This window comes from Clostridium yunnanense, from assembly GCF_016595795.1.
Lineage (GTDB): Bacteria > Bacillota > Clostridia > Clostridiales > Clostridiaceae > Clostridium_AR > Clostridium_AR yunnanense.
In genome coordinates, this window is record NZ_JAENHN010000016.1 from 1 (window position 1) to 57671 (window position 57671).

At 30.8% G+C, this 57671-nt stretch carries 51 protein-coding genes (1 of these 51 running past the window's edge); 9 read left to right on the forward strand and 42 right to left on the reverse strand.

Annotation, left to right across the window (positions count from 1 at the left end; genetic code table 11):
• Positions 1-154 precede the first annotated feature (154 nt).
• From JHL18_RS05900 to JHL18_RS05940, 9 genes are all read right to left on the reverse strand, one after another.
• A complete protein-coding gene (locus JHL18_RS05900) occupies positions 155-1108 on the reverse strand; it encodes a hypothetical protein (RefSeq protein ID WP_200267102.1) in 954 nt (317 codons plus the stop codon).
• A gap of 173 nt (positions 1109-1281) precedes the next feature.
• Positions 1282-2010 (reverse strand): hypothetical protein, encoded by a 729-nt coding sequence (locus tag JHL18_RS05905; protein ID WP_200267104.1) that lies wholly within the window; start codon positions 2008-2010, stop codon positions 1282-1284.
• A 199-nt stretch (positions 2011-2209) separates the two neighbouring features.
• The gene (locus tag JHL18_RS05910; RefSeq protein ID WP_200267106.1) at positions 2210-2782 is read right to left on the reverse strand and encodes a nitroreductase family protein; all 573 of its coding nucleotides are present in this window, start codon (positions 2780-2782) and stop codon (positions 2210-2212) included.
• Positions 2783-3086: 304 nt separating this feature from the next.
• The gene (locus JHL18_RS05915; RefSeq protein WP_200267108.1) at positions 3087-3287 is read right to left on the reverse strand and encodes a hypothetical protein; all 201 of its coding nucleotides are present in this window, start codon (positions 3285-3287) and stop codon (positions 3087-3089) included.
• A gap of 25 nt (positions 3288-3312) precedes the next feature.
• Positions 3313-4056 carry a hypothetical protein gene (locus JHL18_RS05920; protein ID WP_200267110.1) on the reverse strand — a complete coding sequence of 248 codons (744 nt, stop codon included), beginning with the start codon at positions 4054-4056 and terminating at the stop codon, positions 3313-3315.
• A gap of 202 nt (positions 4057-4258) precedes the next feature.
• Entirely contained in the window at positions 4259-5260 is a 1002-nt protein-coding gene (locus JHL18_RS05925; RefSeq protein WP_200267112.1) for an LCP family protein, read from the reverse strand.
• Positions 5261-5875: 615 nt separating this feature from the next.
• Positions 5876-6616: an amino acid ABC transporter ATP-binding protein gene (locus JHL18_RS05930; RefSeq protein WP_200267114.1), complete on the reverse strand. Its 741-nt coding sequence runs from the start codon at positions 6614-6616 to the stop codon at positions 5876-5878.
• 12 nt (positions 6617-6628) lie between these two features.
• Positions 6629-7312 carry an amino acid ABC transporter permease gene (locus JHL18_RS05935; protein ID WP_200267116.1) on the reverse strand — a complete coding sequence of 228 codons (684 nt, stop codon included), beginning with the start codon at positions 7310-7312 and terminating at the stop codon, positions 6629-6631.
• A gap of 8 nt (positions 7313-7320) precedes the next feature.
• Positions 7321-8118: an amino acid ABC transporter substrate-binding protein gene (locus JHL18_RS05940; RefSeq protein WP_200267118.1), complete on the reverse strand. Its 798-nt coding sequence runs from the start codon at positions 8116-8118 to the stop codon at positions 7321-7323.
• Positions 8119-8459: 341 nt separating this feature from the next.
• On the opposite strand from JHL18_RS05940, the gene JHL18_RS05945 reads away from it, so the two are divergent.
• Positions 8460-8630: a hypothetical protein gene (locus JHL18_RS05945; RefSeq protein WP_200267199.1), complete on the forward strand. Its 171-nt coding sequence runs from the start codon at positions 8460-8462 to the stop codon at positions 8628-8630.
• Positions 8631-8788: 158 nt separating this feature from the next.
• Here the strand turns inward: JHL18_RS05945 and JHL18_RS05950 are convergent, their stop codons facing one another.
• The 3 genes from JHL18_RS05950 to JHL18_RS05960 form a co-directional block, all read right to left on the reverse strand.
• Positions 8789-9895, reverse strand: coding sequence for a DEAD/DEAH box helicase (locus JHL18_RS05950; protein WP_200267120.1), 1107 nt, complete (start codon positions 9893-9895; stop codon positions 8789-8791).
• Between the two features lie 744 nt (positions 9896-10639).
• Positions 10640-11494 carry a YjjW family glycine radical enzyme activase gene (locus JHL18_RS05955; protein WP_200267122.1) on the reverse strand — a complete coding sequence of 285 codons (855 nt, stop codon included), beginning with the start codon at positions 11492-11494 and terminating at the stop codon, positions 10640-10642.
• Positions 11484-13010, reverse strand: coding sequence for a YjjI family glycine radical enzyme (locus tag JHL18_RS05960; RefSeq protein ID WP_200267124.1), 1527 nt, complete (start codon positions 13008-13010; stop codon positions 11484-11486). Before JHL18_RS05960 ends, JHL18_RS05955 begins: the two co-directional genes overlap by 11 nt.
• Before the next feature lie 271 nt (positions 13011-13281).
• Here JHL18_RS05960 and JHL18_RS05965 point away from each other — a divergent pair, with 271 nt between their 5' ends.
• From JHL18_RS05965 to JHL18_RS05975, 3 genes are all read left to right on the forward strand, one after another.
• Positions 13282-13536, forward strand: coding sequence for a hypothetical protein (locus JHL18_RS05965; RefSeq protein ID WP_200267126.1), 255 nt, complete (start codon positions 13282-13284; stop codon positions 13534-13536).
• A 179-nt stretch (positions 13537-13715) separates the two neighbouring features.
• Entirely contained in the window at positions 13716-14471 is a 756-nt protein-coding gene (locus JHL18_RS05970) for a threonine/serine exporter family protein (RefSeq protein ID WP_200267128.1), read from the forward strand.
• A gap of 4 nt (positions 14472-14475) precedes the next feature.
• Positions 14476-14913 carry a threonine/serine exporter family protein gene (locus JHL18_RS05975; RefSeq protein WP_200267130.1) on the forward strand — a complete coding sequence of 146 codons (438 nt, stop codon included), beginning with the start codon at positions 14476-14478 and terminating at the stop codon, positions 14911-14913.
• Between the two features lie 553 nt (positions 14914-15466).
• Here the strand turns inward: JHL18_RS05975 and JHL18_RS05980 are convergent.
• The 16 genes from JHL18_RS05980 to xylA all read right to left on the reverse strand — a co-directional run bounded on the left by JHL18_RS05980 (position 15467) and on the right by xylA (position 39329).
• Positions 15467-17791: a glycoside hydrolase family 95 protein gene (locus JHL18_RS05980; RefSeq protein WP_338025450.1), complete on the reverse strand. Its 2325-nt coding sequence runs from the start codon at positions 17789-17791 to the stop codon at positions 15467-15469.
• A 132-nt stretch (positions 17792-17923) separates the two neighbouring features.
• On the reverse strand, positions 17924-18568 hold the full coding sequence (locus tag JHL18_RS05985; RefSeq protein ID WP_200267132.1) for an SGNH/GDSL hydrolase family protein: 645 nt from the start codon (positions 18566-18568) through the stop codon (positions 17924-17926).
• Between the two features lie 30 nt (positions 18569-18598).
• On the reverse strand, positions 18599-20638 hold the full coding sequence (locus JHL18_RS05990) for a beta-galactosidase (RefSeq protein WP_200267134.1): 2040 nt from the start codon (positions 20636-20638) through the stop codon (positions 18599-18601).
• A gap of 82 nt (positions 20639-20720) precedes the next feature.
• Positions 20721-22775, reverse strand: coding sequence for a beta-glucosidase family protein (locus JHL18_RS05995; RefSeq protein ID WP_200267136.1), 2055 nt, complete (start codon positions 22773-22775; stop codon positions 20721-20723).
• A 78-nt stretch (positions 22776-22853) separates the two neighbouring features.
• Positions 22854-25172: an alpha-xylosidase gene (gene yicI, locus JHL18_RS06000; protein WP_200267144.1), complete on the reverse strand. Its 2319-nt coding sequence runs from the start codon at positions 25170-25172 to the stop codon at positions 22854-22856.
• 163 nt (positions 25173-25335) lie between these two features.
• Positions 25336-25458, reverse strand: coding sequence for a hypothetical protein (locus JHL18_RS26185; protein ID WP_274600938.1), 123 nt, complete (start codon positions 25456-25458; stop codon positions 25336-25338).
• Positions 25459-25555: 97 nt separating this feature from the next.
• Positions 25556-26740 (reverse strand): ABC transporter permease subunit, encoded by a 1185-nt coding sequence (locus JHL18_RS06005; protein ID WP_200267146.1) that lies wholly within the window; start codon positions 26738-26740, stop codon positions 25556-25558.
• Between the two features lie 2 nt (positions 26741-26742).
• A complete protein-coding gene (locus tag JHL18_RS06010; protein ID WP_200267148.1) occupies positions 26743-27648 on the reverse strand; it encodes an ABC transporter ATP-binding protein in 906 nt (301 codons plus the stop codon).
• Between the two features lie 512 nt (positions 27649-28160).
• Entirely contained in the window at positions 28161-29885 is a 1725-nt protein-coding gene (locus JHL18_RS06015) for an extracellular solute-binding protein (RefSeq protein ID WP_200267150.1), read from the reverse strand.
• Between the two features lie 129 nt (positions 29886-30014).
• A complete protein-coding gene (locus JHL18_RS06020; RefSeq protein WP_200267152.1) occupies positions 30015-30917 on the reverse strand; it encodes a carbohydrate ABC transporter permease in 903 nt (300 codons plus the stop codon).
• A 32-nt stretch (positions 30918-30949) separates the two neighbouring features.
• Complete coding sequence (locus tag JHL18_RS06025) at positions 30950-31900, reverse strand: ABC transporter permease (RefSeq protein ID WP_200267154.1); 951 nt, start codon at positions 31898-31900, stop codon at positions 30950-30952.
• A 328-nt stretch (positions 31901-32228) separates the two neighbouring features.
• A complete protein-coding gene (locus tag JHL18_RS06030; RefSeq protein WP_243277813.1) occupies positions 32229-33863 on the reverse strand; it encodes a response regulator in 1635 nt (544 codons plus the stop codon).
• 79 nt (positions 33864-33942) lie between these two features.
• Positions 33943-35715 (reverse strand): histidine kinase, encoded by a 1773-nt coding sequence (locus tag JHL18_RS06035; protein WP_200267158.1) that lies wholly within the window; start codon positions 35713-35715, stop codon positions 33943-33945.
• Positions 35716-35728: 13 nt separating this feature from the next.
• Complete coding sequence (locus tag JHL18_RS06040) at positions 35729-36436, reverse strand: DUF624 domain-containing protein (protein WP_200267159.1); 708 nt, start codon at positions 36434-36436, stop codon at positions 35729-35731.
• An 11-nt stretch (positions 36437-36447) separates the two neighbouring features.
• Positions 36448-37710: an ROK family transcriptional regulator gene (locus tag JHL18_RS06045; protein ID WP_243277810.1), complete on the reverse strand. Its 1263-nt coding sequence runs from the start codon at positions 37708-37710 to the stop codon at positions 36448-36450.
• A 296-nt stretch (positions 37711-38006) separates the two neighbouring features.
• Positions 38007-39329 (reverse strand): xylose isomerase, encoded by a 1323-nt coding sequence (xylA, locus tag JHL18_RS06050; RefSeq protein ID WP_200267160.1) that lies wholly within the window; start codon positions 39327-39329, stop codon positions 38007-38009.
• Positions 39330-40090: 761 nt separating this feature from the next.
• Between xylA and JHL18_RS06055 the strand changes: the two genes are divergently transcribed.
• Together JHL18_RS06055 and JHL18_RS06060 are read left to right on the forward strand one after the other, a co-directional pair.
• On the forward strand, positions 40091-42235 hold the full coding sequence (locus JHL18_RS06055; RefSeq protein ID WP_200267161.1) for a sialidase family protein: 2145 nt from the start codon (positions 40091-40093) through the stop codon (positions 42233-42235).
• 437 nt (positions 42236-42672) lie between these two features.
• Positions 42673-43548: a CehA/McbA family metallohydrolase domain-containing protein gene (locus JHL18_RS06060; RefSeq protein ID WP_200267162.1), complete on the forward strand. Its 876-nt coding sequence runs from the start codon at positions 42673-42675 to the stop codon at positions 43546-43548.
• Between the two features lie 105 nt (positions 43549-43653).
• Here JHL18_RS06060 and JHL18_RS06065 read toward each other — a convergent pair whose 3' ends face one another.
• The 6 genes from JHL18_RS06065 to JHL18_RS06090 form a co-directional block, all read right to left on the reverse strand.
• The gene (locus JHL18_RS06065) at positions 43654-43854 is read right to left on the reverse strand and encodes a cold-shock protein (protein WP_200267163.1); all 201 of its coding nucleotides are present in this window, start codon (positions 43852-43854) and stop codon (positions 43654-43656) included.
• Between the two features lie 324 nt (positions 43855-44178).
• Positions 44179-44718, reverse strand: coding sequence for an isopentenyl-diphosphate Delta-isomerase (gene idi / locus JHL18_RS06070; RefSeq protein WP_338025451.1), 540 nt, complete (start codon positions 44716-44718; stop codon positions 44179-44181).
• Between the two features lie 258 nt (positions 44719-44976).
• Entirely contained in the window at positions 44977-45852 is an 876-nt protein-coding gene (locus JHL18_RS06075) for a cysteine ABC transporter substrate-binding protein (protein WP_200267166.1), read from the reverse strand.
• Between the two features lie 20 nt (positions 45853-45872).
• Positions 45873-46613 (reverse strand): amino acid ABC transporter ATP-binding protein, encoded by a 741-nt coding sequence (locus JHL18_RS06080; protein ID WP_274600939.1) that lies wholly within the window; start codon positions 46611-46613, stop codon positions 45873-45875.
• A 20-nt stretch (positions 46614-46633) separates the two neighbouring features.
• Positions 46634-47311, reverse strand: a complete 678-nt coding sequence (locus JHL18_RS06085) for an amino acid ABC transporter permease (protein WP_200267168.1) — start codon at positions 47309-47311, stop codon at positions 46634-46636.
• Positions 47292-47957, reverse strand: coding sequence for an amino acid ABC transporter permease (locus tag JHL18_RS06090; protein WP_200267170.1), 666 nt, complete (start codon positions 47955-47957; stop codon positions 47292-47294). The genes JHL18_RS06085 and JHL18_RS06090 overlap by 20 nt, the downstream gene beginning before the upstream one ends.
• A gap of 490 nt (positions 47958-48447) precedes the next feature.
• Here JHL18_RS06090 and JHL18_RS06095 point away from each other — a divergent pair, with 490 nt between their 5' ends.
• A complete protein-coding gene (locus JHL18_RS06095; RefSeq protein ID WP_200267172.1) occupies positions 48448-48771 on the forward strand; it encodes a DUF6483 family protein in 324 nt (107 codons plus the stop codon).
• Between the two features lie 196 nt (positions 48772-48967).
• Here JHL18_RS06095 and JHL18_RS06100 read toward each other — a convergent pair whose 3' ends face one another.
• Together JHL18_RS06100 and JHL18_RS06105 are read right to left on the reverse strand one after the other, a co-directional pair.
• Positions 48968-50224, reverse strand: coding sequence for a siderophore synthetase (locus JHL18_RS06100; RefSeq protein WP_200267174.1), 1257 nt, complete (start codon positions 50222-50224; stop codon positions 48968-48970).
• Positions 50225-50243: 19 nt separating this feature from the next.
• Complete coding sequence (locus JHL18_RS06105; RefSeq protein WP_261851533.1) at positions 50244-50528, reverse strand: phage holin family protein; 285 nt, start codon at positions 50526-50528, stop codon at positions 50244-50246.
• 366 nt (positions 50529-50894) lie between these two features.
• Between JHL18_RS06105 and JHL18_RS06110 the strand changes: the two genes are divergently transcribed.
• Positions 50895-51281: a SatD family protein gene (locus tag JHL18_RS06110; RefSeq protein WP_200267176.1), complete on the forward strand. Its 387-nt coding sequence runs from the start codon at positions 50895-50897 to the stop codon at positions 51279-51281.
• On the opposite strand, the gene JHL18_RS26190 is transcribed toward JHL18_RS06110, so the two are convergent.
• The 6 genes from JHL18_RS26190 to JHL18_RS06140 form a co-directional block, all read right to left on the reverse strand.
• Complete coding sequence (locus tag JHL18_RS26190) at positions 51274-52152, reverse strand: DUF3307 domain-containing protein (RefSeq protein WP_200267178.1); 879 nt, start codon at positions 52150-52152, stop codon at positions 51274-51276. The two genes, JHL18_RS06110 and JHL18_RS26190, sit on opposite strands and share 8 nt — an antisense overlap.
• On the reverse strand, positions 52152-52922 hold the full coding sequence (locus JHL18_RS06120; protein WP_200267180.1) for a SatD family protein: 771 nt from the start codon (positions 52920-52922) through the stop codon (positions 52152-52154). The genes JHL18_RS26190 and JHL18_RS06120 overlap by 1 nt, the downstream gene beginning before the upstream one ends.
• A 399-nt stretch (positions 52923-53321) precedes the next feature.
• Entirely contained in the window at positions 53322-54149 is an 828-nt protein-coding gene (locus JHL18_RS06125; protein WP_200267182.1) for an MBL fold metallo-hydrolase, read from the reverse strand.
• 412 nt (positions 54150-54561) lie between these two features.
• Positions 54562-55257, reverse strand: coding sequence for an SIMPL domain-containing protein (locus tag JHL18_RS06130; RefSeq protein WP_200267184.1), 696 nt, complete (start codon positions 55255-55257; stop codon positions 54562-54564).
• A gap of 179 nt (positions 55258-55436) precedes the next feature.
• Positions 55437-56627, reverse strand: coding sequence for an MFS transporter (locus JHL18_RS06135; RefSeq protein ID WP_243277812.1), 1191 nt, complete (start codon positions 56625-56627; stop codon positions 55437-55439).
• A gap of 226 nt (positions 56628-56853) precedes the next feature.
• A complete protein-coding gene (locus JHL18_RS06140; RefSeq protein ID WP_200267185.1) occupies positions 56854-57000 on the reverse strand; it encodes a hypothetical protein in 147 nt (48 codons plus the stop codon).
• Between the two features lie 261 nt (positions 57001-57261).
• Here JHL18_RS06140 and cooS point away from each other — a divergent pair, with 261 nt between their 5' ends.
• On the forward strand, positions 57262-57671 hold the 5' end (the start) of the coding sequence (gene cooS, locus JHL18_RS06145) for an anaerobic carbon-monoxide dehydrogenase catalytic subunit (protein WP_200267186.1). The gene runs 1723 nt beyond the window's last position; 410 of the gene's 2133 nt are visible here — the first part of the coding sequence; it begins with the start codon at positions 57262-57264; its stop codon lies beyond the right edge, outside the window.

Genomic DNA, 57671 nt, shown 5'->3' on the forward strand with positions numbered 1-57671 from the left:
GCTTTTTAATCATTTGAATCACCCACATAAATTTAATAATTTAAGTATAACATAAAAGACCTAGAAAATTGTCTCCTGACAATTTTCTAGGTCTAATTTGCTAAAAGGGACTTTTTCAGTGCCCTCAAATATTTGTGGGTGTTTTTATATATTTCTATTTATTTGAGTAATAGCTTTGTATTTTATCTAAATAAAGTGAAAACTCACAAGAATATACAATTGTCTTGTTGTCATATACCTCTAGATAGAAAGAACCGTCAACATCATACCCATAAAATTTTAATTTTTCCAAGTTCAAATCTGATCTTATTGAGGCTAAATGCTTGACCCCTGCCTTGAGAAATCTTGTATATGGTAAATATCCTTTGATAGGTACTATGTCTACTTTATTAGCAGATATATTTAAAGTTTTCCCATTAACTTCTATCTTATGAACAAGTTTATTAGGTTCATAATTATTTGTTAGATTATATTCTATCCCCTCAGCAGTAGCAAGACTTTCCGTCCTTCTTGTTGGCTGAGAGTTAGGAGAGCTTACAGTATTATTGCTTGAACTTGCACCAATACTAGTACTACTATTGGTAGCATTTAAAGCTTTGTTTTGCTTTTCTACCATCAATTGCCCAGCGATACGAGCTTGTTCCGCTTCTGCCCTTTGTCTATTCATAATCTCTTCAATGCGAAGTCTCTCTTTTTCCTTTTCGATTTCTTCTCTTTTTCTTTCAGCCTTAGTTTGCAGCTTATAAACTTCATAATCCATATCTTCTGATTTATAACTAACTTCTTTTAATTTACTAATTGCTTCTTCAACTTTTTTTCCTTCTATCAAGGTATCAGCTTCCTTAAGAATGCTACCTGAGCTTAACTTTTTACTATTTAAATCATCAATCTTGTTTTGTATTGATTTGCTATTTTTTAATTGCAGTGCCTTTTTGTACTTTTCTTCAGCCTCATCATATTTATTATTCTTAATTAGCCCCTCACCCGATGCAAGCAATGTTTCTACTTGTCGATTGTTTGCGATGTTTTTATTTATATTAAACGCCAAAACTATTATCGGAACAGCTATGATGATACCTATTAAAACTTTCTTTATTTTCTTATTCAAAAGTAGTTGCCTCTTCTCATTATAATATCTCATAAAACCCCAAATATCCTAAATAAGGGATTCCATTACGAAAACTTAAGTTATAAATTTATACTTCTAACTAAAACCTTGAAATATAACTAGATTATATAATATATCCTTAACATATTCAATATTGTAAAAAATCACATATTTCAACTACAGTCTGTAATCTTTCCATCTCTTTTTCCAAAAGTAAGTATCCCCATATTAATCAATTCAACTTTATTTTCGTATAATGAAAAAAGGCTCTCGATAATAGCAAAAATATCATCGTTGTCAATTCCTAAGACATTATGCTTGATTATCAAACTATAGGTATCATTATAAATGGATTTTACTGGATCCACATCTATAACAGGGGAAATAGCAGGACTAACGTTATTTTTAACCTTACCTGTTGGATCAAATAATAAATCTAAATACTCTCTTGGCCTACCTGAAATATCAATCAAATATCTTTCTTTTAACGGCAAGCTTTCAACTTCTATCTTATAATTATCCAAGTATCTAGCCTTAAAAGGATAACTACTTGTAAATATTTCGTGATCAAATATCTTTTCCAAATAACCATCTGAATAAGCATAAATTGCACCAACTGCATAGCCTCTTACCTCTAAGAAACTTCCCCTCACTAGTATTTCATCTCTCCCGTCCCCATTAAAATCTCCTAAAAATAGCTGAAAATAATATCCGCTAAAAGGCACTTTAACTAAAGATGGTCTTTTTTTTCTTCGTGGTTGTACTATTAACTCTATATTGTTTGTAAATGTTGTTTCTACATAGGGATATTCACCGGTTAAGATGGCTTTGTCCTGCGAAAAATATCCTGTAATATCACCTTCTTTTACTTCAATTATTTGTCTGTTACCAAAACCTAACATAGGTTACCACCTTAATATTACTATAATATATATTAATATTTTTCTATCGATAAGTTACTAAAGGATTAGTATATCAAAACTTAATTTATACTTGTTCGATAATCCCGGCTTTTGGGGATTATCGGGCACGTATAAATTAATAGTTGAGTTAGGAATCCTATAAAGACAAGCTACTAAATAGTTTAATTTCTATAGAAAGCTATCTTTCAATCCATTTGGTAAGTTCTTTTCCACTTTTCCTTGCTGTTGGCTTCTTATCCATATCTGCATATCCAATATATATAAGTGCAACTACCTCGTCTTTCTGCTCTAAGCCAAAGAATTCCTTCATTTTGTTGTCATAACAAGCTTTTCCTGTCTTCCAGTAAGCTGCTACTCCTAAGGCATGTGCAGCCAAAAGCATATTTTCTACAGCAGCATATGTTGCGCCAAGTTCCTCTATTCTTAATGCTTTGTCATTTTCAGCTACCTCTGCAGCAACTGCTATGATTACAGGTGCCCTAAAAGGTTTATTTATTTCTTTCTCTAACTTTTTCTTTCCAGCTTCACTTTGTACATCAATACCTGAAGATAGTACAATTTCTTCCATTACCTTTGAAAGTGCCTTTCTTCCTTCACCACTTATAACAAAAAATCTCCAAGGTTGAGTTAGATATCTATTTGGTGCATGTGTCCCAGCTTCAATTATATTTTCTATTACCTCCTTTGGTACAACTTCTTCTCTAACTTTGCCTATAGAGGTTCTTGTTTTTATTGCTTCTATTACATCCATTTACTACACCTCCAATTAAATTTTATAAATCTATAATTAAGCTTTACTTTTACGAACATTACTTAATAATTATCACTTAGTATATTTTACTAAGTTTAAATTTTCATTATACTGATTTTTAAAAAATAATATATTATTTAAAATACAAATTTTATTACAAATTGGTACTTCTGTAACTCTGTAAAAGCAATAAAAAAATAGCTAAAGAATCCTTAAGCTACTTTTTGATCATCTGCATTTCCGAATTAATAATCGAAAATTATGGCAGGCAAATATTCGTTTATTATAATTATAATTTTTAATATTATTGATGCTTACCGAAAAATTTATAAAGCACCTTATCGTAAACTTCTAATTTTTCTGCAAGCATATGCCAATTCTTATGTTCTGCATTGGCAACTTGAATCTGATTTTTTTCAATAGTAGCCACTCTTTCCTTCACATCTTTCACTTCCGCAAGCAATTGCTTCAATAATTCTTTTACTTCATCTTGATTTTGTTCCATAATAATTCCCTCCTAAAATTCTATTCTAATCATATTGTTCGCTTTGTTGAAAAGTAAAAGCTTTAGAAATAGCTATTATATCCTTCCATACCACAGCTTTCAACTTTTCTTCAACACTATCTACAATATGTTTTAAAAGCTCATTTTCATCCATTAACCCATCTTTTGCTATGCTTAATATTAATGTATCTAGTTTATCTTTTATGGCTCCATTTAAGTTTAATCTTAAAGAATAGTTACCTAAATACTCTGAATCCTCTCCCTCTTGTTCTAGCTTTAACCTTTCACTTTCAGTTCCTATAGTAAGGTTTATATCAATTGCTTCAGAGTCATAGAAGTATAATAATCCCGTAGTATAAAGAGTTTCTTTATTATGGTTCAATTTTATACTTTCTATAAAAAAGTCACTTATGTTCTTAACTAACACTTGCATATCTTGCTTAATTTTTAATAAATTATATCTAATATAAACAGGAATATACTCTTTATTTAAATCAGATATTATGCCAAATTCATTTAAGATTCCATCTACATCAAAAGAGATCTTTATATTACTTAAATCATCATGTATTCTTACATCGTATAAATGCCTATAACCATTGTTCAGTATTTCATAAGTTGGTGAATAACAAAAAATCAAATTTTGTTTTTCAACTTCACTATCAAATTCAAACTGGTCTTCCACTAATACCTTTACTTCACCTTTCACATTTTTATTAATCAATATAATTTGATCAGAATCTGTATATACATTGTATAGCTTTTCCATCCAAATACTCCACTTCATTTTAAAATTAACTCTTAAATTATACCAATAAACTGCTAGATATCCAATGTTTCTATATAATTTAAATTATCAAGTACAAATGCCCCAAAAATCAACATACTATTTTAAAGCTTTAGTAATTTAAGTTATATAAGAAAGTCCTAATATAGCTTATCTCTATATTAGGACTTTCTTAAATTATCTACTATTGATTCTTAGCATCTTTATCTTCAAATACATAGTTTTGTATTCTCTTCTTTAATGCACTTTCATCATATTTAAAGTAGAATATACCATTACTTGCTATTCCACCCTTACAGTTATCTAACCCTTCAATCGGGAAAATCTGTTGTTGTATGTTTCCAACTCCACTCTTTAAAACACCAGTTCCTAAACTTAATATGTCAGATGCACCTAAAGAAGTTTCTAGATATGGTGAAACCTTTTGAATTACACCAGGCAACTCTGTAGGGCTTAATGTTTTAACCTTATTAAACATTGCTACTAAGACAGCTCTTTGTCTATCTGTTCTTGCAAAATCACTATCATTATATCTTATTCTGCAATATCCTACAGCTTGTATACCATTCAAATGCTGCATTCCAGGAGCAGAAAGTGACTTGGCAGACTTTTTCACTTCATTAGCAACATCTTGTATGTATTTATTAGTTTCAGTAAATTCGCTCTGCTTTACATTAATATCAACGCCACCTATAGCATCTATTATGTTAGCCAGTTCACCAAAGTCTACCACTACATAATCCTTAATATTTAGTCCGAAACTTTGATTTATAGTCTTTATTGATAGCTCTCCTCCACCGAATGCAAATGCAGCATTAAGCTTATCCTTACCATGACCATCAATACTTACATAACAATCTCTCATTATTGAAGTCAATTTTAACTTGCCATGTTTTTTGTCTATAGTAAGAAACATTGTAGCATCCGATCTTCCTGTATCACCACTTCTTCTATCTACTCCAAGTAAAGCTATATTAATTACACTATCATCATATTTTTCTTTTACATCATTATCTATACTTTTTTCTACTTCTACTTTAGAAATATTGTCTTTCTTTATACCTCCTAAGGTATTATAGAAATACACTGTTCCAAACCCTATTGCAAATAACAAAATAGCTGTTATAGTTATTAAAGTTATTTTTGTAGATTTCTTCATCTTTTTCTTCTTAGCTCTTTTTGCCATCTTTATTCCTCCAATTATACTGTTATCGTCAAATTCTTATAATTATTTATGGACGTTAAAGCTCACATACAGTATTCTACCATAAATTTATTTATTTTTCACAACAATAATACTATTTTTGAGTAAATAGAACATGTTTTTCACTTAAACTACCACAATTGCTTGTTTTAATTATGTTATTAAATTATTATGAACATTTATTTTTAATGATTAAAACAAATTTTCCATTTACTATTATAATTTATACTAAAACTCTTTTACAGTATTAACAAAATGGTTAAATCCTTTAAATTTTATACCTAGAATTTTGCATCCCTAATAATATAAAGATGAACTACTTCATATCAGAACTTATCCAAATAAAGATTCGTAGAACCATCGAAATCTTTATTTGGAGTTTAATGACTGAAGTAGTTTATCAGTTCAGCGGAATAGATAATCCAGTTCTATATAAATAAAACTAAGTGATATTTCTTTTAACTATTAATGGCAAAAGGATTATCAAATATATATTCTATTTGGAACTGGTTTATCTATATAGAACACAATCTTGGTATGTCAAAAACAAAAAAAGCATCATGAAATATATTTTCACAACGCTTTTTAAACATGATTCTATGTTAGTATATTCAAAAATCTATTCATTCTTTCATTCTTAGGGTTTGCAAAAATTTCTTCTGGGCTACCCTCTTGAAGTATTTTGCCATCTTCCATAAATACTACCTTGTGTGCAACTTCCTTAGCAAAATTCATATTATGAGTTACAACTACCATTGTCATTCCTTCTACAGCTAAGTCTTTCATTACCTTAAGAACTTCTGCCTCCAGTTCTGGGTCTAAAGCTGAGGTTGGTTCGTCAAAAAGTATAATCTTTGGATCCATAGCCATAGCCCTAGCGATTGCTACTCTTTGTTGTTGACCTCCAGATAATTCATATGGATAACTATTTTCTTTTTCACTCAAGCCTACTTTAGCTAAAAGCTTTCTGGATTTTTCTTTTGCTTCTTCCTTAGAACGTTTTAGAACAGTTATCTGCCCTTCCATTACGTTTTGTAGCACGTTCATATGTGGAAATAAGTTAAACCCTTGAAATACCATTCCTGTTTGTTTCCTAAAAGAAATTATTTCTTTTTCAGAAAGCTTGGCATCTTTATGAAAGACCATAGTCATATCCCCTAAAGTAATTTCTCCTTCATTTGGAATTTCTAAAAGATTCAAACATCTAAGTAATGTGGTTTTACCTGATCCCGATGGGCCAATAACAACAGTTGTTTTTCCTTCATTAATATTTAAATTGATAGATTTTAAAATGTGATTATTCCCTATAATCTTATCTAAATTTTTTATATCAATCATTGTGCTCCTCCATTACTTAGCCACATATTTTTCTAGTCTTACTTCTATTCTTCTTTGAATTGCAGAGAGTACAGTACAGAATATAAGATAAACTACAGCAGCCTCTGTATAAAGCCATAATGGCTCATAAGTGGTTGCAGTAACTCTTTGAGCAATCTGAAACATTTCTGTTAAAGTTATAGTTGCTGCCAAGGAAGTATCCTTAACTAAACTTATAAAAGAGTTAAATAATGGCGGCACCGAAACCCTAGTTGCTTGTGGCAAAATTATTCTTCTAAGAGCTTTATTCCTACTCATTCCTAGAGAAAATGCTGATTCCCATTGCCCTTTTGGAATTGATAGTATTGCAGCTCTTATTACTTCTGAGTTATATGCTCCTACACTTAAAGTAAAAGCTATAATAGCAGAAGGCAATGGATCTAGTATAATTCCTATTTTCGGCAACCCGTAAAAGATTATAAACAATTGAACTAATAGAGGCGTTCCTCTTATTATCCAAACATAGAATTTTGCAATTCCATTTAAAATTTTTGAATTTGATAATCTACAAAGAGCAGTAAAAAGTGCGACAATAAGACCTAATATAAAAGATATGATGGTAACAGGCATGGTAAAAACCAAGCCTGCTTTTAATATTGGCCAAAATGCATCTAACAGAATATTAATTATTCTCGTAGTACTATCGTCAAGAACCATAATATAACCTACTTAGATACGTCTGTATTAAAGTATTTGTTAGATATTTTTAGATAAGTACCATCACTCTTCATATCTGCTAAAGCTTTATTGATTGCATCTACTAACTCTTTATTGCCCTTATTTATAAGTATAGCATTTTGATCCGCATCCTTCTTTTCTGCAGCTATCTTTACTGCAACATCAGGTTTTTGCTTCTTTAAATCATAGAAAGATAAACTATCATTTATAGTTGCATCTGCTCTTCCAGCAAGTATTAAATCTATCGATTGGTTAAATCCATCAGACGTAACTATTTCAGCACCATTTTCCTTTGCTAGCTTACCTAAGTTACTTGTCAAAGTTTGTGCAGCTTTCTTTCCCTTAAGATCTTCAAAAGTTTTTATAGTAGTGTTATCACTCTTAACAATAAGTACTGCTCTTGAAGTTACATAAGGATCTGAAAAGTCATATTTTTGTTTTCTTTCTTCATTTATTCCTACTTGGTTTACAACAATATCAAATCTCTTTGCATCTAAACCAGCAAGCATTCCGTCCCATTTTGTTTCAACAAACTCAGACTTTACCCCTAATCTTTTAGCAACTTCTTCTGCAATTTCAACATCAAAACCTACTAGCTTTCCAGTACTATCATGAAAAGTATAAGGTGCATAAGTACCTTCAGTTCCAATTTTGATTGTCCCTTGTTTCTTAATACTCTCTAATAAATTTGCGGTTTTAGTTGTATCGTTACTCTTAGATGTACACCCAACTAATCCTACCGTTGCAATAAGTAAAGCGCCCATAAGTAATGCTATTTTTTTCATCTTTCTCCCTCAATTCCTAGTAATATTATCATTTTAGTATGTTATAGGTATAGTATCATTTTATCTATTATATGTCAACTAATAATATGTGTTACCTTAAGTTATATTTATAAGGTTATTTTTATAAATTTTATTAGGACTTTTTATAGTATTCCTAATTGATTCATTTAATATTATTCTTATATTAAATTGTATCCAAAAGAAAAAACATCCTCTTATCTAAAGCATAATTCTATAAATAATTCAAATATATGTATAATACACATTCGTTTTATGTTAAAATATGATAATCACAATTCAAAAATTATATATTTTTTATATATTATTAAGGGGGATTACTATTGCTTAAATTTAATATATTTCAATTTATAGTTTCTATGTTTCAGTTTGTAGTTTTCGGATTTGGCATTTACGCTTTTGTTCTTTTTATAAGGTTTTGTACTAGAGGGATAAAAGCTTTTGACTTATACATAGCCGAAAAAACTAATAAGGATATGACAGATAAAAATTAGACTCTTAAGCTTAATATTAATGACAACCTAAAATAAAGGACCTAATAAAATCACGTAATATGACTTTATTAGGTCCTTAAATTTTACTGTATAGAAAAATTTCGAATTCTTATACCCGCTAGAAAACCTATATATTTCAGTAGTCTCAACTATTTTTTTTATAAGCTTCTTCTTGGTATATTATATTTTATAGCTCTTTCTATTTCTTCTAAATCTCTCTTATTCTTTGGATCTATGAAAAGACAAGTATAGCCTTCTTCGCCTGCTCTACCAGTTCTTCCTATACGATGGATATAACCTTCTGCATTTTCTGGTATATCATAATTATATATATGCCCTACTCCAGTTACATCTAACCCTCTTGCTGCAACATCAGTGGCTATCAAATACTGAATTTCAGCATTTCTAAATGCTTTCATCACTTTTTCACGCTTAGACTGAATCAAATCGCCATGAAGCTTTTGACAGTTATACCCACGTCTATGAAGTGCTTCCTCTAAGTCATCAACTCTTCTTTTAGTTCTGCAAAATATCATAGCCATAAAAGGATTATCTTCGTCTAATACCTTACAAAGTGCATCTTGCTTATTCCTATCAGTAGTCTCAACAACTTCCTGTTTGATATTATCTAAAGTTATTTCTTGAGATTTCTTTACTGAAACTACAACTGGGTCTTTCATGTATCTATATGCCAATTTCTTAACCTGCGCATCCATAGTTGCAGAGAAGCAAAGAATCTGTCTTTTCTTTGAAGTTTCTTTCATTATAGCTTCTACTTCATTTTTAAAGCCCATAAGAAGCATTTGGTCAGCTTCATCTAGAACAAAAGTCTTTAACTTTGACAAGTCAACAGCTTTTCTTTTGATATGGTCTAATAGTCTTCCTGGCGTTGCTATTATTAAATGTATGTTGCCCTTAAGTTTTCTAAGCTGCCCATCAATATCTTTACCGCCATATGCAGCTAGTATATTAATATCCTTAGCTTCTTTAAGTTTATTAGCTTGTTCTGTTATCTGGATAGCTAATTCTCTTGTTGGAGTCAGTATCAAAGCCTGCACAGTATCAGTTTTACCCCAAAGATTTTCAAAAATAGGCAGCAAAAATGCTAAAGTCTTTCCTGTACCAGTTTGAGCTTCTGCTATAACATCTCTACCAGATCTTACAAACTGAATACTTTCCTGTTGTACTTGAGTAGGAGTTGTAATTCCTGATTTTTTTAATACTTTTATTATTTCTTCATTAATTCCAAGTTCTTTAAAATTCATTGTAGTTACCTTTCTTCTTTATATAATTTACCTTTATACACTTACATAAGATATATCACTTAATGTTTATTTCGCCTTAAAACCTTCACCATTTTAAATATAAAATCTAGTTTTTCATATATTCCTTAAGGAATTTACATAATATTATAAATAAGTTGGCAATAGTAAACTTAATTTATCATTTTTTAATATTATTCTAAATTCAAAAAATAAAGGAACAGTTTAACTACAGGTCCACTAAGGAAATTTAATTTGTACTTATTCGAAAATCTTAGCATCTCAGCACTTTCGATAGTACAAAATTTAACAATTATTATTGGAACTCTATAGATAAGATATATCCCATAAATTTATAACTGCATTTTATGTAACAATTAATAATAACACATAGTTTTAATTATAGATAGAAACTTTATTCTTTATTTATATAAAATACAGCTATATACGCAGTTTATTTAAACTTTTTCTAAAAAATCGCTGAAGCGACTTTCTTCACTGGTTTTATGCTCGTCTGTCTTTCCCAGTGCATATGAGTATAAATTAGCAGGTGAACAAGTTTTATATTTACTGTAATGCCATAAATAACATGTAAAGTTATTAAAATATTTAGATTTAACTAAGCCATAAGTTTTATAATCTTATAAACCGTAAAAAAGCACTCTAAATATATCTTTATATATTCAGAGTACTTTTATATTATAGTACTAAGGCTGTACTATTTTGGTTTATATTCAATATTCCAAACTAAATTATTGGTGTATCAATAATTTCAACTTTTTTTACTCCAATTTCTCGTGCAAGGTTTTCAATATAATTCATTCGTTCTTTTGTCGGAACTTTATCCTTTATTTTTTCCTTTTGAGTTTCTTTCAAGCCTTCAGTATGGACTTTTATTAGTTTATATATAACCTCAGGATAGCTTTTAAGAATATTTGCTACCGTAACAACTGTATTATCTAAATCCATAAAATCTTCAATTAATACAGTTCTTACTTCATATACTTTATCAATACTCAAAAGATACTTTAGATTTTCTAAGTTATTTTTCATCTTAGTATCACATAAGGATTCCAACTTATCTATAGCCTTTATATCAACCATAAACTTATCTGTAACTTCAATAAGCTCCGAGATACTATCTCTATCAAAAAAACCATTAGTATCTACGAAACAAGTGAGACCTAAAGTCTTAACTTTTTTAAAAAGCTCAGTTATAAAGGATGCTTTTAATGTTGGCTCGCCACCTGAAACAGTTATCCCTCTTATAAAAAGCTTATATTCCTCAATTATTTCAACTAGCTCATCTACACTGTAGTTTTTTGTTCTTGGAGAAGATTTAGTTTTACATGTTTTTATGCAGTTATCACATTCAACACATAGTTTATCATCAAAAACTACTTTCCCGTCTGTTTCTTTAATAGCTTTTACCGGACATCCTGGAATACATAATTTACAGTTAGAACAAAGATTTATAGTCTCAGGATTATGGCAATAAACACAACTAATGTTGCAACCTTGAAAAAATATAGCTAATCTATTACCTGGACCATCTACATTTGAAAAAGGTATGATCTTATTTACAGGAACTTTATTTTCCATCTTTCCTCACTCTTCTATCAAGAACACGTGCCATTGTATTTGAACCCGAACCTAACATATCTGTATCTCTAAGAACAGCTTCACCTTCTCTTACTTTCAGTATCTCACTTTTCTTAACAAGATAACCTGTAACTCTTATTAAATCAGTGTTGTGAAGATAAGTAGTTAGATATCTTCCACCAGCAGCAAATGCTCCATCAATTATATCTAATACTGCATCAAGCTTATTTAAATATGTCTGATCTAAAGCGAACAAATCGCCAGTACCAGAAGTAAAATAAACATGGAAAGGCATTGCTTGTTTTATATGAAGAGGAAGAATTGGTTCTTCTCCAACTGGAACTCTATGCGCTGGAGTATTATTATGATCTTCTTCACTTAAGCTTGCACCAACCTGTGCGTGAAGTAGATATTTGTTATCAGTTCTCTCGCAGTAAACAGCCTCATGTTCATTTGCAATCTTCTCAATAAGCTTCAATATGCTATGTGCTATTTCATCGCCTCTTTTAGAAGTTCCAAATCTTTCTTCTGATCCTTCAAGTTTTAAAATATAATTAACTGCATCAGCAAGTCCTACTATACCAAACATCGCTGAAAAGTTTTCTCTTTTTAGAAAACCTTCTTTTACTAAGAAAGAGGTTTCAAAGAAATTTGATTTTTCCACTAAAAATCTTATTCTCTTATCCATCATTGTTGCCATAGCTTTTGTTATTTTTGGAAGTCTCTCATTTAAAAGTTCATCAAGAGAACTTATTCCCTTTACAATAGTTCCAAGTCGAAGTCTTGGAAGAGTATAAGCCCCTCCACCGTTTGGTAGTGCATTATAACAGCTTACTATTCTATGGTCACCAACATCTTCAGTATACTTTTTATTATTACTAAATGACGGCTTGGATACTTTCAAGCAGGCTTCAGCAGCTTTTAATGCAAAGTCTCTTGGAGTAATATCTTTATCATATCTTATAGACATATTAGGTGTTGGATTTTGAAGTTCAACTATGGCTCTTAATATTAATTCTCCTGCTCTAGTTTTTTCTGGACCTATATCAGCATGACAGAACGAATCTACAATAGCTTTATCTACATGGTTTAAAAATCTCTTTATCTTTTTATAATCACTTTCTTCATCTGTTATAAATGGTTCCATAAGCTTATCTAGGTCCCCAATATATACAGGGAAAGAAGTTATAGATGGTATATGAACATATAATATTAATAAACTATCAAGTAGTTCGTCCAAATCATTTGGAGCTTTTAGATCTAAAAACTCACAGCCTTTTTCTAGTAAGACAGAATAATCAGGCACTATATATCTAGGTCTGTATATTGCATATCCTTCATTAAGGTCACAAATCATTTCATCCTCAATATATTTCATTTCCTCGTCAGTATATCCTAGAATATCACGTGGATCTAAAAGTCTTTCTGCAACATTAGCCAAATTGAAAAGCTTTTGTTGGTAAGTTAAACTTTTACTTGTTGCTATATCGTAAATATCACTAGTCTTAGATATCATAAAAGTACCTCCTAAAATTTATAATTATGAACTATCCTAAATAATTAATTTTCTTTTCTTTAAATTACACTTTCAATTATAATCTATTTAATTAAATTTTAAAATAAACATGTGCTTAGACATCCATTTACTATTTTTCTCTATGTTCGTATTTATGATTGTAAAATCCATAACTAATTAGGACTTCCTTCTATACTTTTAGTGAAAACGATATTATAATGTACTTATAAGCAATAATATTTTTTAATTTTTGTGGAGAGGAGCATTGCTCATGGAAAAATCAAAGAAAGTTTCAATTACTTTTTACGGTATTATAATAGGCCTATTTCTTATTACAGGTATTGCAAATATAAATAAAAACTGGGGTGGTCCAACCTTTATTTTCTTAGCATTTTTGTTTATGGTATTTGCTGCAATGGACTTTCTTTCAAGAGGAAAACTACAAAAAAATGTTGCAGTTAATAATGCTGTTTCTAAAAATAATATTACAAGGAACACAAAAAAGAGAAAGAATAAAAAAAGATAGAATACTACATAATGAGTTTATGTCCTTTAAAAATTATTCAATATAAGCCAAACCTAAAAATAATGGTTTTTAAGCCTTAAGCCACACAACTATTTACTTTGATTGTGTGGCTTTATTCATCTTGCATTAAAATAACATTCTTGATACCATATATAGTATTACTTTAAAGGAGATTTCTTATGACTGTAGAAAATGTTAGCGAAATTGCTCTTATGGCAGGCGGCATACTATTAGAAAATGGTGCTGAAACTCATAGAATAGAGGGAACAGTTTCATCTATTTGCCAATCTTATGGGCTAAATGCTGAGTGCTTATCAATGTCCAATGGTATATTATTATCAACACAGGATTCTGAGAACAGAAAGATTACATCAATGAAAAAAGTGTGTCCTAAGCAGGTTGATTTATATAGAATAGAACTGATAAATTCTTTTTCAAGAAAGCTTAAAAATAATAAGGTATCTTATGGAGAGGCCATGAGAACACTGGAATCTATACAGAATTCTCCTACGTTCACTTTCCCTGTCCGTATTTTTGCTTCTTGTATGACTGGATTTGTTTACTCATTGTTTTTTAATGGTTCCCTTATTGATGGTATTGCCTCATTATTTGTGTGTCTTATTACTTATTTGGTTACTGAAAAGATCTCAAACTTTGGGATTTCTCAATTTTTCAAATATTATTTAGCTGGCTTTATTATTGGCGGAACAAGCCTACTATCACACTTACTACTTCCTTCTATAAAAGAAAACAACGTAATAACTGGATCAATTATGATTCTACTTCCTGGGGTAGTGCTCACAAATGGAATTAAGGATGTTATTTTTGGCTATTTCTCTGCTGGTATAGCTAAATTCTGTGAAGCATTGATAATTATAACAGCTGTAAGCGCAGGAGTAGGTACTGCTCTGCTTATTGGCATGAAAGGATTCTAGTGATATGTCGATAAAAATGATAGCTTTAGCCTTTGTAGGAAGTATATTTCCTGTAATATTATTTAACATTGATAGAAAAAAAATCATCTATGCTGGAATAGGGGGAGCCCTTGGTTGGATTGTATACAGTATTGTTTTAAATAAGACAAGCAGTGAGGTGTTAGGTTCATTTTTTGGCGCTTTAGTTGTAAATACCTATAGTGAACTAATGGCGCGAATTTTAAAAACTCCAGCCTCTATGTTTTACGTACCTGGTATCTTTCCTTTAGTACCAGGAATTACAGCCTACAGCACTATAACCTACCTTGTTCAAAGCAATTTTACTGCTGCACAAAATAGCGGAGTACTGATGCTTGGAATTGCTGGTGCTATTGCCTTTGGGATAATGTTATCTTCAACATTTTTCGGATTTTTATCAAAGCTATATAAAAACCACGTTTAGAAGCATTGGTAAAAAAAATTGAGGAAACCTTAATAGGTTCCCTCATAATAATTACATAAGTATTAGCTTAAATTTAAAGTAAGAAACATAGTGATGTGGTTAGCACTAATATAGATAATTTATCACCTATTTATAATCTTTCGACTATAAATAAGCACATCACTACCAATATTAATGGTTCACTCGACCTTATTACATATTTACACAACTATGTATAACCTTTCGGCTATATATAACCATTACAACACCTAATAAAATCTTATCTCGACCTTATATGATAAGTTGGAACCTCATTATGATCAAATAATGACCATAATAAAGCTTTTCCTAACCATATAAAATCTACTACATCTGAACAACAAGCAGTTCCAGGCTGCAACTATTCAGAATCACTTATAATGTTAGTATAAACTAGTTTCATAAGCATTGCCTTATCACTATGTTCCTTACGATATTAATATAACCTTTATACAGAATTTAATACGCGTATTTTAAAATTTTTTTAATTTTTTTAAAAAAGTTTTTTTACTTCTCAATTCTAAAAAAACTTCACTTAAGTAAGTTTAATTACATTCTTTTCTGAATTATTATAGCTTCCTATTACTTCATATCTTTCTCCTATTTTTGTTTCAAAAATGATAACAGTATTTTTTTCATCATAGCTTCCAACAGACTTATTATTGCACAATACTGCTAGATTATCTTTTGAATATATCTTACACGGTTGACCAGCCTTTGAGAAAATAGTTGCTTTTATAAGATTACAATTACTCCATATAATATCAACTTCAAAACCACCACGGGCACATAATCCCTTAACTTCTCCACTTTTCCATAACTTAGGCAATGCAGGAAGAAAGCTTATACATCCGGCATGGCTTTGTACTAACATTTCTGCTATACCTGAAGTTCCACCAAAATTTCCATCGATCTGAAAAGGAGGATGATTGTCCAACAAATTTGACAAAGTAGATTTTGTTAGTAAAGCATTTATATTTTTATAAGCCAGCTCTCCCTCTTCCAAACGTGCCCACATATTTATTATCCAAGCCCTACTCCAACCAGTATGACCACCGCCATAAGTTAATCTTCTTTCAATAGTCTTTTTTGCTGCAGCTGCAAGTTTTGGAGTTTGCTGTAAATTGATTTGATTTGATGGATGCAATGCAAAAAGCTGTGATATATGTCTATGCCCAGGCTCTACCTCATCGTAATCTTCAGCCCACTCTTGAATCTGTCCATATTTCCCTATAGTTGGTTTAGGCAATCTATCCCTTAACTCATATAATTTATCTCTAAATTCATGGTCACAATCTAAGATATTTGAAGCATTTATACAATTAGTAAATAATGCAAATAAAATTTGACTATCCATAGAAGGCCCTATACATATACATCCAGTTTGCCCGTTAGGTAAACTATAAGTATTTTCAGGAGAAACTGAAGGACAAGTAACTAATTGGCCTTTTTCATTTTCTATTAGAAAATCAACAAAAAACAAAGCTGATTCCTTCATAGTATCATATACTTTTTCTAAAAAATCATAATCTTGGGTAAACTCATAATGTTCCCATAGGTGAAGACATAACCATGCAGCTCCCATTGGCCACTGTGTTGCTGGCATCCACAGATCTTGTGGGGCTGTATCTCCCCAAATATCAGTATTGTGATGACATACAAACCCTCTACAATCATACATCTTCTTAGCAGTTACTCTTCCTGGAGCTCTCATCCTTTCTATATGATCAAAAAGTGGTGTGTGAAGTTCTGAAAGATTACAAGTTTCAGCTGGCCAATAGTTCATTTCAGTATTTATATTAATAGTAAATCTTCCTCCCCAAGGTGCTATCATATCTTTATTCCATACTCCTTGAAGGTTTGCAGGCAGAGTTCCCGGCCTACTGCTGCTTATTAATAGATATCTCCCGTATTGGAAGTATAGACTGATTAATCCTAAATCTTCTTTTCCTTCTTGCATCCTCTTAAGCCTTTGATCAATTGGCATTTTCTCTGTTTGTTCATCACTGTCTAATTTTAAAGTTACTCTATCAAAGAAACTTTTGTAATCATTTATATGATCATTTTTCAAATCACTATAGTTTTTTTTCAATGCTTTTCTTATAATCTGCTTACACCATTCTTCAGGTTTGTCCTTATAATAATCTGTCCTAGCAGTGAATAATATCGTGACTTCATCTGAGTTTTCTACAACTATTTTATTGCCTATACTATAGGTATTTCCACCATCAGCTTTTACTTTGACCATAGAGCAAAATCTAATTCCTTCTTCGCTTCCACTCTTTCCTTTTAAAACTACTGTATCCTCGGAAATAGCATCAATATGATCAAAATATCTTTCTCTACTAAGATTCAACATGAAAGAAATACAATTTTTTCGGCTTGAGGATAATTTCATTACCATAACTTTGTCAACTGCACTTATAAATATCTCTCTTCTAAATTCAATATCATCTTGCTTATACTTAACTTCTGCAACAGCACTACTTATATCCAAAGATCGTTTATAATTAGTAATTTTATCAGAATCACCATCGAAAGTTAAAAATACATCTCCTAAAGATTCATAGTGTCTAGCATCCTCTGGGGTACCTGCCATGGCTAATGAAGTCAATTTTTCTGCTTCCTTAATATTGCCTTCAAACAAAAGCTTTCTTATCTTAGGAAGATATTTAAGTGAATCTTTGTTATTTCTATCTCTTGGGCCACCATCCCACACAGTTTCCTCATTAAGCTGAATCCTTTCAGACTTTACTCCTCCGAAGACCATAGCTCCAATGCTACCGTTTCCTATTGGCAAAGCTTCATTCCAATTGTCTAATTCAGCTGGCTTTGTATACCATAATTTCAATATAAACACCTCCCACTGATATTTTTACTTTGTATATATTTTTATTAAGATTATGTTTAAGAAAAATTATTAAAGTTAATTGGTTATAAATGAGATTCCTAACCAATTAATTTCAACGTGTAGCTTAAAAAGAGCCTCAATTTAAGCCATATCAACAGTTTCAATCCATTTTCTTGCTATAAGTTCATGTCCTGCAGCAGTTGGATGCACTCCATCCCAAATCCAATATTCTGGTTCGCTTCTTTTACATGCATTATTGAATTCATCTTGCAAAGATACAAATATATAATTATATTCTTTTGCAATCTTCTTTGCTGCTATCTGACGCTTTTTTATCTCTTCACACCAATAGTTCCAATTATCTTTCACACCTTTAACCGGAAGGATAAAAGGTTCACAAATCACAATAACTATTTTGGGATTTACTTCTCTTGCCTCTTCAATCAGAAGTTTATAAATCTTTTCGTATTTTTCAGCTGAGATTCCTGCCTTAACATTTAATTCCCAAACTATATCATTCACCCCAACTAATATACTTAATATATCTGGTTTTAAATTCAGGGCATCTTCCTGCCATCTTGCATATAAGTCCACAATCCTGTTTCCACTTACACCCCTATTAAAAAATTTATAATTCTTCTCTGGCTCATCAGCTCCAAGTTTTGCAGCTATTATATATGCATACCCATGACCTAAGAAGTGATTAGGATCATTGTCACGAGTCCTATTACCATCAGTTATTGAATCACCTTGAAAAAGAACTTTGCTATTATTTTCAAAATTCATATACAGCCTCCTAAAGAATTAGATTTGTACTTAGATACTTCCCTCTAATATAAGTAAATCTTTAGAATTTATTGTTACCGTCCCAATTTTTTTCTCTCCAGTTAAAAGATCTGAATATACATTTTTATCTAGCTTAATTTCTACATTGTATTCATTATGATTTAGTATAAATGTATATTTATATTCACCCTTTACTCTTTCTGTTATTTCTACACCCTCAATATTTTCAAATTTTGATGATATATTTTTTTCATTACATACATGTGCTATAAAATCTTTTATAAATAACTCCTCTGGATCTGATGCTATATAATATGCTTTTCCTTTTCCAAACTTATTTCTAGTAAGTACAGGCATATCCTTGTAGAAATCACTTCCATAAAGAGCTAGTGCTTCAGCACCTTCTAGATGAAGGATATCACATAGCATTCCGCAGCTATATTCATCTCTTAAATTAATTGCTTTATTAACTACTTTTATACTGTTTTTCATATGAGGGAAAAGCGCATCAATTTCTTCTACCCAAATACCTAAAACTTTTCTTAATTCACCAGGATATCCCCCTAGTGTAACTAAGTCGCTTTCATTAACTATTCCACTAAAGAAAGTGGTTATAAAAGTGCCTCCATTTTCTACGAAATTTTCTATATTATCTGCAACACCTTTTTTAACCATATACAATAGTGGAGCAATAACCACATCATATTTAGAAAAATCTGCTTCTGATTTAATAAAGTCTATAGCTATGTTTTTATCATGAAAAGCTTTATAATATTTCTCAATCTGCTTTAAATAGTTTAGCTCTATAGTTGGGCCGCTAGAAAGTTCAACCGCCCACCAATTTTCCCAATCAAAGACTATTGCTACCTTAGACTCTATCCTAGAATCAATTATTTTATCCTTAAGAATACTAAGCTCTTCTCCGAGCTTAGTACATTCTCTAAATACTCTTGTGTTTTCATGTCCAACATGTTCAATCACTGCACCATGATACTTTTCACAGGCACCAATAGATCTTCTTAGTTGAAAAAACATAACTGTATCTGCTCCATGAGCAACAGCTTGATAACTCTGAAGCCTCATAACACCTGGACGCTTTAAGCCGTTGTAAGGCTGCCAATTTTGTTGGCTTGGAGTTTGCTCCATAAGCATAAAGGGCTTTCCATCCTTTAGTCCTCTCATAAGATCATGTCTTAAAGCAGTAACATACATTGGATCTATTAACTGAGGATAGTTATCCCAAGATATCACATCCATTTTTTCTGCCCATTTGAAATAATCCAAAGGCTTAAAGGTTCCCATTAGATTTGTTGTAACATGTAAATCAGGCGTAATTTCCTTAATAATCTTGTATTCCTCTAGGTAACAATTAAAAATAACTTCAGACATAAACCTATGATAGTCTAAAGAAATTCCTTGAAAGTTTGATCTATCTCTGCCGTTATCTCTCCACATCTCACTTATTCCAGATGGCACAACTATTTCATCAAAATCATAAACAGTGTGTCCCCAAAAACTCATATTCCAGGCCTTATTTAAATTTTCAATTGTTCCATATCTTTTCTTTAACCAAACTCTAAATTCTTCTTCACAATGATCACAATAACAGTAGTTTCCATACTCGTTACCAATATGCCATAGTAGTAGTCCCGGATGATCTTTATATCTCTCAGCAAGTTTTCTAGTTAGCTTTGTTGACATATCCTTATATATCTCACTGGTTGGGCAAAAGTTAACTCTTCCCCCATGCTTTCTCTTCCTTCCATCAAAATCAACGGGCAGCATCTCTGGGTACTTTTTAGACATCCAAGCAGGTTGTGCCGCTGTAGAAGTTGCAAGGCACACGTATAATCCATTTTCAGAAAGCTTATCCATAATTCTATCTAGCCACTGAAAATCATATATGTCTTCTGAAGGCTGAAGTTTAGCCCAGCTGAATACTGGTAAAGTAACTACATTAATATTTGCTTTTTTAAATAGTCTTATATCCTCTTCAAGAACCTCTTCTGGCCATTGATCAGGATTGTAATCTCCACCATAAAATATAAAAGGTAATTTTTCATTTATCATAAAATTTTCTCCCATCAAATTTAAAAATAAAAGCACACTCAAAGTTTTCTCTTTATCTTTTGAGCATGCTTTTTTCACAAATCTATATAGTAAATACCCTCTCTAGTTTTATATCTCTTGAAGAACTTCCAACTAGAACTTTAAAGTCTCCAGCTTCACATACCCATTTATTCTCTTTATCATTATAGAAGGATAAAGCTTCTTTATTGAGTTTTACCTTAACTAACTTTGTTTCACCAATTTCTAAGAATACTTTTTTGAAAGCTTTTAATTCTTTCTTAGGTCTTATTAATGATGATTCTAAATCGGATACATATATCTGTGCTATCTCATCTCCTGAGACTCTTCCGGTATTTGTTATGTTGAAACTTAATTCAATATTAATTTCTTCAAAGTTATCAACTTTTAGTGTCAAATCGCTATATTTAAATTCTGTATAGGATAATCCATACCCGAACTCAAACCTTGGCTCAACAGCCTTTGAATCAAAATATCTATAGCCCACAAAGATACTTTCCTTATACTCTACAGTTTCAACACCTGGAAAATCACCAATACAATGTGCTGGTGAATCTGATAGTGATCTAGCGAAAGTAACTGGGAGTTTTCCGGATGGATTTACATCACCGAATAAAACTTCTGCTATTGCGTAGCCACCTTCCATTCCAGCGTAGAAAGAATGTACTACTGCTTTAGCTTCATTAATCCACTGTTCCATACCTACTGGTGAACCACTTATGTTTACAACTATAGCATTTGGCTTAACTTCTAATACTGCTTTAACTAATTCATCTTGATTATATGGAAGAGTTAAATCCTCCCTATCTTTTCCCTCAACATCAAAGTCATGATCTAACCCAACAACTATAATGACTTCGTCAGAACTTTTAGCCAGCTCTACTGCTTCGTTTAATAACTCAGCTTTTAAGGCTTCATCTTTTGAATAGCCCTTTGCATATTGTACCTTTGTGTTACCACCAAGTCTCATCTTTAGTCCCATAAGTGGAGTATATTCATACAATGCTTTTATCTCAGCACTTCCTCCACCATTAGAATGTTGTTTGTCAGCATTTTCTCCTATGACTGCTAGTGATTTTACTTTATCATCCTTAAGCGGCAGTAGGCTGTCTTGATTTTTCAATAAAACTATTGATTCTCTTGCTATATTTAGAGCTACTTCTCTATGCCCAAGAGTATTGTAACTTCCTCTTACTCTCTTTTCAGAGAATACATTCAACTTAAACATTAACTTTAATATTCTTTCTACTTTTTCATCTATAAATTTCTCATCAATTAATCCAGCCTTTACTTTTTCAATCAATGGGTCTGCTAAAAAGTATTCATTAAAGTTGTCTGTAACACTCATTTCAATATCAACACCGTGTTTAGCTGCATTTTCAGTATTGTGCACAGCGCTCCAGTCAGATATAACTACGCCGTCATAATTCCACTGCTTTCTTAAAACACTGTTAATAAGGTAATCACTTTCACAACAGTGCTCACCTCTAAGCTTATTGTAAGCCCCCATTATTGTATATGAGTTTCCCTCTTCAACAGCAGCCTTAAAACCAGGAAGGTATATTTCATTCAGTGCTCTATCATCCATTTCTACATTTATATTAAGTCTTTCATATTCCTGATTATTAGCAGCAAAATGCTTTACACAAGCAGCTGTATCATTTGTTTGAACACCTTTTATAAAAGGTACTGCCATCTTCGAGATTAGATACGGATCTTCACTCATATATTCAAAGTTTCTACCACAAAGTGGAGTTCTTATTATATTTATTCCCGGTCCAAGTATTACATCTTTGCCTCTCGCTCTAGCTTCTGCTCCTATTGATACTCCAAATTCATATGCCATATCTGTATTCCAAGTAGATGCTAAAGCCATATTTGATGGAAAATAGGTTGCATAGTCATAACTGTTTCCTAGGTCTTCCCATTTATCATTTTTATAGTCTTTTCTAACTCCCATTGGCCCATCAGACATGGTTAATGCAGGAATACCTAATCTTTCAACAGCTTCTGTTCTAAAAAGCCCATTACCATGAAGCATTGATACTTTTTCTTCTAAAGTCATTTCTTCAATAATTTCTTTTATCTTTTTATTTATTGACTGATTTGTTTCACTCATTCTCACTATCCCCCATAGACCAAACTTATAATAGTTTGTTTATATTTTTAGCTTGATGTGATCTACATTATAGATAAACTATAATCTTATTGTAAGTTTGTTTATATTTTTATTAATTAAAACGCGTACACCTAAACTACTACTATCAATTGAAGCTTCTTCAGCTTCACTAATCTTATCTATCCCTCTAAGAACAATGCTGAAAGGCTCATGTTCTCCTTCTACTTCGATAGTAATGATATCCTTTTCTCGTTTAGCTATTACTGATAATACTAGTTGACTTTCTAAATTAAGTAGCTCAGTAGTTGCAGCTTTTCCATCTTTAAGGTTAAATAAGTGTAATGCAACATCCTCAGTATAATCATAATCTGGCTTATGTTTATTACTTCCTACTGCAATCAAACTATTTTCCTTAGCCATTAAAGGTATGCTTAAATAATCATGTTTTTCACTTCTCCACACTCCACCTTCAACTACTTCATTTGTTATGAAGTTAGTCCAAGTTCCTTTAGGAAGGTAATAAGAAACTACTCCGTCTTCACTGAATACTGGAGCAACTAAAAGTGAATCTCCAAACATGTACTGTCTATCTAAATAATGAGTTGCTGGATCATCTTCATATTCAATAATCATTGCTCTCATCATTGGAACACCAGTATGTGAAGTATTATTAGCTTGAGTGAATATATAAGGCATTAAGCTACACTTTAGTTTGCTAAAAAATCTAACTACCTCGCAAGATTCTTCATCATAAGCCCAAGGTACTCTATAGGAATGACTGCCATGTAAACGGCTGTGAGTAGAAAGAAGCCCAAATGCTGCCCATCTCTTATACACATCAGCTGTTGAAGTACTTTCAAAACCTCCAATATCATGACTCCAAAATCCAAAGCCAGATAAAGTTAATGACAAGCCACCTCTTAAACTTTCAGCCATAGATTCGTAGTCAGAAGAACAATCTCCTCCCCAATGAACTGGGAACTTTTGCCCTCCTACCGTAGCAGATCTTGCAAACAAAGTTGCCTTTCCTTTTCCAAAGTTCTTTTCTAGCAGTTCAAAAACTACCTTATTATATAAATAAGTATAGTAGTTATGCATCTTTTTAGAATTAGAACCATCATAATAAACTACATCAGTTGGAATTCTTTCTCCAAAATCAGTCTTAAAGCTATCTACTCCCATATCTATAAGAGCTTGTAGTTTGCTTTGGAACCACTGACATGCTTTAGGATTAGTGAAATCAACTATTCCCATAGCAGGCTGCCACATATCCCATTGCCATACATCTCCATTTGCTTTTTTAATTAAATATCCATTTTCCATAGCCTCTTCAAAAAGTTCCGAAGCTTGTGCTATATAAGGATTAATCCATACACATATTTTTAAACCTTTATCTTTTAATCTCTTTAGCATATTTATTGGATCTGGGAATACCCTTTCATCCCACTTAAAATCGCACCAATTAAATTCCTTCATCCAGAAACAGTCAAAGTGGAATACATGAAGAGGAATATCTCGTTCCTTCATTCCATCAACAAAACTTGTTACTGTAGCTTCATCATAGTTTGTTGTAAAGGAAGTTGTAAGCCATAACCCAAAAGACCAAGCTGGTGGCAATGCAGGTTTTCCCGTAAGAGTAGTATAGTTTTCTAAGACCTTTTTCATAGATGGTCCATTTATTATAAAGTACTCTAAGTACTCACCTTCAACACTAAATTGAACTCTCGTTACCTTCTCAGACCCAACTTCAAAAGATACATTTTCAGGGTGATTTACTAATACTCCATATCCCTTGTTTGTAATATAGAACGGTATATTTTTATAGGATTGTTCTGTACTAGTTCCTCCATCCTCATTCCAAATATCTACTACCTGTCCATTTTTCACAAATGGTGTAAATCTTTCACCAAGCCCATATACAAGCTCTCCTACTGAAAGACTAAGCTGCTCTCTCATAAATACGCCCTCATCTGAAGTCTTAACATAAGCAATATCTCTAAAGCCTGTACCAGTTAACTTCTTATCTTTATTAAAGAAGTTCATCTGCCAGCCAGAATTCTTATCTATTTCTACACTCAAATCTCCAGATATAAGCTTTACAGCTTGATCATCGTTACTAATCTTCACAGCATTACCTTGGTTTTGTATTTCAAATTCAGGAGATTTCTTATTTGCTCCCATATAATGATATAATTGAACCCTTATAACATCTTCCATAGGTGAAGATAATTTTACCGTAATAACAGGCCCTCCTAAAGTGTCACCTCGGTGATTGATATTATTACATGGTGCATATACAATTACAGAATCATCCTTAACTTTAACATCATAAGCTTCTGCTGGACTATAGGTTGTTACACCCTCTCTATTAAGCCAACATCCATTACTAAATTTCATATAATTACACCTCACTAACCCAGTTTTGCTGAATAGATATTCCCATTTCCATGATTTATGGATTTACCACTTTGTTTGGAAGTGTACTATCTATACATAATTTTTTAATTTGAAAATAACTTCTAATATAATGTAAATGTTTTCCTAGCATTATTATAAATTACTATGCTTTATGCTGTATATAATAAAAATCAACTATTATCTTAAAAATCAACTTACTTAGTATAAATAAAAAATCCATGGTTACGCTAATTAAATCATAAATCCATGGACTTCTAATACTCATGTTTATTTTCTGTTTATCCTAAAGATGATGTCTATCTACTATCTATAAAACTATAATAATTAATGAAATAATTTTTCAAGTCTGAGCGAGTTTTAATTTATATTGTCTTTTCTTTCCTGTTAAATATTAAGGTTCCAAGCAAATAGAATATGACCAGTTGTATTCCTATGATCAGAAAACTAGAGTATATTGATATATTTGGATTTTTCATCGTCCTAGATAACTCACCAGTTATTACGCTAACTCCATCAAAATAACCTGCAAAAATCATATTATATAAAGTTTTAATAGCTTCAAAATTACTCCTTGAAACAACATTAACAAATAAACTTGTTCCTACACAAACTACAAAATTTATACTTACAGATAATATGGAATTCTTTGATATTGTTGATATCATCATTATAAACGCACATGCACATATCATATACAATGCTTGCAGACCTATTCCTATCATCAGTACTTTCCATATTGGCAGTAGATACATACTTCCATGTACAAGAGAAACACCATTTAGTAAATCATTCTGATATTTTCCTCCAACTATATTAGGTAACTCAGGATTTTCAAATCCAATCATTATCCCTAAAGTTAAGAAATTTATCAATTCTAATAATAGTACTGAGCCAACAGTTAAAATATTAAGGGTAATAAATTTTGATAAATATATCTTAACTTTGGAAACCGGTCGCACTAGCATCATTCTAATAGTCATTGGATTAAATTCACCAGATATTGAATCTGAAATAATTACCACAACAAAAATTGGTATAAAAAACATACTCATTAATCTTATAATACTTATAATTACGTTAAGAGCTTTCTCTTTATCTCCAGTATAAACAGGCTCTATATTTTTATCTAAACATATCTGATACATTTTTTTACCGATTTCTAAATTATCCTTATCTTCTATGCTTCCATCTTCCAACTTATTAAGTTTATTATCAATATCTGCTATCTTTCTTTCAGCTAAATCTCTCCATCCTAGATCCTTATTATCAATTTCAAACTGTAACTCATTATTTAGTGATTCCATATCCTTAATTTTGTTCTGAATATCATTCTTATTGTTTTTATTATTACTTCTCTCAAGATTAATTTTCAAATCATCTATAAACTTCTGATTTTGTTTAATTCTGTTTTGTGGACTTGAGGTTCTTCTACTATTTAGCATATATATATTTGAAAATAACATTATTATAACTAACATAAATAGCATTATGATTGTTTTCTTTTTCTTAATTTCCTTTAATAATTCATTCTTTATAAGCTTGTACATATTTAATTCCCTTCTTCTCTTAATACATCAAAAAATTCTGTTTCTAGATTCTTTTTTACTTCGCTTATGTAATATATATCAATATCATTAGTTACTGATACTTTAATTACATCCTTTATGCTATTCTTCTTAATAGTTAAATAAATACTATCTTTATTTATATAGCTCTTATTCATATATTCTTTTTCCTGTAGTAAATCATATAATTCATTTATTCTAGAACATCTAATAACATAATCTTCAAATTCCTCTTTATTCCTATCCATGATTTTTTCTTTTACTATTTGTCCCTTATTTATAAAAATTACTTTTTGGCATATGTTCTCAATCTCTGATAATATATGTGAAGATATAAAAATAGTACAACCTCCGTTATTTATATCCTTAAGTATATTTCTAAACTCAACTATTCCCTGTGGGTCTAAACCATTAGTAGGTTCATCTAGTATTAATATTTTAGGCTTCATTATTATAGCTTGAGCCAACGCTAATCTTTGCTTCATGCCTAATGAATAAGCTCTAACTTTCTTATCTAAACTATCAAATATTCCAACCTTTTTAGCTACTTCAATTAAGTTTTCTTTAGATAAATCTTTATACATATTTGATATAATTTTCAAGTTCTCTCTTCCTGTCAAATACTCATAAAAATATGGAGTTTCAATTGTGCATCCTATTTTTTCTAAAGCTAGTTCTCTATTCTTTTTTATATCATAGCCCATTATCCTAACATTGCCTTTTGTTGCTGGTATTAAACCTACCATAATCTTCATCAATGTACTCTTTCCAGCACCATTGGGGCCAACAAAACCAATTATTTCATTTTCTTTTATTGTAATATTGATATCACTTAATGCTCTTTGTTTTTGATAATCTTTATACACGTTGCTAACTTCTAAAACCTTCATAAATATCCTTCTTTCTAGATCTAATGTTCATTAAATCTTTCCACTTGCTATCTTCATATCTCTTTTTAACCTCTTACGATAAAAATATTGGTATCTTTCCTAATAAATCTATAGTATTTTTTTGCTTTTGTTCACACAAAAAGCAGTTTTCTTTTATATTATTGTATCACAACCTTTGGTACATTTAGTGTAAAAATGTATTTTTTTGACTTATACAAAATACTTTTGCCAAATTTAAAGTTATTTTGTTTCATGAAAAAGTAAAAAAATAAGAAAGTTCACTTGAAGAATATTTATATATTTTTATAAATAAAGCCATGCATATAAGGATATTTACTTTCCTTATTATGCATGGCTTTTAATTTAGACTATGTTCAAGAATATTATTGAAATTAATTAGTTCTTTGCGTAAGCTCATTTAAGCGTCGGATGATTAACCAATTAATTTCAATATGGTTCTGTAACATCTCCTTAATTTATGAAGAGCTTTTATTGCTATTCACATTATTTAACTATTTTAAATTCTTTCTAGCAGCAAATCTCTTTTCTGCTTGTTTTCCATAGAACTTAACTACATCATCATAGCCTAAGCCCTTTGATTTTTCTATCATATCTTTTTGTAATGAAGCAAATTCTGAGTCGCTCTTAGCAAATACCATCTTCCAAGAGTTTTGCTTAATAACTGTAGCTATTTGTCCCATTTTTTGTTGTGTTGCACTATCTAGCGCATCATCACTAACATTTGTTACAGGACTAACTACTATCTTATTGTTTTTAACGAAGTAATCCTTATCATTAGTAGCATTCAAAGTCTCTCTCCAGCTCTTATCAAGAGGAGTTACATTATCATTTAAAGTTGAAGACCATAATTGCCAGTTATAAGGCTCTTTAGTATCAGGATTAACAGAGTTTGGATTTACAGTTTGGAAGTTAAGAGCATTTATGCCGTCTTTGTAAGTTCCGCCGCCATATTGGTCTGATACTTGTTCTGCAGCAGTTGATGGCACAGCCCTTTTACCAAAGTCTGTAAATACAGTTTTACCATCTTTAATGTCCCAAGTTAATCCTTTAGGTCCATTTGTAGAAGTCATAACACCCTCTGGTGAGTATAGCCAATCGATAAATTGCATAATCTTTTCTGGATTCTTAGCTTTAGCACCAATTGCTATTACTTGGTTAGCACCATAGTTAGCAAAACCATTTGAATAAACCTTTTCATCGTTGAATGGTACTAATTTAAAGCCTTGTCCTTTATTCACTCTTTCTTGAGTATTGTATTGAGTACTAAAGAATGGGAACCAGGAGAATAATATTTGACCATCTTTCATCTTATTACTTGCGTCGTCGTATTTTTGTGATATAGAATCTGGATCAACAAGTCCCATCTTGTTCGCTTCATAGTAAAGCTTTAAAGTTTTCAAATAGTATCCATTTGGATCTAATATATCTTGATATTTGTCTTCATTTCCATGAACTAACAAGAATCCAAGCTCATCATATCCTTGCATACATGCAAATTGTTTTCCTAGCATCATCATGTTACCATCCCAATCACTCCACATTGAGAATGCATAAGTAGGTTTTCCAGAATCGCTCTTAGGATTTGCTTCTTGCATCTTTTTAAGTAATGGTAAATAATCTTCGACTGTATTTATTGTAGGCTTTCCAAGCTTTTGATATAGGTCCCAACGTACTGTTGGTTCATAAGTCATTTCAGTTCCTTCTGAAGGACTAGTTGCAGGCATTGTAGAAACTCCATGTCCAAGTCCATAAACTGCTTTTCCATCACCGAAATTAGTCTTATTTTTTTCGATTGCTTTTTGGAACTCTTTAATATGTGTTCCGTACTTATCTAAAAGACCATCTTTATTCCAATCTAATAAAAGACCTGCTTTTATCGCATCTCTATACTTTTGATCATCAGCTCCAAATACTACTATGTCACCTAAATTTCCAGAAGCCATCATTGTAGCAAACTTACTATCTCCACCTTGTAGATTTGAAGATATGATGTTCATATCTAGACCAAACTTATCTTTTACAATCTTTCCAAACCATCCTGTTTGCTCACCAGCATAGTTTGCAGTCATTGAAAATACATCAATTTTTTGTAGATCGTTTTTGCTTGTATCTTTCTTAGTATCATCTGAACATCCTACCATACCAATAGACATAGTAGTGATTGCAGTAGCTAAAGCTACTGCTTTTCCGATAGTTTTGCTTAAACCTCTCTTCATTACTAATCCCCCTTAAATTTGTTTCTATTTATTTTAATATCCATATTGCTGCTTATAATAATGATATTTCTTAAGTTGCTATAATCATAAATGCTTAAAAGCAGCAATTAGAATAATAAAAACTTAATATTAACCCTTTACAGCTCCAATCATTACACCTTTTACGAAGTGCCTTTGGAAATATGGATATACGAATAATATTGGAATAACAACAATCATTGAAACTGTCATTCTTACAGATGTTGCAGTTTGCATATTAGCTACATTTGCAGCTGCTATTCCACTTTGACTACTCTTTATAAGCGCAGCCAGTGATGAAGCCTCATTTAGATACTTATAAAGAACGAATTGTAAAGTAAATAATTTTGAATCAGTTACAAGGAAAAGCGTATCTGTGAAAGAATTCCATTGAGCTACCGCAGAAAATATTGTTATTGTAGCAAGTATTGGTTTTATTAGCGGCATTACGATTTTTAAAAATATTGTATAAAGTCCTGCTCCATCTATTTCTGCTGCCTCCTGAAGAGATTCTGGTATTCCTTCAATAAAAGTCTTTACAAGTATAATGTTGAATGGTGATATAATGGTTGGTAAAACATAAGCTAAAAAGTTATTTGTAAGCTTTAGGTTCATCATTGTTATATACCAAGGCATAATTCCAGCATTAAAATACATTGTAATTATTACAAATCTATACCAAAACTTTCTTCCCCACATTTCCTTCTTAGTAAATAGAAACCCTAAGAATGCTGATGCAAATACTGTTAGTGCTGTTCCGATTACAGTTCTACTTAGTGTTATAAAAGCTGCTTGACCAAGTCCTCTAATCTTTAAAACTTCTAAATAATTTGTAAAATGAATGCCTTTTGGAATAAAGTTTACAAGTCCTTTGCTACTTAAATCATTGTTACTTATGGTATTTATAAATAAATAATAGAACGGAAATATACATATTAACGTAAATGCTATAAAAAATGTATAAATCACTATATTAACTATTGTATCAGATAAACTATTTGAATGCTTTTTCATCGCTTTACAACGCTCCTTATCATATATTGCTATTAAATTATTGTTTCTCCTCTAAAAAGTTTAGACATGTTATTTGCTACGAATAATAAGAACACGCTTATTATGGACTTTAGCATACTTATGGCAGTGGAGAATGAGAAGTTTGCGCCAACCATCCCTATGTTGTAAACGTAAAGATCTAACACTTCTATATGTTCTTTATTTATTGCATTTTGGAATACAAAGTATTGATCCATACCATTGTTTATAAAATTTGCTATAGACAGTAGTAGTAAAACAAAATATGTTGGCATAATTCCAGGAACCGTTATATGCCATATTAATTTAAATCTTCCGCAGCCATCAACCTTTGCAGCATCATATAATTCTTGATCTATCCCAGTTATTGCGGCTAGATACATGATAGCTCCCCATCCAAGGCCTTTCCAAATACTCCAAAGTGTCATATTTAACCAAGTATGGTTATCAGAGGCCAAGAAATTTATCGGAGTCTCAATAATATGAAGGTTAATTAACAAATGATTTATTAGACCGTTATCTACTGAAAATAATGTGAATGCTACTGAGTATACTAAAACCCAGCTTATAAAGTTTGGTATTGTAGTCAAAACTTGTACTGTTTTTTTGAATCTTTCTCTTCTTATTTCAGTGAGTAATATTGCAAAAATAACAGGAAATACAGAAGTTAAAATATTAATACTACTTATTGCGATTGTATTTTTCATAACTCTTAAAACTTCTTTAGTCTGTACAGGATTTGCAAAAATTGATTTAAACCATCTAAGCCCAACAAACTCTGACTTACTTAATGGTATTCCTGGTCTATAATCATAAAAAGAATACAACCAGCCATGAAGCGGTAAATATGAAAACAAAAATGTTAAGATCAAGAATGGCAATGCCATAAGAAAAAGTTTATACTTATTCGGAATTGAAAATTTCTTTTGAGTTGATGTTTTATGAGTTTTTTTAACCGTTATCATCTTTTCTTATCCCCTTAAATTAGTAATATAAGTTTGATTATATTTCTGCTTAAACTACCGTTACTTTAAAACGTTTACTAAGTTTTTTTATATCTAGGGCCGATAATTATATTAAAAGCCGCTGTAGAAAAGGATTACATTTACATTAATTAGATTCTTCTGTTTCAGTTATCTGCTATATTTATATCTTAAAACTTATGGTATATACTGTAAATATAAAAAAACAACACTCCTTTTGATAATCAACACTCTTTATAAAGTTATTTAATTATATAAAAAAAAGATATCAGCTTATTAAAAAAATGCTGATATCTACTAAAATTTTATATTATCCTCTTATGACCCTTTCATGGAACTCACCTGGAGCTATGCCAAATGTATTTTTAAACACCATACAAAAATATGATGTATTTGGTATTCCTACTTCTTGTGCAACACTAGAAACCTTTTTATTTGCTTTACTTAAAAGTTCTTTGGCTTTTTCCATTCTATACTCGCACAAATAAACATTAAAGGTTTTTCCAGTAACCTTCTTAAATATATTACCTAAATAGTTAGGAGATAGATACACTTCTGCAGCAATTGTTTTAAGACTTATGCATTCCATGTATTTTTTATCAATCAACTTTATAACTTTCTTCACTATACTCTCATCTTTACTTCCTCTTTTTTCATTCAGAAATGTAAGTACACTTTCAAAGAAGGTATAAAAATATTCTTTTATAGCATTTATATTATTTAAGTTCATAAAAGCTTTGACACTATCGTTGTAATCCTGCATAAATTCTTCAGTTCTTTTATTTATATTGTATACAAAAAGAGATACCTCATTTATTATATTGTAAAGATAGTTATTAAGTAAGTCTCTATCGTTACATTTAGTATTAGTTATATAATCAAACATTTCTGTAATGAGCTGATAAACTTTATCTTCCTCAGAAGAACTTAGTGCACTGACCAAATTTTTGGAAAAGTAATTCCCTTTCACTACAAATTCGCATAGTCTGTCCTCAAACTTTTTTGAATTTGCTTCTACACCCTCATAGTAAGTCAACCCTTTTATTGACCAAAACTCTCCAAACCTAATTGCTTCTAAAGCAGAGTTATAGGATAGAGGTATATCATCTATTGTTTCAACCTTTTTGCCAATTCCAATCTGAAGTGCAATATTATTCTCTCTTTTTATTCTTGCAAGATACTTGTTTGATATATAATATAGCAAAGTATCAAAATCTTCTTCGGAATTTAATGAAACGCAAGCTACTAGTTGACTCCTAATGCTATCCTTATATAAAAATGATTTTTCAACATTAAAATAATTCTTATTCTTGAATTCATCTATATTATTGTTAATTATATCAAACAAACCTTGTTCATCTATAATTGCTGAATCATTAAATTTAGATTGCCTTATAATCATTACTAATATGTTGTCTTCTTTTATAAGGTTTATATGAAAATACTTTAAGTACTCGTAGAGCTCATCTTCCTTTACTCTTCCCTCGAAAAGATCTGCTATAAACTGTGTCCTAGCGACACTATAACTTTCTTCTATCTGAAGCTTACTTTTACTTTCCTCTAAAGCCATTTCATAAGCCTTTATGCATTCATTTGTAGCACCTTTTATAACTTCTATCATCTCTTTTTCTTCTACAGGCTTTAATAAATATGCATAAGCTCTAAATTTTATGGCTTCCTTAGCGAACTTAAAATCATTATATCCAGATAAGATTATAATTTTTACTTCCGGAAGAAACTCCTTAATAATTTTTGACATCTCTAAGCCTGCCATACCTGACATCTTTATATCTGTAATAATTAAATCTGGTCGCATCTTTCTGGCTAGTTCTACCCCCTCTATACCGTCACAGGCTGTCTCAACTACCTCTATTCCAAAACTATTCCAATCCAAAAATTCAAGAAGACCTTCTCTTTCTAATCTCTCATCCTCAACGATTAACATTCTTAACACAATAAGATCCTCCTCCTTAAGAGATTTCTACTTACACTATGAATCAACAATATGGTAGAAAGCTAACTATTTAAATGTAAATCAACACTTCAGTTCCAATCCCTTCTCTGCTGTAAATAGAAAAAACATCCTTTTTACCTGAATAAGTTTCTAATCTTTGAATTATATTTTTCACTGCATATCCACTGCCTTTAGTACTTTCTGCATCACCATTTAACACCCTTATCAACTTTCCTTTGTCCATTCCTACTCCATCATCTATTATCTTTATGCTTAAAGTACTTTCAAATGAACTAATCTTTATTATGATGGTTCCATGAGAACTTTTTGGTTCAATCCCATGGCTTAATGCATTTTCTACTATAGGTTGTAGAATATTTTTTATGATTTTCTTAGAATATGAGGCTTCATCAATCTTATATACTACATCAAACTTATCTTCAAATCTAATTTTCTGTATATGAAGATAAGCCTTTACCATTTCTACCTCTTCCCCAACGGTAATTTCCCTATTTCCCTTACTCAAAACTAATCTATAAAACTTTGCTAAAGAATTTGAAATAGTTTCTATTTGAGATGACTTTACTTTTCTGGCCGCCCACGTTATTGTAGCAAGTGTATTATATAAAAAGTGAGGATTAATTTGAGCTTCTAAGGCTTTAAGTTCTGCCTCTTTCTCCATAAGCTCTATCTTGTAAACGGTCTCTACCAATTCATGTATTCTTGAAGTCATATGATTAAATGTAGTACCTAGCTCGCCAAATTCATCTGTTGAATCAACATTCACAGAAACATTAAGATTTCCATCTCTTACTTGTTTCATAGCCTTAACCATGTCTTTAATCCTAGACAACAATGCTGTTGTAGTAAAAAATATAACTACTCCCAAAAACATGGATGAAAATAATAAAACAAGCTCAATATTTCTAAAAGAACTTTTAATCTCATTATTAAAATTATCAGCTGGAAATATTCCAAGTATATTACAATTTATCTCACTAATCGGAATGGAAATAAAAATATATTTTTTATTGAATACTTTACCAACCTCACTAATTCTTTTATTTGGTGTGAAGTGAAAGAAATTACTCTTTATCACATCTTGCTTGAACAAATTTGGAATATTGTTAGATACTACAACACTATCCTCATCTGCAACGAATATCTTACCAAGCTTTGTTACTATTGGATCCCGAAGCATATCGAAGAGAACAGTTTCTTTGACTTCAATTTCAAGGGTACCAGTCTCCCTAAAGGTATTACTTGAAATTATTTTCTTTGAGTAAGTTAATACTTGCTCACCTGTACCAGTACTATCCTTAAGTGCCCGTGTCTTTGCTTCATGGGTACTAGTCCAACCATTATCTAAAGGTTTCTTTTGATTCAAGGCTAAAAACTTACTGGAATCAGTATCTTTATTCACACTATAGTAGCTGTCTGACATTTCAGTTACTATATTATCTGACATGTATATCTTAATGGAATTTATATATCTATTTTGCTTTAATATGTTTTCAACAATAGGCGATATATTAAACTGATAATCTTGTATTTGATATACGGAATTATCGTATTTATAATCTAAAAAATCCTGGATTCTTTTGTCTAAAACCAAAATATCTGCAGCACTTTCTATAGAATTTCTTTTTTGCAGGATACTCTCCTTGGTTTGCAACAGATTTTGTTCCATAACCAACTGACCTTGCTTAACTGTTGAATTTGATGTCTGTTCATACATATAAATTCCAAAAATTATTATCTGTATAAGTAATATAAAAAAATATACTAATGCAAACTTAAATCTCACGCTTAAATTATTAAAAAAATCTATGATCTTTTTCACACCTATGCACCTTCTATGCATCTATGCCATTAGTATCTTGTGGTTGTAACATAGCTTCTATCTCATTTAAGGTATTAGTGTGGAATAGCATTACTATATAACATAAAATGCTAGCTGAGAAAAGTAAAATAATAGACCCGCCTTTAAGTGAGATTGTCCATAATAAATATAAAATTGCTAATGCAGCTGCTGCTACATGAATTCTTCTAAAGAAATAAAAGATAGCTAACTTAACTATTTGCATCTTTTTTAAATAAAACCTAGAAACTATAGGTAAAACATAAAAATTTATAATTGCTAAGAAAATTATAGCTAGTACTAATATAACCATTTGTAGTATTGCATTTGAAGATGTAACTGCAAAGTATGATCTATCAAAATATAATACCACTAGGATAACTACTTCAAAAAAGCCAAAGATCACTGACTCAACAAAATTAGTCTTATAGGCTTTAAAAAACTCTTTTGTCATGTTAATGTCTTTTTCTCTAATGATTTTTCCCATTGAACTTAAAAGTGCTGTTAATGCAGGCGCCATTGGTAAAAGGGTTAATATAAACAATAATGTATTATCACTTCCTACTGTAGATATTATCCCTAGAACAACTAACAACATTGGCATATTCAAAAGCCAAAAATAGAAGTTCCCAACTAAAAACCACCATATAAAATTTGTTGCTGTAAATATTGGTCCTTCTCCAAATTCTTTCTTTACTTTCATAATTGCCTCCACTATAATATTCTTTCATTTATAAAAAATAGTTTTTCAATTGGTAAAATTGCTGCTCCTATTATGGATGAATCATCCTTAAACCTTGAAGTAAGTAGCTTTAAATCATCTTCACTAAAAAAATTTATATCTTTAAAAATCCTATCTTTTAAAGGAGGAATGAGAAACCTCTCATAATTACTTATGTCTCCTCCTATTACAATATAATGAGGATCCATTATTAGAATTATATTTTGAATTCCAATAGCTAAATACTCTAAATATTCTTCCCAAATAGTACTAGCCTTAAAATCTTTTTCATCAAGTAAATTAAAGAATTGATCAAAAGAGTATATAGGATTCTTTTCTTCCATATTATATTTTTTCAAAATCACTTCTGATGATGTGTAGACTTCCCAGCATCCTTTTTTTCCACAGGTACAAGGAACACCATCTTTCTCTACAGTCATATGCCCAAATTCACCTGCTCTTTTATTCTTTCCTTTATAGAGATAGCCACTTACAACAATTCCAGTACCCACACCTTCTCTTACTGATATGTATACTAGATTTCTCATATCCTTTGCTATTCCGAGTCTCAGCTCAGCCATAGCAGCAGAATTAGCTTCATTTTCTACATATACCTTTATATTAAGCTTTTCCTCTATATAATGAAAATCCATATTCTTAACAAAAAGATTAGGAGCAAGCTCTAATAAAAGTTTTTCTTCATTCACAGTACCTGGAAGTGAAAATCCTACTCCAAGCACATTTGCTTCTTTTATATTTCTTTTTAAAATTATAACTTTAATTATCTTGCAAATTTCATCAAAAATATCTTTTACGTTGCTTTCATTTAGTTTAAATGAGTCATTAAACATTATGCTTTCATCTTCCAAAATAACTGCATCAAGATTAATTAAAATTATTCTTATGTATTTGGAATTTATCTCCACTCCAAAAGAACACCTAGAATTTGGCATAAATCTTACTATCATAGGTTTTCTTCCACCACTTGATTCAGCAACTCCACACTCCTCAACTAATCCATCTTCAATAAGTTCATTCGTAATATTAATTACAGTTGGTATACTCAGTCCTGTTTCTTTTGATATTTCCTGCTTTGTAAGTTCTCTTTTATTAAATAATAAGTTTATTATTAGCTTTATATTTGAACTTCTTATTGTATCTTTATCTAGATTTTTTAATTTCATCATTGTTCTATCATTCCTTTGTACACTTAATATAACTTTATCTTCTATCACCAATCTAAGAAGATTGTCCAAAGATAAATTCGTCTTTTAAATATTTACAGCTAAAAGTTAAAATTTTACGTTATCTTTATAATTTTCTTAATTATACCAAATATAACGTTTTCACTTCAACTACTACAACAAATAATTCAATTCTATTTATAATAGTATGTACCACTTCGATCATCAATGTATTTTTAAAATTTCACGTGTTATAGTGATTGATTTTAAAAATATAAAATTAAATACGAAGTGGTACATCTTTTAAATCGATTAAGTTTAAACTAAGTTCTGGCTTAAGTATAAGTCTTATTTATATTTAAGAAAGTCTATTTATCTTCAAATATATATTGATTAACAATAGATTCTAGCATCTCTTGTCTTCCAGATTTATTAGAGATTTTGTTATTCTCCAAAGCATACTTTTCTAATTCCTTAAATCCTACATTACCTTCAACTATTTCTTTTCCTATTCCACCATCAAAGCTTGAATATCGCTCTTTCATATTATTTTCTAGAACTTTATCTACCAATAGTTTATGAGCTACTCTTAACCCTTTAGCAAAAGTATCCATTCCAGCTATATAAGCTAAGAATAAATCTTCTGGTTCAAAAGATGCTCTTCTTACCTTAGCATCAAAATTCAAACCGCCAGGCGCAATACCGTTATTCTTAAGAATCTCATACATAGCAAGAGTAGTGTCATAGATATTAGTTGGAAATTGATCTGTATCCCATCCCAGATTAGGATCTCCTTGATTTGCATCTACGCTTCCAAGAACATCATTTATTCTTGCTACATGTAGTTCGTGTTGGAAAGTATGACCAGCTAAAGTTGCGTGATTGGCTTCAATATTTATCTTGAAATGTTTATCTAATTTATATTTTCTTAAAAAAGCTAATACCGCAGCTGTATCAAAATCATATTGATGCTTTGTTGGTTCCATTGGCTTTGGTTCTATTAAAAACTGTCCAGTGAATCCTATTTCTTTAGCATAATCTACAGCCATTTGAAGAAGTCTAGCAAAATTATCAAGCTCTAATTCCATATTAGTGTTTAGAAGAGTTTCATAACCTTCTCTTCCGCCCCAGAAAACATAATTTTCTCCACCTAATTCTTTTGTTACCTCAATAGCTTTTTTAATTTGAGCAGCTGTATATGCAAAAACATCAGCATTGCATGAAGTACCTGCTCCATGTACATATCTTGGATTAGAGAAACAATTAGCAGTTCCCCATAACAACTTCTTATTATATTTCTTCATTAATTCTTTGCAATAAGCCACTAACTTGTCTAAGTTTTCGTTAGTCTCAGCTAGGCTATTTCCTTCTGGTGCAATATCCCTATCATGAAAACAAAAATATTCAATGTTTAGCTTATCCATTAATTCAAAAGCTGCTTCCATTCTTGCTTTAGCAAGCTCCATAGAATCGTTTACATTATCCCAAGGACGAAGCATAGTTCCAACACCAAAAGGATCTGATCCATTTGCAGTTAATGTATGCCAATATGATACTGCAAATCTTAGATGTTCTTTCATCTTTTTATTTCCTACTACTTCCTCAGGATTGTAGTATTTAAATGAATATGGATTTGTTGACTTTGGACCTTCAAATACTATCTTAGATATGTTTGGAAAATATTCTCTCATTTTTATAACCCCTCATTCCCATTTTATTTATTACAAAATTACCAATCTTTTACTAAAGTATATCACTGAAAAAAAACTTTTTCAAGTGGTTTTATAAAGTAGTTTTACAAAGTATTTTAATAAGATTCCATTGTAATTTACCACATTAATATAAGTAGTCTGTAAACTTTTCACTTGTAATTTTAACTATTATTTCTACGAATAGTCACTTACAAGCAACCTAACTTATCTTTTTTAATTATTTATGGTTAATTTCGGAATAATACACTTGTTGAATTTAAATACCTATGTGTTATCATAATCTCAACATACAACGATTACAAAGTGCGCACATTGTATTAAAGCTATAACCTTTAGCTCTGTTAATATTCTTAAATTTTACTGCTGTATTGGAGAATTTCAGGATATATATTCAATTTCTAGATGGTTGTATCTATGAATGTATAACTTTAAAAATATAAGTTTAATTATAAAGTTATATACTGTATGTTGTTAAGCCAAAATGAAATAACTCTAATCTCTTATCTTAAATTTACAAGGAGGTCAATGATGAATAAAAGCTTATCGGTTTAATCACTACTATAACTCTTTGTACTGCTTTTACTACAACTTCACTTTTAAACAATCAAATAAAGGCAAATGCAAGTACAACAACCTCTACCTATACTTGGAAAAATGTTAAGACAGGTGCAGGCGGTGGTTTTGTACCAGGTATAATATTTAATCAAAAGGAAAAAGATCTTATTTATGCTCGTACAGATATGGGAGGGGCCTATCGGTGGAATGCTTCAACTAGCTCCTGGATACCTCTATTAGATTGGGTTGGTTTTGATAACTGGAATCTACTTGGTTGTGAAAGCTTAGCTACAGATCAAATTGAAACAAATAGAGTTTATATAGCAGCTGGAACCTATACTAATGATTGGGCTGGAAATGGTGCCATACTTAGATCAACTGATAAAGGAACTACTTGGCAAAAAACTGATTTGCCTTTTAAAATCGGTGGGAACATGCCAGGACGTTCCATGGGTGAAAGACTTTCCATAGATCCAAATAATAACAAGATACTTTATCTAGGCACACATAACGGCAACGGGCTATGGAGAAGTACTGACTATGGTGTTACTTGGTCAAAGGTTACTAGTTTCACTTCAACCGGAAACTATATTGATCCATATTTCAACGACTCAATAGGCATCGTATGGATTACTTTTGATTCTTCTACTGGCACTGCCGGCAAAACTACACAAACAATATATGTTGGAGTTGCAGATACAAATCAAAGTATCTATAAAAGTACCGATGGCGGAAACACTTGGCAACCTGTTGCAAATCAGCCTACAAAACAAAATCAAACAAATTGGAAAGACAAAAATGGAACCTCTACAGGCTTCTTACCTCATCACGGCTTAATATCAAATGGAAATCTATACGTTACTTATAGTAACACTTGTGGTCCATATGACGGTGACAAAGGTGATGTATGGAAGTATAATACTAAAACAGGTGTATGGACAAATATTAGTCCTGTATCTCCAAGTAGCAGTGACGACTACTTTGGATATGGTGGACTTGCAGTTGATGCACAACATCCAGATACACTAATGGTTACTAGCCTAAATTCCTGGTGGCCAGATGCTCAGATTTTCAGAAGTACTGATGCTGGTGCTACTTGGAAGCCAATTTGGTCTTGGGGAAATTATCCAAACCGTAACCTGAGTTATAACCAAGATATATCCGCAGCCCCATGGTTAGACTGGGGGACATCAAAAAGCATGCCGGAAGTATCTCCAAAACTAGGTTGGATGACTGGTTGTATAACTATTGATCCACTTAACTCTGACAGAATGATGTATGGCACTGGTGCTACTATTTATGGCTCCGATAATCTCACAAACTGGGACAAAGGTACTAAGATTGATATAAAAGTTAAGGCTGCCGGAATAGAAGAAGCTTCAGTAAACACTATAATTAGCCCACCTTCAGGAGCTAATCTTTTAAGTGGTATGAGCGATATTAGCGGTTTCAAACACGATGATCTTACCAAAGTACCTAGTAAGATGCTTTTAAATCCAAGTTTTAATACTACAAGTATGGACTTCGCTGAACTTTCTCCTAACTTCATTGTTCGTTCAGGCAACGTAAGCGATGATGATGCTAAAAACGGCATTAAGAGCTGCTCCTTTTCATATGATGGAGGCGGCAATTGGTTTACTGGAAAGAATATCGATGGTGTAACATCTAACGCAGGAGGTACTGTAGCTGCTGCTGCTGATGCTAGCGCAGTGGTTTGGAGTGCTTCAGGTAGTTCAGGCAAAGTTGCTTATTCGAAGGACAACGGCAATTCATGGATAAATTCTGTTGGTGTTCCTACAGGAGCTAAGGTAGCATCTGATCGTATAAATTCAAAGAAATTCTATGCATTTTATCAAGGCAAGTTCTATATTAGTACTGATGGAGGCGCAAACTTCAAAGTAACAGCAGCTACAGGCTTACCAACTACAGGTACTGGAAACTTCAAAGCAGTATCAGGTCATGAAGGTGATATCTGGTTAACTGGCGGAAGCACTAAAGAAGGTAACTATGGAATATGGCATTCCACTGATTCTGGTGCAACCTTTCAGAAGATATCAAATATCCAAGAAGCTGATACTGTAGGTTTTGGTAAAGCTGCTCCTGGACAAATTTACCCTTGTATATATATTAGTGCTAAGATAAATAATATCAGAGGCATTTACCGTTCAGATGATGGAGGCTCAACTTGGACAAGAATAAATGATGACAGCCATCAATACGGTTGTACCAATATAGCTATTACAGGTGATCCAAGAATTTATGGTAGAGTATATATAGCTACAAACGGCCGAGGTATAGTATATGGAGATGTATCAACAGCCACAAATTAAGTACTTAATTATTTAAGTGGTTAAGTATCATATGATAATTAAAAATAAAATTTATCTATCTTAAGAAATAGGTGTGTCAATCAAAATATATTTTGTAGCTTTAACTCTTGTTCCCTATAACCATATAATCTTGAAGCTATTCACATTGAAAAGATGGCACATCTATTTGTTTTATTCTTTTGATTTTCTAATAGTCCAATTTACTAATCCGGATAAACTTGACTTCATAAATTAGCATATATCAAACAAATTTTACTAATCATTTTCAATAATATATAATAAGTTTATGGCAGTTATAAAATTAAACTTAGCTATTACTTATGCTTATAACACTTCATCGAATAAAGTTTCAGCTAAGTTTTGAAATACAAAACAAACTGCTTTTCAAAGTAAATTGGTGAAGTTTTAAATATATATTAATAAATGGCGGTGAACTTATGATAATCAATCCTTATTTAAAAGCTGGAATGTGGCTTAAGGGAAACTTACATACTCATACTAACAATAGTAAATGCGGCCACTACTCTTTAGAGACAGTTATAGATATGTACAAATCTCATAAAATGAAATATGATTTCTTAGCTATTACAGATCACTGTATGCTCACAGAACTTAAAGAAAATTATGAAGATATAATTATTTTTCCTGGAGTTGAATATAAATATAGAGATTATCAAACTCTCGGTATAAATATTAAAAGTTATAGTGACGATGAACGCAATTACGATAACCATCAACAAATTTTTAATAAAGTAGATGATGAAGGCGGACTAAATATAATATGCCATCCTCATGTTTATGAGGATAATTACTGGCCTGTAGAAAAATTACTACAGCTTAATGGATATACTGGATTAGAAATTTATAATAATAATGTTAAATTTGATAATAAAGGAAGAGCTTTAGCTACGGATTTATGGGACAATCTTTTGTCAAATGGCAAAAAAGTGTTTGGATTTGCAAATGATGATATGCATGTGTTCCAGCGTTGCGGTTGTGCTTTTAATATGGCTTTGTGTGAAGAAAAAAGTTCTACATCAATAATGGAAGCTTTAAGAAATGGAAGCTTTTATGGTTCTACTGGAATCTTTTTGAATAAAATTGATGCTGTTGATAATAGACTATATTTAGAACTTAAGCATCATAACATTCCAGCAGTTTTTAAATTTATAGGCTATCAAGGTAAAGTTTTAAAAGAAACTTATGGACATGAAGCTGACTATACTTTATTAGGGACTGAGAAATATGTAAGAATTGAAATATCTAGGGAAGATGGTTGCATGGCTTGGACTCAACCATTTTGGCTTGAATAACTAAAGCATAAAGATTAGAATTGGTACTTTATTATTTGTAAAATTTCAGTATAAGTTATTACTAAAATCCCCTTAAAGTACATACTTTAAGGGGATTTCCGCTATCTATCTAGCTAGTGTAATGTTTTCTGCTTGTGGACCTTTTGGACCTTGAGCAACGTCAAAAGATACTTTTTGGCCTTCTTCAAGAGATTTGTAGCCTTCAGCATTTATTTGTGAAAAGTGTGCAAACACATCTTTTCCATCATCTCCTGTGATGAATCCAAATCCTTTTTCTGGATTAAACCATTTAACTGTACCATTCATAATTTTGAACCTCCGAAATTTTATTTTTTTAAACTCTCTGGAACATTTCACTAATAAAATTCCGATGTAACCAGCCATTCCTTATGGATGATAATTTGCATTTTAATCCATTATTTCTTTACTATGTACTAGGTTACCTTGATTTCTAATTAGCTTTCAGAAGAGTTCATTTGGTTAATAGTGTATAAATCTTCTAAAGTTATAGTTTCGTATCTTAAACATTTTAAAACTACAAAGAATAAAACTTATAAGAAGATGCTACATTACATTGATTATTATGCCTCAATATGTAGAAGAATTATACATTAATTAATAATTTAATTATTAATTAATGTACAATTTCTTTAATTCCTCTGCTTTCTTAATTAGAATTTTAAACCAAAAAGTAAACTCTTCAGGTTTTTCATCAATCAACATAAGTAACTCTGACACTGGAATCCACCTAACTTCGTGCACTTCATCTGTGTTAAAACATTCAATATTTGTATCATATCTACCAATAAAAACATGATCAATTTCATTTTCCCATAATTGGTTTTCAAATTGGCATTTATAATGAAAAACAAATTCTTCTTCAATTGCAACATCATTAATTCCTAGTTCTTCATAAAGCCTTCTAACTGCAGCTTCTTTAATTGTTTCATTTTCTTTCTGATGACTGCAACAAGCATTAGTCCACTCTCCTGGTGAATGATATTTTGACAAGCTCCTCCTCTGCAACAGCATTTCATTTTTCGAATTAAAAAGTAATACTGAAAAAGCTCTATGCAATATACCTTCCTTATGCACCAACATTTTTTCTTTATATCCTATTATTTCATCATTGCTATTCACAACTGCAATATTCTCTAATATATGTCTCACCTCTATTTCGGTTTTGATTATGTTTAAAAACATCGTTGGAATTAATTAGTTACTTAAGTGATACTTTTCAAATATCTATTATCCACTAATTATAGAATAATAACTATACCTCTTTCAAGCTATTTAAATTTTATAAAATCACTAACCATTTTATAATGTTATTATTTGAAATATCTAAGTTAGCTAACTGAGGATTTTTATATTTTCTTTACACTAAAAAATAGGCAGCTGATATACTATATATCAACCGCCTAAAAATTAGTTTAACTTTCCGCCTTCAATTACAAGGTTATCAGGACTTACTGAGTCACCATATACTGGCTTTAATGTATCTTCATATGCTTTGTGTACAAAGTTTTCTTTTCCTATGTTTTCAAGTTCTTTATTGATCCAATCTAAAAGCTCTTTGTTACCCTTTTTAACTGCTGGTGCTATTGTATCTTGGCTTCCTAGAGTTGGAACTCCAACAGTGAATCCTTTGTTACTCTTAGCCCAAGCAAGAACTTCTGTGTTATCATGAGCTAGTGCAGCACCACGACCATCTTTTAGAGCTTCAAAAGTTTCTGTATTTTGGTCATACTTTAATAATTGTATATCTGGATAGTTCTTCATGAAGTAAGCTTCTGCAGTTGTTCCTTTGTTAACTATAAGTTTCTTTCCTTTTAATTGATCAACTGAAGTTATAAGAGCTCCATCTGGAGAAACTATTCCAAGAGAAACCTTCATATATGGATTAGCAAAATCAACTTTTTGCTTTCTTTCATCTGTAACTGTAAAGTTAGCCATTGTTATATCAACTTTATTTGATTCCAAAACTGATACTCTTGCTGCTGCTTCCACTAATACAAATTCTATTTTTGACTCATCACCTAAAAGATCTTTTGCAAATCTCTTAGCTATTTCAACGTCAAAGCCTTGATTCTTACCGTTTGAATCTACATATCCGAAAGGTGGTTTATCACTAAATACACCAACTCTTATCTTTCCACGTTTTTTGATATCTTCTAATGAATTTGTAGCTACTGATGATTTTGACTTATCATCTGATGTAGCAGACTTGCTGCATCCAACAAAGCTACCTACTAGTAAAGTACCAGCTATAACTGCTGCTAAAACCTTTTTAATGTTTTTCATTATAAATCTTACCCCCAATTTTAGTATTCAAATATATTTAGAAAGTGCTGTGCACGTTCAGTCTTAGGATTTTTAAAGAATTCCTCTGGAGAAGCAACTTCGCATATGTTTCCTGAATCAAGGAAAACTATCTTGTCTGCAACAGCATGAGCAAAATTCATTTCATGAGTAACTATTGCCATTGTCATACCCTGCTTTGCAAGTTCTAACATAACGTCTAGCACTTCTCTTACCATCTCTGGATCAAGTGACGCAGTTACTTCATCAAATAACATTACTTCAGGATTCATACATAAAGCTCTTACTATCGCTATTCTTTGCTTTTGTCCACCTGACAACTGACGTGGATATGAATCCATCCTATCAAGAAGTCCAACTCTATCTAATAATTGTTTTGCTTGTTCTAGTACTTCATTCTTATCTCTTTTTTGAACCTTAGTTGGTCCTAATAGAATATTTTCAATAACTGTCATGTGTGGAAATAACTCATAGTTTTGAAAAACCATTCCTATCTTCTGACGAACCTCTTGCCAGTTAACATTTTTATCTGTCAATGATTTACCAGACAACTTTATATCCCCACCTTGAATTGGTTCAAGACCATTTAGACATCTTAGAAGAGTACTTTTCCCACATCCAGATGGACCTAAAATAACCACTACTTCACCTTTGTGAATTTCCAAATCAATATTATTTAAAACTTTTTTATTTTCATATTCTTTGTGTAAGCCTTTTATCTCAAGCAACACTTCATTATTCATTTTACTAATGATAATCACCCCTAACTATTCCACTTTGCTTCAAGTCTTTTTGATAATAACGAAAGAGGATAACAAATTATAAAGTATAGTACAAATACTATACTGTAAACCCAGAAAGAAGCTGTTGGAACAGTAAATCTAGCTGTTTCTATTATCTGTTGTCCAACTTTTACTACTTCAACTACACCAATTAGTACAACTAAGGATGTAGTTTTAACCATTCTTGTTGACAAATTAATAGCTCCGGGAAGTAATCTTCTTACGGCCTGTGGTATGAGTATATATCTATATAACTGCATATAAGTCAGCCCTAATGCTTTTCCTGATTCTAATTGATGTTTAGGCAAAGATTCCAAAGCTCCTCTAACTATATCACTCATCTCAGCAGCACCCCATAAACTAAAAACTATTATAGATACCACTTCGCCATCAATCTGTATATCCAGAGCTGCAGTAACCCCAAAATGAAGTATAAACAACCATACTAATGTTGGTATTATTCTAAATATCTCTAAGTACATCCTCAAAACAAATCTTACTACCTTATACTTAGTAGTTCTAAGTAATCCAAAAACAATACCAAGAATTGATCCAATTATTATTGATATAAATGCTATTCTGGCTGTTATAAGTAATCCACCCAAAAGCCTTAGAAAATTGTTTCCTTCAAAAATCGCACTAATTACCGAATTCTGCATATCTTACCTTCCTTTCTAGCCATGTCAAAAGAAGGGACAGCGGCAATAATATTATTAAATAAGATATCACTAACATAAATAAGGATTCAAAGGTCTGATAATAAAGTCCTATTAAGTCCTTTGTAACATTCATCAAGTCTACTATTGCTATAGCACTAAATATTGATGTTTCTTTTAAAAGAAATATACAGTTAGCTCCAATAGCTGGTACACTTACTGAAAAGGCTTGAGGAAGTATTACATATCTAGCTAATTGATATCTTGTAAGCCCAATACTAAGACCAGATTCGATTTGTGTTTTACTAACAGCTTCTATCCCACCTCTAAAAGCTTCAGCCATATAACTTCCACCAAGAAAGGATAGTCCGATAATTGCACATGCTGTTTCACTTAATGTTACTCCGAGTTTAGTTAATCCGTAGTATAAGAAAAATAATTGTATTAACAAAGGAGTATTACGAGATAATTCTACATAAGCTCGTACAATCACATCTAATACTTTAACTTTATAATATAGTATTACAGAACAAATAAGTCCGATTATAATAGATGCCAATATACCCCAAAAAGCTAACTTAAGTGTAAGCCACGCTGCTTTTTCGTATAAAGGCCAATTGCTTGTTATAAACTGCCAATTAATATTCATGGATATACCACCTTTAAAAATGCTGAAAATTCAAAATAATTACTATTCCTATCTGTTTAATATGTTATTTTATCCTATTATATGAACGTTACCCCTTTAATGTCAACGATGTTTAATAATTGCTTTATCAATATTCAAGAGTGTTACATAATTATTTATTATCTTTATTGCATTATTCATAATAATCTCGTAAATATATTAGCATTTACTTAACATTTCATCATTTATAACAATGATTTCACTTTGTTAATTTCATTCATAATTGATTTAAAAAAATGAAGTTTAATCATCATTTACGGTTATTCCTGCAATATTATAATTCATTTTTTGCATATATATATTTACTACTTTATTGCAAAATTTATATTTTTAATTCTGTCTCTCAAAGTCCAGATTCATTTTTGAAAATTCAAAGAATAATTAACTTAATTAATTTATTTATGATAAAATATTGTCTATAATATTTAATAAACTAAATGGCGGTGTTTTTATGGGATTTTTAAGGTCAAAGAAAGATGATGAAAAACAAGCAAAAGCTATGGATAATTCAGATTTAAACAATATGGGGTCTACTGATTTACTTCAATTATTGTTAAAGCGCATGGTTTATGAAGGTGAGTATAATAAAGCTGAAAATCTACTTTTTGAAGAGCTCGAGAGAAATAAAACAAAATCAATAAGAGATGCTGGTATTAAATTTTATAATATGCTTTTAGAAAAAAGTGATGAGGACTTAATCAAAAATAACTTTTCTAGAGAAGAAGTTTATCAGGGGCTTAATGATATCAACTCACTAAATTTTGATCAAATTTAATTAATAATATCTTTATTTTATGATACCATTAATCCATTAAAGCCTCTAAAAAACAGTATTGTTTTTTAGAGGCTTTAATAATTTTCTATATTCATTTCATATCTTAACAATTTCTACTATAACATAAAACACTACTATAGTTCTTTAATTAAAAATTGAGTCTTTGTGTAGATTCAATACAGTATTTTAGTGATACTTATGGAAGTTCATCTACAACCTGTTTCAAAAAATCACTTACAGCTACTTGATCATTCATATTTCCAAAAAGATTTACAGTTAAAGTAATCGTATCATCAAAACTGCTTAAAGCTAACTGAAAATAAGGTGTGTACTTTATTGATCCACACATAAAAACTTGCTCAACTTCTGTGTTTCCAAACTTAAGTCTATCCCTATCAATTACACCTATATTAGTCATACCTAATATAGGATTGTTAAAGTGCTTTTTTAAAAGTTTCTTTATAGTCTTATAACTTAAAAGCTTGAAAGCTAACTCTATTTCTAAGAAACCTTTTATCCCAAAATAACTATTTTTCTTTAAATCCACATCATTTTTTACTTTACAGACTGTATCAAAAAAAACATCTTTTTCACAATATTCAATTCCTGTAACAACCGACGATGCAAGATTGCAAAGAGAGTTAATATTTTTATTCTTTAGATGTCTTCTCATATCAATCATTATTGCTATATTTAAGTTATCGTTTTGCTTTAGCTTCAGTGTATTAAACATAACCCTATAATACGCAGCCAAAAAAACATCATTTATAGTTAAATTATTTTTATGACAATATTCTTTAATCTTAAAAAATCTATCTTCTGAGATTATATATTTTTTAATAAAAGGTTTTTTATCAGAATCATAACTAAGAGGAAACTTTAGATGACCAGTTTTATTGCTTACTATTTTTCTTGAAGTTAAAATCTTAATCTTCTCCAAACTAGAAATATTTCTAGTAATCATATTAATGCTTCTTGTTCCATTTAACTTCTTTTCTAGCACATAATTAACATCCTTAGATAATTTTGAATATAAGTCACTTAATAAATATATGTACTGTTTAAATCCAGCAGCATCACAAATCATATGATTCATTACTACAGTTAACATACAATTAGCACCTTGGTATAAACAAAATTTCACTTGTGGACCATTAAACTCATCAGTACGTATAACAATAAAGTCATCAAAACTACTTTTATCTTTGGCAACGGTCAAATAATCATCTACTTCTCTGAAATCACAAGTTTCCCAATAAGATACCTTTGTATCCTCTACATATTTGCTTGAAAGTATTGGTATTGCCTTAAAGCTTAAATTTATTGCTTTTTCTAGAATTCTCTCTTCCACTTTCCCTTTAAATTGTAATTCGCAGTGAAGTTGATGGTCATTATATTTATACTCTTCTGACAAAAATTGAAATACATCAAAAGCTTCCGATTTGAATCTCATAACAAATTCGCCTTACCTTCTAAACTTTATCATTACTATTTTTGCTAGAATCATCCCTATTTAAAGTTTGCTTCACCAGTTGATTGCTAAGAACTGCTAATCCAGCAGAAACTATACCTTGAAAGAAAGCTAATGCAGTAAAACCTTGTTGCAAAGCTATTGATCCGATTATTCCAATCACTATTAGTATCCAAGGTATTAACCAATCCTGCACTTTAGGTGTAGCCTTTAAACACATTCCAATCACATATAATGCTGCTACTAAAATCATCAACTGTTCAGGAACAAATTTTTCTATATCCACTTTATTCCCTCCTCAAATAAATATACCATTGCATTATTTAATTACTGTCTTTTTATCTTTAAATTCATACTACCATATATTTAATAATTAAACAATATTATGATAATTAGTTACATTATTCATTCGTTATTTATACCTCTCTATTTCAGAATAAATTATAATCTATTCAAGGAGTGTATGCGGATTACAATTTTTCAATTTGCACCACCTACTTATTTGGTACCATATGTTCAGAAATTCATATAATGCAGTGTGAGATTATTGTATTCGCAAGTTAATATTATAATTACAACTCTTGTAAAGTTGCTATATAAACATCAACTATGCGAGAGTTTCTTTTTTAAAATATACTTGATAGGAGGAAATATGTGCTATATTACTATGATTTTTGATTTAAAGAATTCTAAAAATATAGAAAATAGATATGAAGTTCAGAAGTTACTTATAAACGTATTGAAAAAGTGTAATGCAACTTTTAATGATATAATTGCCTCTCCATTTCTTATAACTCTTGGCGATGAATGGGAAGGATTATTGCAGCAGGATGCACCTTATGATAAAATAATAAGTTTTTTTAGAGAAAACTTACCTGAGAACATAGATTTTTATACTGGTATAGGCATAGGTGAAATTAGTATTAATGATTTTGAACTTACGGTTAATCAATTAGATGGTCCTTCTTTTCACCTTGCTAGAAAAGCTATAAAATACGCAAAGAAAAACCATTGCTCTTTGGTTATTTTAGTTAGTTAAATAAACTCCTTATAATTATTCCTCCTAATACGGCAGCTATAAAACTAAAGAAAGTGCCGATAATAAAGTATTCTGCAAAACTGTCATTAGATAATTTTTTTAGCCTTGCTACAGATTTTGCAGTAAGGACAAAGCCAATCATTACAGGATAATTCATAGCTATACTTATCAATATCAGTATTCTTTCTAGTATACCTATTAAATACCCTCCATTTTTAGCTTCAGAAGATGCAATTTTAATAACAGTTCCATTATCACCAATAATGTTCTTTCCTATATTTTCTGTTATATTAAGCTTATTTGCTTCAGAACTTATGTAGCTTATAAGCACTTTGATAAAAATACCTACAGCCCAGGTAGACACAATGAATATTATGGAAGTAATTAAGATTTTCTCAGATAGATTAAAACTATTTGGATAAGTCAAAAATTTATACTTTAACTGTCTTATAAAATAGAGGATATTAAAATCATATATTACAGATGAGATTACCATTAGATGCAGAAACTGATCTATTAAGAATATCCATATGTTATTCTGAGTGCTTGTCCGAAATAAATATATAAGTGATTTAAGCAAATCTATAATAAAATGAGCTAAGCAAATTAAGATTATTTTGCTCATAGGAAAGATTACTTGGTCACTTTTTATTAAATTTATAACTAACACAATTAAACAAAGCCCTAGAAAGTGACTACATGTATGCATTAAATTACCTTTTATAATTTTATATATGTTCTTTTTGCGCTTTAGATCATTGCCATCGCCTTTACAAATCGGAAATCTATAACACCGAAAAAGTTTAATTTGTAATATAAAATCAAAAATATTATGACTCAGTATTGCAATTAATATGAGTTCTATATCCATTAGCTTTGCTCCTTCACCCTTTCACAATATTCCGTCAAGAGACCTTTTATAATATTTCTATTATGTGCTACTAAAAAATAATTTGCAGCTGAAAGTTTACGAGAAATACTTGATTTAGAATACCTTGGGTGTTTCTTCTCAATTTCTGCATAAGATCCTAAAGATTCATATAAGCTAATAACTTCCCTTTGCTTAGCTGTCATATTTAATTGCAGAATTTCGTTGTTCTGAATCATGGCATTCAAAGCATCAATTATGTTAAAATCCTCATAAATTGAAGTCACTGCTACTTCTAACTGCTGCTCTGTTGGAATGTGTTGTTCATTAATTGAGTTATTAAACTTAATAGAGTCTCCAATAAAAATCACCCTACAATCTTTTGTATAAAGCATCTTATTATAAAAGGTGTTTGTCTCTTTAGCACATATAAGAGCTTTCCTTGCATATATAAACGCTTTTCCATCCATTTCTCTAGTATCTTCAGATTCTTCAGTGCTTATTGAACCTAACCCTACTCCACAATAGCAACTAATATTACGTTTTAAAAGAAAATCCTTTATCTTTAAAAACATATTATAGCTTTCCTTAACATCCCTTAAAACAATCTGCCATTCATCGCCTAAAGTAAATGTGATAGGTGCTACTAGTATATGTCTGTTTTCAATATATAACTGTCTAAAATATTGCTTAAGTTCTTCTTGTACTACAGCTCTATCTTCAATTTCTCTTGACCCCACAATATCCATGTTTATAACGCTATATATATTCATATAATAAGACATCCTTTCTATACTTAAATATGATCCTAAGAATTAAGCCATAGGATTTTAGTTCCTAATCCAGATAAAGTAGGTTCCTAAAAATTTATTTATATTTATAATTATACCTATTTATGGACATATTAGACAATACCTCTCCAATTCATTCTTCTTCTTTATTCCTTAATCCTTACTTTTTTAAGTATGCTTATCTACATATATATCTGAAATATACTTTCCTACGGGAAAGATAGGCATTTCCCATTGTATTTTGTGAAGGCTTGCCTTCACTGGTGATCCCTATAGGGTAAAAAACTCATACATATTGGTTTCAATATTAAATCAAAACACAAGTATGTATAAGTTCTGTTTCATAATAAGCATAAAAATTCTTTTTAAAATCTAATATTATTATTTTACAAATCGTCCTTCTTCCGGAATTGCTTTTTTATCAAAATTTTCTACTAACCCTTTTAAGTATGGACCTATCTCTTCTCCATTCATAGGATCTCCATGACTTGGAATTATAATTGCAGGTCTAAGCTCTGCTAATTTTTTCACAGAAGCTTTAGAAGCATCCCAATCAGTTGTGAAGTATGCTGGCGGACCATTAACCTCTTTGTTTTGTGTCAAAACAGAAAATAAAGACTCTTGTCTTACAGTGGTAAAAGCATCTCCTACAATTAGAACTCTATCTCTTTCTCTAAATAATGAAATATGTCCTGGTGTATGCCCAGGAGTGTTTATGTATCTCCATTCTGATAAGTTAGGTACTGTACCGTCTTTAGGTAGCTCTTTTATCTTTCCATCCAAATTAATAGACTTATTTGGAAAAAACTCTGACATCTTTGCAACAATTCCTTTATCCACTGATGGATCTCCTTTAGGATAATCACTTTTCCCAGTAAGATATGGCAATTCTAATTCATGAGCATATATAGAAACATTCCAATGATTGGCCAATTCTACGACTGAGCCAACATGATCAAAATGTCCATGAGTTAATATTATACACTTAGGCGCCTTATCTTTTCCAAAAAACTTTTCTGCGCACTCAATTATTTCATCTGCTGAACTTCTCAAAGCAGTATCAATTAAAACCCAATCTGAATTTTCATTCTTAACACTACCTATCATAATTGCATTAACTATTTTAAATCTTAGAAGCACTATATCTTCTGTAACCTGCTGAAAGGATGCAGACATATCAGATATTTTTTCAAGCATCTCAGTTATCATGTAAAAAACCTCCCACATAATCAATTATTAATATCTAACTATTTTAGATGTACTACTTCATATTTAAACTTATTATTTTTAAATTCTCTCACCAGAACCCGTGAGAGTTTCAAAAATAGACTTCGGATTGAAGTAGTACATCTTTAGTTTGGTTTAATTATTAACTTTGATACTTAATTTTTTATATCATAACTTTAAGGTGATATATATCAAATTAGCCACTCTTTATAATGTATAAAGCTTAATTCTTAATACTGTCCTCAATTTCTCATGGCATTTTTCTTCCTTGTTTAAATTTAAACACAAAATTTTATTGAAGAAAAAAATCAGGTAAACAGTAGGTTTTCTACTAATTACCTGATTCTGATTGTACTAGCTATTAAGCTTATTAGTAAGGTTTCTTTTTAAAATATTATTCAGCATATAAAAATACCGCTTCAACTGATGCAGATATTGCATTTTCACCTGCTTCAATAGGTGTAGTCGCCGCAATACTAGTTTTAAAAGTCATTGGTCTTGGCCCTTGTTCCTCGTTAGTTAGCTCTACTACCCTTATAGGGACTTCATATATCTTCACCTTAAGCTTACTGGTTATAACAACCGCTTTTTTCTGAGCATCCTCAACCGCCGATCTTAAAGCTTCAGAATAGTATTTCGATGGGTTTTGTATAGTAAAACTTATGTTTCCAACATTATTTGCTCCACTTTCCACTGCTGAATCAATTATTATTCCAACTCTACTTATTTCTCTAATTGTTACTCTTAAAAGGTTTCTCACTTCATAACCTTTAAAAACTTGTTTGCCGTCTACATAATCATATTTAGTATTTATTGTGTAGTTTTCTGTTTGTATATCTTTTGTAGCTACTCCATTATCCTTTAAAGTATCTAAAACCGCTATTGTAATCTCTGCATTCTCTTTTTGTGCTGCTTTCAGACTTTCATTTTCAGTGATAACCCCAAGGGTTATTTCTGCAATATCAGGTCTAACCTTTATAATTCCGTTTCCTATAACCTTAAGTACATTATTAAAAACTTCGTTACCATCAAATCCTTTTAGATAATTATATCTACTAGAAAATGCATTGCCATATCCATCTGGATACATATTTTCACCTTCTAAAATTAATGAGCAAGTAAAGATTATCTATACTTCCCTTATCATTTTATATATTATGCATTTTCTTTCAAAGAGTTCAAATTACAATAACAAATAATTGCTCATGCGTATTTTAACATAAAAAAGTTAGCAAGCATGATTACTACTTGCTAACTAATATATTGACTTTAGATGTATTTTTTATTGCTACGGCTAAAAATAAAAAAGCTAACTATGGACATAACTGTAGCGATAAAAGCAACAACTTCGAAAGAAGTTTGAAGTGTATACATATCACCTATTTTCCCTATCAACGGAAAAATTATAATCATGTATGCACTAAAAATCATGCTACCCATTGATAATATAGTAGCTCTTTTTTCCGATGGTATAAGTTTATTAATGTAATCTCCTACTACTACATAAATAAGTGACTCCATAGAACTTACAGCTATGAAAAATATATAATAATACTTACTTAAAGCAGCTCCCCAAATACATGCAGCTATAAGTATAGGTACCACAGCAATTATACCTACTTGCCCAATTTTTCTCTCAATTCTATATCCGTTTGCACCAACTATTGCTGATCCTAAAGATGATAGAGCTAAAATAATTCCTATTTTATCTTGTGTCATACCATTGGCCAATAAGTAGTTTTGAAAATAAAAGAAAATACTTGTATTAAACATGAAAATTGCTTGAGAAAAAATTAAAAGAAACCCTATAACCTTATTTGAAACTATTATAGTATAGCTTTTAACAACCTGTTCTTTTATAGTTTTTAAACTTTTATGCTCAGTTTTCATTTCAATCTTAGGCTCTGTGAAGGAAAAACAGTGTATAAAATTAATTAGACCTACTATTATAGCAGCTATATATGCGTATTTGTAATTGTACTTTGATAGATATCCTCCTATTATTAACCCACCAGTACTGGCCACTTGCATTATAAGCTCACTGAAGCCAAAAATCTTCATATATTTTTTATCTTCATCAATCTCTTTTAAAGAATCGTATATCAGTGCATCCCCTGCCCCTGATTCTAAATTGTAAGATACTGCAGAAATTATAAAAGCCATTGTAAACCCTAAAAAGGTATTTGAAAACAACATTATTATAGAAGACACTAAAGACACCATGCGTCCGCATATTCTACTTACTTTTCTACCCCATATGTCAGCAATTGCACCAGTTGGTATCTCCATTAAAAATGAAGTAAGATGAAACACACCTTCTATTAACCCCAGCTCTGTTAATGTTAATCCCTTTGAGGCAAGATAAATCATCCATATGCCGTTAGTAAAACTAAAGTTATTTAAAAGAACAAATAAATAATTCTTTCGAATATTTTTTCTTAATCTATTTTTATAATTCATATTAATTCCTCCTAAATTAGCTAGTTTATTGTAATTTGAAACAATTTTCTTATAATCACCAATCATACTTATATAAACATAAAAATCTCCCTTAACAATTTCTTGCCAGGGAGATTTCATAATTATAAGACCTCAAATAATAGAAAATCTACTAGTTTTAAAATAAATTTTAAACATAAAAAAACCCAAGCAACTAATCTCGCCTAGGTAAATCAAAAGTTTATTCTTATGGCAAAGATACAGCATTTCTTTTCAGTACAATATTCAATTTTGGGCAGACTTGTCCCTTTAACCCAAAATCAGCCTTTGTTATTCCAGATAATGACAAAGGCAATCTATCCAAAACAGTATTTTCTAAAAAGAAATAAACCATATCTTTCACCTCCAATTCATAAAATATATACTAATTTTACCATATACCTAATAGTCAGTAAACACAATTCTTTACTTAAATTAACCATTTTATGATTCTAAAGAAAAAAATAATCCTAATCTAGAAAAATATGAATAATTTAATTTTACTAATCACATTCTATATATTGAATTTTATATTATCTTGATATACCACTAAATTCTCTTATTTCTATTCAAAGTGGTAATCAATATTCATAAATAATACCTAGGAGGAAATCAAATGTCAGACAAGGATATTAAAGAGTCTTTTGAGAATGCTGCAAAAACCATGAGAGGTGATAATACCACTTTTGGTAGTAAGTTAACAAATGAACATTCAAATGATCCAACCACACATCAAGACATACATAACAGAATAAAGATTGATTATGACCAAATCGAAAAATCACCTCAAGGTGAAGATTTGCACAAGTGGCAAAGAGAACATGTAGCCAAAGGTGATCAATCAAAAGAAGGCTACCCATTAAATGTAATCATAGACCCAGCTATGAGAGAAATGTATCAAGCAGTGCACGATGCAGGAATGACAAACGTATTTGATAGATTTAGCCAACAACAACCAATTCAATGTAAATTTTGTATTGAAGGACTTTCTTGCCAACTTTGTGCCAATGGTCCATGTAGAATAAG

Excerpts from the sequence above, each read along its gene's own strand:
- JHL18_RS05905 (WP_200267104.1), bottom strand. The coding sequence starts at position 2,010 with ATGTTAGGTTTTGGTAACAGACAAATAATTGAAGTAAAAGAAGGTGAT.
- JHL18_RS05910 (WP_200267106.1), bottom strand. The coding sequence starts at position 2,782 with ATGGATGTAATAGAAGCAATAAAAACAAGAACCTCTATAGGCAAAGTT.
- JHL18_RS05915 (WP_200267108.1), bottom strand. The coding sequence starts at position 3,287 with ATGGAACAAAATCAAGATGAAGTAAAAGAATTATTGAAGCAATTGCTT.
- JHL18_RS05920 (WP_200267110.1), bottom strand. The coding sequence starts at position 4,056 with ATGGAAAAGCTATACAATGTATATACAGATTCTGATCAAATTATATTG.
- JHL18_RS05925 (WP_200267112.1), bottom strand. The coding sequence starts at position 5,260 with ATGGCAAAAAGAGCTAAGAAGAAAAAGATGAAGAAATCTACAAAAATA.
- JHL18_RS05930 (WP_200267114.1), bottom strand. The coding sequence starts at position 6,616 with ATGATTGATATAAAAAATTTAGATAAGATTATAGGGAATAATCACATT.
- JHL18_RS05935 (WP_200267116.1), bottom strand. The coding sequence starts at position 7,312 with ATGGTTCTTGACGATAGTACTACGAGAATAATTAATATTCTGTTAGAT.
- JHL18_RS05940 (WP_200267118.1), bottom strand. The coding sequence starts at position 8,118 with ATGAAAAAAATAGCATTACTTATGGGCGCTTTACTTATTGCAACGGTA.
- JHL18_RS05950 (WP_200267120.1), bottom strand. The coding sequence starts at position 9,895 with ATGAATTTTAAAGAACTTGGAATTAATGAAGAAATAATAAAAGTATTA.
- JHL18_RS05955 (WP_200267122.1), bottom strand. The coding sequence starts at position 11,494 with ATGGAAAATAAAGTTCCTGTAAATAAGATCATACCTTTTTCAAATGTA.
- JHL18_RS05960 (WP_200267124.1), bottom strand. The coding sequence starts at position 13,010 with ATGATATCTAAGACTAGTGATATTTACGATATAGCAACAAGTAAAAGT.
- JHL18_RS05965 (WP_200267126.1), top strand. The coding sequence starts at position 13,282 with ATGGAAAAATCAAAGAAAGTTTCAATTACTTTTTACGGTATTATAATA.
- JHL18_RS05970 (WP_200267128.1), top strand. The coding sequence starts at position 13,716 with ATGACTGTAGAAAATGTTAGCGAAATTGCTCTTATGGCAGGCGGCATA.
- JHL18_RS05975 (WP_200267130.1), top strand. The coding sequence starts at position 14,476 with ATGTCGATAAAAATGATAGCTTTAGCCTTTGTAGGAAGTATATTTCCT.
- JHL18_RS05985 (WP_200267132.1), bottom strand. The coding sequence starts at position 18,568 with ATGAATTTTGAAAATAATAGCAAAGTTCTTTTTCAAGGTGATTCAATA.
- JHL18_RS05990 (WP_200267134.1), bottom strand. The coding sequence starts at position 20,638 with ATGATAAATGAAAAATTACCTTTTATATTTTATGGTGGAGATTACAAT.
- JHL18_RS05995 (WP_200267136.1), bottom strand. The coding sequence starts at position 22,775 with ATGAGTGAAACAAATCAGTCAATAAATAAAAAGATAAAAGAAATTATT.
- yicI (WP_200267144.1), bottom strand. The coding sequence starts at position 25,172 with ATGAAATTTAGTAATGGATGTTGGCTTAATAGAGAGGGTGTAACAACC.
- JHL18_RS26185 (WP_274600938.1), bottom strand. The coding sequence starts at position 25,458 with ATGAGTATTAGAAGTCCATGGATTTATGATTTAATTAGCGTAACCATG.
- JHL18_RS06005 (WP_200267146.1), bottom strand. The coding sequence starts at position 26,740 with ATGTACAAGCTTATAAAGAATGAATTATTAAAGGAAATTAAGAAAAAG.
- JHL18_RS06010 (WP_200267148.1), bottom strand. The coding sequence starts at position 27,648 with ATGAAGGTTTTAGAAGTTAGCAACGTGTATAAAGATTATCAAAAACAA.
- JHL18_RS06015 (WP_200267150.1), bottom strand. The coding sequence starts at position 29,885 with ATGAAGAGAGGTTTAAGCAAAACTATCGGAAAAGCAGTAGCTTTAGCT.
- JHL18_RS06020 (WP_200267152.1), bottom strand. The coding sequence starts at position 30,917 with ATGAAAAAGCATTCAAATAGTTTATCTGATACAATAGTTAATATAGTG.
- JHL18_RS06025 (WP_200267154.1), bottom strand. The coding sequence starts at position 31,900 with ATGATAACGGTTAAAAAAACTCATAAAACATCAACTCAAAAGAAATTT.
- JHL18_RS06030 (WP_243277813.1), bottom strand. The coding sequence starts at position 33,863 with ATGTTAATCGTTGAGGATGAGAGATTAGAAAGAGAAGGTCTTCTTGAA.
- JHL18_RS06040 (WP_200267159.1), bottom strand. The coding sequence starts at position 36,436 with ATGAAAGTAAAGAAAGAATTTGGAGAAGGACCAATATTTACAGCAACA.
- xylA (WP_200267160.1), bottom strand. The coding sequence starts at position 39,329 with ATGAGAGAATATTTTCCAAACATATCTAAGATAGTATTTGAAGGTCCA.
- JHL18_RS06055 (WP_200267161.1), top strand. The coding sequence starts at position 40,091 with ATGGGAGGGGCCTATCGGTGGAATGCTTCAACTAGCTCCTGGATACCT.
- JHL18_RS06060 (WP_200267162.1), top strand. The coding sequence starts at position 42,673 with ATGATAATCAATCCTTATTTAAAAGCTGGAATGTGGCTTAAGGGAAAC.
- JHL18_RS06065 (WP_200267163.1), bottom strand. The coding sequence starts at position 43,854 with ATGAATGGTACAGTTAAATGGTTTAATCCAGAAAAAGGATTTGGATTC.
- JHL18_RS06075 (WP_200267166.1), bottom strand. The coding sequence starts at position 45,852 with ATGAAAAACATTAAAAAGGTTTTAGCAGCAGTTATAGCTGGTACTTTA.
- JHL18_RS06080 (WP_274600939.1), bottom strand. The coding sequence starts at position 46,613 with ATGAATAATGAAGTGTTGCTTGAGATAAAAGGCTTACACAAAGAATAT.
- JHL18_RS06085 (WP_200267168.1), bottom strand. The coding sequence starts at position 47,311 with ATGCAGAATTCGGTAATTAGTGCGATTTTTGAAGGAAACAATTTTCTA.
- JHL18_RS06090 (WP_200267170.1), bottom strand. The coding sequence starts at position 47,957 with ATGAATATTAATTGGCAGTTTATAACAAGCAATTGGCCTTTATACGAA.
- JHL18_RS06095 (WP_200267172.1), top strand. The coding sequence starts at position 48,448 with ATGGGATTTTTAAGGTCAAAGAAAGATGATGAAAAACAAGCAAAAGCT.
- JHL18_RS06100 (WP_200267174.1), bottom strand. The coding sequence starts at position 50,224 with ATGAGATTCAAATCGGAAGCTTTTGATGTATTTCAATTTTTGTCAGAA.
- JHL18_RS06110 (WP_200267176.1), top strand. The coding sequence starts at position 50,895 with ATGTGCTATATTACTATGATTTTTGATTTAAAGAATTCTAAAAATATA.
- JHL18_RS26190 (WP_200267178.1), bottom strand. The coding sequence starts at position 52,152 with ATGGATATAGAACTCATATTAATTGCAATACTGAGTCATAATATTTTT.
- JHL18_RS06120 (WP_200267180.1), bottom strand. The coding sequence starts at position 52,922 with ATGAATATATATAGCGTTATAAACATGGATATTGTGGGGTCAAGAGAA.
- JHL18_RS06125 (WP_200267182.1), bottom strand. The coding sequence starts at position 54,149 with ATGATAACTGAGATGCTTGAAAAAATATCTGATATGTCTGCATCCTTT.
- JHL18_RS06130 (WP_200267184.1), bottom strand. The coding sequence starts at position 55,257 with ATGTATCCAGATGGATATGGCAATGCATTTTCTAGTAGATATAATTAT.
- JHL18_RS06135 (WP_243277812.1), bottom strand. The coding sequence starts at position 56,627 with ATGAATTATAAAAATAGATTAAGAAAAAATATTCGAAAGAATTATTTA.
- JHL18_RS06140 (WP_200267185.1), bottom strand. The coding sequence starts at position 57,000 with ATGGTTTATTTCTTTTTAGAAAATACTGTTTTGGATAGATTGCCTTTG.